This window comes from Frankia sp. QA3 (assembly GCF_000262465.1).
Lineage (GTDB): Bacteria > Actinomycetota > Actinomycetes > Frankiales > Frankiaceae > Frankia.
Genome location: NZ_CM001489.1, coordinates 2741232 through 2783506, shown reverse-complemented (window position 1 = coordinate 2783506; position 42275 = coordinate 2741232). Strand labels below are relative to the sequence as shown.

The window sequence follows — 42275 nt, the reverse complement described above, 5'->3', positions numbered from 1 at the left end:
TTCGGCGTGGAAATCCTCGCGAAAGTCGACGCGCGAGACACGCCGTCCGACACACCCGAGATCAGCGTGACACCCGAAGCACTCACCGCATAAACTTCAACTAAGGATCACGCGGAGTCACCCTCCATACACCACGCCAGCGGACGTGACCGTGGCAGGCCTCGGGACGCAGTTCGTCGAGGAGTCTCGGGTAGACGGGTGCTTTGTCGGTGGTGACCTCGACCGGCCGGCGCCCATGGGACAGTGCCTGGGTGAAGAATCGGCGGGCGGCGGCCTGGTCGCGGCGGGTTCTGGCGAGGACGTCGATGACCTGTCCGTGCTGGTCAACCGCCCGGTACAGGTAGGTCCAACGGCCAGCGACCTTCACATACGTCTCATCAACGAACCACCTGTCGCCAGGACGGTGTCGGTAGGGTCGGGCTGCGTCTACGAGCAGGGGCGTGAAGCGCTGCACCCACCGGTAGATCGTGACGTGATCGGTCTTGATGCCGCGCTCGGCGGGCAGCTCCTCGACGTCCCTGTAGGACAGCGCGAACCGCAGGTACCACCGCACCGCCAGGACGATCACCTCTGGTGGGAACCGGAACCCGGCGAACTCCGACGTCGGAGCCGGTGGACGGACACGACGTCGACGCATCATCCGATCATGACCGGTTGGCAGCCGCGTGATGGCGGACTTTGCCGATGCAACAGAGCCTTTCGGTCAGGTCGCGACAGCCGAGCCGCTCCGCCCACTGGCGAGTGACTAAAGTCTCTTTCGTGCGACTCGTGGTGGCAGCCCAAGACGACGCGCCTGCCTGACTACGTCAATGCGCTGATGGCGGTGTACGCCACAGAGCGCGCGGCCAACGAGCTCGGCTGATCGCGGTCCGCCACCGGCGTGTGAGGAGGTGCTCAAACCCGCTTGCCCAATGGTTGCGCGGGCCGTGCGCGAGCACTTTCCTCACATCGCCGTGCGGGTCTCGGCGCCGCCAGGCCTCGGCCAGCAGATGGCGAAGATCTTCGTGAGCCAGCCGGGGTGGCGCGTGAGGTCGAGCCCGTACCGGGAGGCGGACGGCCGACGGCCGGCCGCCGGTATCGCCGGACCCGACCCCCTTCCTACGGCCCGCGACTTCAAGCAACAGATGAAGGCCGCGGCCACATCGCAGGCGGTCTGACCTGAGGTTTCGCATTTCGGCAGGTTCGTTGGTCGCGCAACAGTCCGCAGGAGTTCGCTGTGTCAGTCTCGGGCTAGACGCGCGCATCGTCCCAGCCCGGAGGCGCCTTCTCGGTGCGGGCACACCCTCGCATCAAGATCAGGAAAACTCCTGGAGGAACAGCCCAAGTTAGCTGCCCGATAGCTCCAGATCCTCCGCCCGCGCGATAGCATGTCAGAAAGACCCTTGCCCGACAGATCCTGATCGGTCCTTGTCGACGCCTCTCCTGTCGGCGAGGATTCTTTGCTTAGCTACACGCCGACAAGCGGCCCGTCGTGACGAGTGCCACGAATAGCGGAGGTGTATATGGTCGACAAGGAGGCAATCTTCGATGCCATTGCCGAAACTCTTGGGCGCCGGCACCAGCTTTCTGACCTGAATCCTGCAGCCGGCACATTCGATCTTCATGGCGAGGGTCGATCTGTTCGCGTCACGCTTACATTGAATCTTCTGGAAAGGTACTTCGATGAGCTAACCGAGAAAAACGTCATTGCACTTTCCTATGCGCAGGGGGATGCGCGCGATGAAGCCCGGTTGGAACACATCATCATGCAGATTGAGGAAAGTTTCGAGTCGGACATGTCCCTGTCGCTCGTTGAGCTCCGGCTCGAACGGTCAACAAAAGGCAAGATCTTTCTTGCCGAACGACGCGGCCCCAATCGGAGATCATTTCCGCCGGCAGGCCTGGACCTGGAGGGCATCTCCTGGACGGCTGACAGGCCTGACTCCTGAGGCACGTCGCGCGGCATCGATGGGGATGGGCCGGGCCGCGGGTTGAGTGTCAGGGTTGGCCGGGGTGCCGCTGGTGGCCTGGGTGAACGGTCGTTTCCCCAGTTCAGCCTTCTTCGTAGTCGTCCCCGAACAGGGCACATCGCTGGTGTCCCGTTTCGCTTGCGCGACGAGGAGGTAGCGGGCGCCGTGCTCGACGAGCCAGGTGGGGGCGGCGCTGTGTGGGCAGCGCGTGCGTGCGGTGCGGCGGGCATGACACCTTGGGTGATCAGGATGGCCTGAGAAACCCATGATCACCTAGGTGGCATGCTCGCCACATTTTTGGGCCAGAGCCGGACTCGCCTCACATCTCAGAACTACTACAGTCCCCTCAGCGCGACCCACCAGCCGCTGCCCAGTAAACGTGTGCCGGCCCTGGGTCGGTACCTGGTCTCACCCATCGAAGCCGCCGGATACCGGAGATCAGAGTCGGGCACGCATCGGCAACGATAAAGCGATTCAAGGAGTGCAGATACCCGACGTGGGGTAGGCGGTAATGATACGGCCATTTACGCTGTTGTAGATTACCTTGAATCGCTTCGCCCATATTGTGCGGCCATTTTGATCTTCCGCGTACAGCAGTCGATCTCGGCAGCCCGTATTACCCTCGACGACGGTGTGGTCTGGATCCTTGACGTTGTAGTAAATGGCCCAATGGGCGAGATCGCTCCAATTGAGCCCGGCGGGTTTAGCCAGGGTCTGAAAATCTTCAAGATGTCCCTTCTCTCCCTCACCCCCATCTCTCATGTGAAAGAATCCCCAGCTGCTGTTGCCGCACCTCAAGATGAGACTACCGAAGTTGTAGACCACTTTTTCTTCGCTGGTTCGCCAGCCGCACGCACCCCAGACTGGTCTAGTGCCCAGTTTTTCTGCATGTGCAGGCGCCGCCGCTAGCAGTCCGGAGCCGAGAGAGAGTAGGAGAGCTAGCAGAATGACGCGTAACCACTTCATTCCGACCTCCGCAGGGACGGCTATTTCGGTAAGTCCGGTCAGTTCTGGGAACTTCTACCAAGTAGGAAAAAAGGTACTAAAAATGGTTCTGTCGGTCAAGGTGTGCTGGAAGATTTTTCACCCGTTCGGGATGTGCGGAGTTGGTTGACGAGTGAAGGATCAGTCGGTTGAGCTTGCCTGAAAGAAAGGGATCGACCTGCCTGTCTGTCGACTTCGTACGCCTGGCCTGCGGAAATGCCCACCGCGTCGGCATTCGTTCAGCCGTGACACCGACCTGGCGCCCGCGCGGCACGCGGTTCGCGATCTCTCTGATCGAAGCGCTCGCCGCCCACCCCGCGGACTCGGCGGTGCGGATCCACCTGGCCCAGGCCCTCGTCGAGATCGGGGGCACCAGCGCGCTGGGCGTTCTGTGGCATCTCGCCAACAACGGCGATCCGGCCGTCGCCCTCATCGCCTCGGCCTTCGTCGGGACGATGGACCCGTCCGTGCGCACGTGCGCCGAAACCCGGCGGAGCGCGCCGAACCCGCTGGTTAAGGTCGGAGACGGCCACGGGGCTCGGTGGACGAGGCCGAGCCCTTGGCCTGCACTGACGGAGGTCCACGTACGTCGATGGACGAACCGCCGGTGATCTCATAATCCGCCGGTAGGGCCGCCGGACCACCGGATCCGAGGGATCCAGCCATGGAACGATGATTCGGTCAGCATCCCGCCGTCGCGCACGCCAGCGGGCAGAAGAGCAAGCAGGGGGCATGCCAGCGGACAGCCCGGAGACAGAGCCAGTTGCAGCGGACAGCCCGACCCGTCCACGAGCAATGGTTGAGACCTGTGGATCGGCTGGGAGGGCGTACCTTCCCGGTGATCGAGGTTGAGGTCTCAGTCAGGCCGACGTTGGCGCGTCGGTCGGGAAGGCACGCCCGTGCTCACGGTAGTACCCGAGGACAGCACGCCCGAGAACGGCTCGGCGGCCAGGCCGTCGCTGATCGATGAGATCGTCCGGGAGGGTGCGCGGCGGATGCTCGCGGCCGCGTTGGAAGCCGAGGTCGACGCCTACATCGCCGAGCTCGCCGGCGAGCGTGACGACCATGGCCGCCGGCTGGTGGTCCGTAACGGCCATGCCCAGCCGCGGCGGGTGATGACCGCCGCCGGTGCGGTCGAGGTGACCGCGCCGCGGGTCAACGACCGCCGCGTCGACCCTGACAGCGGCGAACGGCAGCGGTTCTCCTCGGCGATCCTGCCGCCGCGGTGCCGCCGCTCCCCGAAGATCGTCGAGGTGCTGCCGCTGCTCTACCTGCACGGCCTGTCCTCGGGTGACTTCGTGCCCGCGTCGGAGCAGTTCCTCGGCTCGGGTGCCGGCCTGTCCGCGTCCACGGTGACCCGGCTGACCGCCAGCTGGCAGGCCGACTACCAGACGTTCGCCAACCGGGACCTGGCCGGCGTGGACTACGTCTACCTGTGGGCGGACGGCATCCACGTCAACATCCACCTGGACGAGGAGAAGCTGTGCCTGCTCGTCCTGATCGGGGTCCGCGCCGACGGCCGTAAGGAACTCGTCGCCCTCGCGGACGGCTACCGGGAATCGACCGGGTCGTGGGCGGACCTGCTGCGCGACTGCGCGCGCCGCGGCATGGGCGCACCCGTGCTCGCGGTCGGCGACGGCGCGCTGGGGTTCTGGGCCGCGCTGCGCGAGGTCTTCCCCGCCACCGCGGAACAGCGCTGCTGGGTCCACAAGACCGCGAACGTCCTGGCCTCGTTGCCGAAGTCGGCGCACCCCGGTGCGAAGAAGCACCTCGCGGAGATCTACAACGCCGAGGACAAGACCCACGCCACCGCCGCGGCGACGGCGTTCGCCGCCACCTACGGAGCGAAGTTCCCCCAAGCCACCGCGAAGATCACCGGTGATCTGGACGTGCTGCTGGCGTTCTACGACTACCCCGCCGAGCACTGGGTGCATCTGCGGACCACGAACCCGATCGAGTCCACGTTCGCGACCGTGCGCCACCGCACCCGGGTCACCAAGGGCCCCGGTTCCCGGGCCGCCGGACTCGCGATGGCGTTCACGCTCATCGAGGCCGCCCAGGCCCGCTGGCGGGCGGTCAACGCGCCCCACCTCGTCGCCCTCGTCCGCGCCGGCGCCGTCTTCGAAGCCGGCCAGCTCGTCGAACGACCCACCACCGCACCCGTCACCCAAGCCGCCTAAAGATCACCACCCACAAGTCTTGACTATTTCTCAGATACCACTTGTCGCGCTACGAGCCGAGCACATCGACACCGCGCTGAAGAAGGCGGCGGAGTCCGCCCGGGAGCGCGGGCGGCCGATCGGGCCGGCAACGGTGGGCGACGTCTTCGAGATGCTGCGCACCGCGCTCAACGACGCGCACAGGCAAAGGATGATCGAATTCAACCCGGCGGCCGGCGTCGAGCTGGCCTCACACTCGGCCCCCGAGGTGGAGCCGTGGGAGCCCGAGGAGGTCGGTCGGTTCCTCGACGAGGCGGCCGACGATCGACTTGCCGCCGCGTACGAGTTGATGGCGCTGCATGGGGTGCGCCGTGGGGAGGTGTGCGGGGCGACGTGGCCCGGACTCGACCATGCGGGGTCCGTGCTCACGATCCGACAACAGATCGTCCGCAGTGGCGGCGTGCTCGGCGTCTGGGCGCCGAAGACGAGGTCAGGTCGGCGGAAGGTCGACCTGGACGGCGTCACCCTCGGGTCGCTGGCAGCCCACCGCCTCCGCCAGGAGGACGAGCGGGAGGCGATCGGCGATGGGTGGGACAACGGCATCCTGCCCGACGATCACAGCAACCCGGTCCAACTCCGAGACCTGATCTTCACGCACCCGTCCGGGCGCTACCTGTTCCCGGAGTACCTGACCAAGCGCATGCAGCAGATCGCCCGGCGCGTCGGCCTGCTCGGCACCGTCCGGGTACCGGCGGCGGCCGGGGTGACCACCGTCGTCGTGGGCACGCGGTACCGGCCGGCCGAGGGCACGTGGACGCTGTACCGCGACCGGGAACCGGTCGGCGCGGTGACGGTGCTCGGCGCGACGGTGCAGGGCTCGCGGTCGCTGCTGCATCTGGCCGGGCCGTTGCCGGTAGCCCTGGCTGTAGGCGACGAGATCGGGGACCGGCTGCTGTCGCGCAAGCGGCTGCACGACCTTCGCCACGGCTCGGCCTCGATCCTGCTCGGCGGGGGAGTCGACATCACGATCGTGTCGAAGAGGCTTGGTCACTCTTCGACGTCGGTGACGGGGAACCTGTACGCGCATCTGCTGCGGTCGACAGGTCGTAAGGCGGCCGAGACGGTGTCTGCGGCGATCCCCCGGGCGAACCGTTCTGGGGACCGACTGGGTACCACCACTTGCGGATCTTCTCCGGTGGGATCACCGCCGAGCGTTTCCGCTGGTCACAGCGGTGTCGGCGATGATCCCATACCGAATCCAGCGAGTGGTCGTCCGGGGAATCGAACCGTCGGCGCCATAGTCGGGCCATAGTCGGCGGCTGATACGGCACTCGCGGCCGCGGGCCTCGAGAAGTTTTCGACAATCCTCTTCCAGGACGATGGACGAATGTGGTCGATCGTCAGGGGGTCAGGACCACCTTGACGCACTCGTCTTCCTTGTTCTTGAACGTAGCGAATCCCTCGGGCGCGTCGTCGAGGTTGAGGCGGTGCGTGATGACGAAACTCGGGTCGATCTCGCCGCCGCGGATCCGGTCGAGCAGCGGCCGCAGATACCGCTGCACGTGGCACTGCCCGGCCCGCAGGGTCAGCCCGCGGTTCATCAGGGAGCCCATCGGGAACTTGTCGACGAACCCGCCGTAGACGCCGATGACGGAGACGATGCCGCCGTTCTTACAGTTCCGGATGGCCTCGCGCAGGGCGAACGGCCGGTCGGTCTCCAACCGGGCGACCTGCTTCGCGCGGTCGTAGGAGTAGGCGGCCGGCGATGCGTGGTGCGCCTCCAGGCCGACGGCGTCGATGCAGGCGTCCGGGCCGCGGCCGCCGGTCAGCTCGAGCAGCGCCTCGCGGACGTCGGTCTCCTCGTAGTTGAGGGTCTGCGCCCCGGAGTTGTCCCGGGCCATCTCGAGCCGGTAGGGGAACCGGTCGATGACGATGACCCGCTCGGCCCCGAGCAGGAAGGCGCTCGCGACGGCGAACTGCCCGACGGGCCCGGCCCCCCAGACGGCGATGACGTCACCGGGGGTGATGTCGCAGAACTCGGCCCCCATGTACCCGGTGGGCAGGATGTCGGAGAGGAACAGCACGCGTTCGTCCGGCAGGTCGTCCTCGATCTTGATGGGTCCGACGTCGGCGAACGGCACCCGGGCGTACTCGGCCTGGCCGCCGGGGAATCCACCGAGCATGTGCGAGTACCCGAAGATGCCGGCAGGGGCGTGGCCGAGGATCTTCTCCGCCAGCGCGGCGTTCGGGTTGGAGTTCTCGCACAGCGAGAAGTCGCCCGCGAGGCAGGTGTTGCACCGCCCGCACGCGATGGGGAACGGCACGACGACGCGGTCGCCGATGCGGAGGGTCTCCACATCGTGACCGACCTCGACCACCTCGCCCATGAACTCGTGGCCCAGCACGTCCCCCTTCATCATCGTCGGCACGAACCCGTTGAACAGGTGCAGGTCGGAGCCGCAGATGGCGGTTTTGGAAATCCGCACGATCGCGTCACGACTGTTGAGGATCTTCGGATCGGGGACCTCTTGGATCTCGACCTCGCCCCGACCGAGCCAGCAGTTTGCACGCATGAGTGGAGTCCTCCGACAATTCAGGGTTGTAGCGCTGGCTTTTTTGGCGGTTGTGTTGGCCCTCGACGAAAAACCGGGTGGCGAGGCCAGCCGAACGCACGATCAGCCGAGCGGTTGGGCTGGGTGCTGCCCGAGCAGATGCACGGCGTTGCGGGCTCCGGTCGGACTACCTTCCGAACGGACGACCTCACCGGTCTCCATCAGCTGCTTGAAACGCCGCAGATCGTCGGTGATCTGCTGGCTCGGCTCCTCGCCGAACAGCTTCGCCACCGCGTACCCCGGCGTGCCTCCGGGAATGTCGTATTGCAGGTCGACATGGACCTCGGTTCCACGATCGCCCGGTGCCGGCAGGAAGCGCACCGTCCCGGCGTTGTGGACTTTCGAGCCCTTCACCGACCGCCAGGCGATCAACTCGTCCGGACGGTCGTCGACGATCTCCGCATCCCATTCGATCTTCGTACCGGCGGGCCCCTTCGCCTTCCAGTGTGAGGTGCCGTTGGTCGTGTGCACCGAGTCGAGGTGGTACATGAACGTCGGCAACGCATCGAAATCATGCCACCGGCGGTACAGATCCTCGGGCGTGCGGCGGACCGTGGTGGTCGCCCTCGCCCGCGCCGTATGTCCGGACACGTGTCGCGGGCCGACGTGACGCCGGGCGGCGATCACATCGAGTACCGTCACGCCGATGACCGAACCGGTGGCGAACAGCAGCCGGGCCAGCCGCGTTGGCTCGTGACGGTGCCGATAGACACCGGCCGTCAGCAGCGACAGATCGATGGCATCGCCCCCGACCCGTCCCCACAGCCAACGTCCCGGACGTTCGTCCCCGAAGATCCCGATGCCGGCTGCCAGCTCGCGCGCACCACACAGGGTCCGCGAGATGAGCCGGTTCGTCGCCGAGTTGTCGACCCCGACGATTCGAGTGATCGCCCCCGGAGTGGCGATCTCGGCCGTGCCCAGTCCGACACTGAACCATCCCAGGGCGGTGCCGAGCCGATCTCCGCGGGCCGCCGGACCCTCGTTCGCTCGCGTCTGTCCGTCATCAAGAATTCTCATTATCCATCCTCCAGAACACGCGCCTGACGACACATCTCGGTCTTTCCGGTGCTTCCGGGGCAACTGTGTCTTGGGTACGGCGTGCGGCTCCCACCAAGGCCCGGACCTGCTCGGGAGGTTCAGACCCGGGCTGATTGCACTGATGCCGATTCTCCTGGCATTCCAGCTCTCATTGCCGTCGAAACCTCGCCGGTCCCCGGTGTTGTCGAGCTGGACCTAACCGATCAAAGGCGTCTTTTTGACCGCTGCTCCGCTTCGGCGAGCGGCCGAACTGGAATGCCGCGAATGCCGGCTCCTGTCGTTTTCCGGAGGCAGGGGCAGGCGTGGCCCGCGCGATCCGCGGCACCGGCTGGGGTGACCCGCGCCGCCAGCCGGGGCGGCCTGGCCGGCCGGCTGACCGGGTGGCCAGCGTGGTGGGCAGGTTTGGGCCCGCGCCCAAGGCGCACCCCTTCAGGTAGGTGTCCGATGGGCCGCCCCCGGGGTGTCCCTGTCGAGGGGCTCGCCCGCGGCGTCGAATCGGTTCACCGCTTCTGTCACCTGCCGAGGAGCGCCTCATGGACATGAGCGAGCTGCGCAGCCTGTATGACTTCGATGGTCCGGTCGTGACCGTGTACGCCAGTACAGATCAGACCCGTGAGAACGCCGCCCGTCTCTACGACCTGCGGTGGACGGACATCCTCGCCGATCTCGAAGGCCAGGGTGTCGGGCCGGCTACCCGCGATGCGCTGCTCGCCGAGCGGGGCGACTCCCATCACCGGGAGGGTGGGACGCGCGTGGTCGTGGCCGTCGGCGAGGGCAAATCCGCCCACGTCCCGTTCGCGCGATGGCTCCCTGGCCGGTCGGATGTCGACGTCGTCGCGGTCGGACCGCTGCCACACCTGCTGCCGCTGCTCGACTGGGCCGACGGTCGGATCCCACACGTGATCGCCCTGGTCGATCGGCGCGGGGTCGATGTGCTCGCCTACACCGACGGTCCCCTGCCGGCCGGCGGCGTCTCCCAGGACACGACCCGGCCCCCGTGGCACAAGGCGCACACCGGAGGCTGGGCCCAGCGACGCTATGAGAGTCACGTCGAGGAGCATTGGAAGCTCGGTGCGAAGGAGGACGCCGATCGCATCGCCCGGGCCGCGCGCGACATCGCCGCCGAGGTGGTGATCCTGGCCGGCGATCCGAAGGAGCTCTCGCTGGTCCGCGAGGAGCTGCCGGTCGAGGTCGCGACCAGGGTCGTGGTCGTCGAGGGTAGCCGCGCCCGGGACGGGTCCGACGACCATCTGGCCGGTCGGGTCATGGACGTGCTCGCCGAGCAGCGGACCCGGCGGACGGCGAGTCTGCTGGCCGAGTTCGAACAGTATCGCCGCCGCGCGACCTCGCTGGTCGGGGCGGCGACTGGCACCGTTCCGAGGTCCCTCGGATCGGTGTCCGCGGCGGGCGTCGACCACCCGGAAGGGTCGGGTCCTGCGGACACGGGCGGTGGGCCGCGATCCGGGGAGCGGATCGCACTGGATGCCGCTGACGGGCCGCGGGCCACGGTCGCTGCCCTGCGCCTGGCCCAGGTGAGCGACCTGCTGCTGGCCGAAGGAATCCCGGCTGGCGCGCCGGCCTGGATCGGTCCAGACCTCAGTGAGGTCGCGCTGGATCCCGCGGACCTGCCGGCGGTCGCCCACCCGATCCGGGCTGGGCGGGTGGATGCGCTCATCCGGGCCGCGCTGGGCACCGGAGCCGCCGTCCACAGCGTCCCGGCCGACGTGCCGGAATCACCGACCGAACGGGTCGGCGCGCTGCTGCGTTACACCCTTCCGACGCCCGGCTGAGAAACGACGCCCGGCTCTCGTCGACGTCCGACCGGGAACGACGTGCGGTGGGAGGCGGTGGCAGGCGGTGGCAGGCCGGAGCGGAAGTCCGCCGGCCGACCTTCCACCGAATCGGGATGGCTAGGCGCGGTAGAGCCGTTCGTGGACCAGACGGACGGCCATGGCGCCCTCGCCGACCGCGGAGGCCACCCGCTTCACCGATCCGCTGCGTACGTCCCCGACCGCGAACACCCCGCGCCGGCTGGTCTCCAGCACCAGGGGGCAGGGATCGGGCGATCCGTCGCCGGCCATGCTCGGTTCGGCGGCCGGTTCGGCGTCCACCCCCGTGCGGACGAATCCCCGGTCGTCGAGCGCGACCTGATCGGCGAGCCAGTCCGTGTGCGGGCGGGCCCCGATGAACACGAACAGGGCCCGGGCGGGCACCTCCTCCTGCGCGCCGGTCTGCTTGTCCTCGAGGATCACGGCCTCCAGAGTGCTCCCTCCGCGCAGGCCGCTGATCTCCCGGTGCCGGCGCACCTCGATGGACGGGGTGCGGACGATCTGGTCGACGAGGTAGCGCGACATGTCGCGGCTCAGATCATCGTGGCGGACGCACAGTCGCACGAAGCCGGCGTGCTGGGCCAGATACAGCGCCGCCTGTCCGGCCGAGTTGCCGCCGCCTACCACGACGACGGGATCGCCCCGGCAGGTCTGGGCCTCGACCAGCGTCGCCGCGCGGAAGACGGACGTGCCTTCGAACTCCTGCAGGCCGGGCACGTTCAACTCCCGGTACCATGCCCCGGTCGCGATGACCACGGTCCGCGCAGCCAGCGTCTCACCATTGTCCAGGGTCACCTGGTGCAGCCCGTCGTTGCGGCCGAGGGCCACGGCCCGGGAGGGCATGCTGAGGCAGGCTCCGAACTTCTCCGCCTGCAGGACCGCGCGTTCGGCCAGATCACCGCCGGAGATGCCGGACGGGAACCCGAGATAGTTCTCGATCCGGGGGGAGGTGGCGGCCTGCCCGCCAGCGGCGAGGCAGTCCAGCGTGACGGTCGCCAGTCCTTCAGACGCCCCGTACACCGACGCCGCCAGGCCGGCGGGACCGGCGCCTACGACGATCAGATCCCAGGTGGATCCCGCCTGGGCGGGCACCGGCAGTCCGACCGCACGCGCGAGCTCCGCGATACTCGGGTTGCGCAGCACCCGTCGTCCCCAGACGACCACCGGGGTATCCGCCGGTTCGACGGCGAGGGTACGCAGCAGCTCCTCGGCGGACGGGTCGTTTTCCAGACAGACCCACTGGTGCGGCAGCCGGTTGCGCGCGGCGAAATCCCGCAGCCGGCGGGCCTGGGGGCTGTAGCGGGACCCGACGATGCGCAGTCCCGCGCCCAGGCCGATGAGGAGCCACCGGCGCACCAGGTAGGCCCGCAATACCAGGTCTCCCAGGCCAGGATCGGTCGCCACCAGCCGCCTCAGCCGGTCCAGTGGGACGGCGAGGACCTCGCCAGCTTTCCGGACCACCACGGAGGTGAAGGCCGTCTGCCCGGAGAGCAGGCTGAGCTCACCGAGGAAGCGACGTTCACCGTGCAGGCTGATCTGCCGTTCGCGCGCAGTGCCGTAGCCATCGACGGAAGCGACCAGACCGGACAGCACCACGAAGAAGTCGGTCGTCCGGTCGCCTTCCCGAAACAGCAGGTCCCCGACCGTGGTGGGGCGTCGTCGACCGACGGCCTCCAACGAGGCGAGCTGGTCGACGCCCAGACGCGGGTAGGCCCCGTGGGTGTCCGGCGTCTCGGTGATCTGCCCGGCGCCGCCGATGTCCTCCTGGCTGGGCTGCATCGGATCCCCCGTTCGCCGTCAGGGTCGACGGAAATTGATGATCAGAGCCCGGACCCGGACCCGGAGCCGCCAGTCGACTGATCGCCGAAGGTGGCTGCGCCCGGGCCGGATCCGGCCGGGGACGAGGTGGTCGTGGGGCCGGAGATCTCGAGGTGGCGGGGCTGGCTCCTGCGGCCCTGACCAGCCGGACGGTCAGCAAGCCACTGTCCAACGTCGCGGAGACCGCATCGGGATCGACATCTCCGGGCAAGACGATCTGGTGTTCGACGTGGCCTACCCGCCGGGTGGGTCGATTCATGATCCAGGCCTTCCAGGTGTAACTCATGGTTACTCATTGACTACATAGGCCATGCTTCTCTGGGCGTACCTCGAGGGCAACCGCAGACTCCGGGACGAAGGGGTGAACCTGCGCGGTCCGGGCACCTCAGAACAACCAGGCCGTCCGGGGTGGACGGACCGGAGAGTGCCGGACTGCCGGACGGGGAGTGCCGGACGGGGAGTGCCGACGTGGACCTCGTCGTCAGACGTAGACCTCGTCGACGTAGCACCACCGCCAGTCCTCGCCCGGCTCGAACGACTGCACGATGGGATGCCCGATCGCGTGCGCGTGGGCCCGGGCATGCCGCAGCGGCGACGAGTCGCAGCATCCGACATGACCGCAGGTCAAGCAGAGCCTCAGGTGCACCCAGGGGGAGCCGATCCGCAGGCATTCGGCGCACCCCTGTGGGGTGAGCGGTTCGACGGGGCGCACCAGACGGAGATGCGGATCAATGGCGATGGTCATCACGTTCTCCGAACATCGACTGTTCTACAGTGACGGCGTTGTGTTCCGCCGTGAAGGCGGTCCGGCTCACCGGGCGCGCCGAGTCCGGCGCCACGTCCGGTACGGTCCAGCGTGACGTCTTTCTTCGGAGGTACGTACCCCCGAGCGACCGTCGATACCGTTCGCCGCCGTCTCTGGTTGCGGGATCCCGGTGCGCCGGCCTACGGTCGAATCGACGCAGCCGGTACGTCCGGTGAGCGAACGCCGAAATCGACGGTGTCTGCAACGCCGAGTACGGGGAGATATCGCCGGATCGGACGAAGCGTCGGAATGGGTACCGGATGCGGGAGTGGGCACCCGCGTGGGAACGACTGATCTGGCGATTCCGAAGGCGCGGAAGGGGGTCGTACTTCCCGGAGTGGTTGTTGACGTGCCGGCGGCGGGCGGACCAGGCGCTGATCTCGGTGGTCGTGACGTCTAATCTGCTGCCGCGCGGTTCCCCGGCTGGCCGCTGTTCTTCGACTCGGTACCCCGTCTGCCCAGCAACCGGACGATGAAGGACTACCGCATGTCGGACCGCTACGTCGCGCCGCCCCTGCCGTTCAGCCTGTCGGTCTCCGAGGCCGCCCGCCTGCCTGCGCAGATCCCCGGCGTGGCCACCGCCGAAGACCTGCAGCCGCGGCCCGGACGCAAGGGCGCATGACGTCGAGGTAGGTCCGGCCGCGACGGGCTGCCCTGCGCTGCTCGATGGTCAGCTGTTGCGGGTTCCCCGCCACCGCCACCGGTCATCATCGCGAACGGGTGGCGATCACGCGCTCGACGGAGCCGGCCTCCTTCGGGACGGTGACCCGGCGGATCCACGTAGGGAAATGGGTGCCGGCGCGCGGGCCGGCTTGTCCGCGCGTAGGCCTTGGTAGCAAGGGTGGCGCAGCTTCCCGTCGCGGGTCCATGCGGTGAGGGCGACCTGCGCGACGAGGTCGGGTTCCACCCAGTGCGCGTCGCGTGGGAGCTCACGATTCGGCTCGAACGGCGGGTGGGGCCGTTCGAGCCGTTCCAGGTGGGCGTCGAGTCGCCGCAGTCTCGCGTCGTCGAACCCGGTGTCGACCTTGCCGGCCTGGCGCAGCTTGTCGTCGTCCCAGTGGCCCGCCAGCAGCGCGCCGAGCCGCTGCCGTGATCCCGTCGGCTCTGTCCACCCTCCGATGACCATCTCCTGTGCGCGACCGTCTAACTTTCCTTGGCGGTCTGGCGGCGGGCGTCCAGGAGATGGTCGGCGAGCCAGACCAGAGCGGGGCCGTTCGCGTCCAGCCCCGGTAGCAGCCGGATCGCCTCGAAGGCGTCCTCGATGCAGCCGACCAGCAGCTCACGTTCGTCCTCGAGGGTGTTTGCAGCGGCAGCCATGACTCTCCCCTTCGCAGCGGATGGTCGGATGCTTTCCCTGCGGGTGTGCCCCGTCCGGCGCCGGTGAACACAGGCCGGCCCGGACAGTCAGCTCGGCTGGTCGGAGGGCGTGACCGTCACCTGCCGGTCGCCTCCTCGCCCCGGAGGACCGAACGTGCCCTTCTGTCCCGGCTGGAGGCCGCGAAGGTCCGCGAAGAAATCTTCGGTCGAGGTGACGGGCTTTCCGTACAGAAGATTCCACACGAAACGGCCCCTGCCCACTCGGCGGCAAGATTCACGTGATGCCCGCTTCGTAGCCGGGGAAACCACACTCCGGCCGCGGCCCTGGCTCAGGAACATCCACCTGTGGCGCAACCCGGGCGGCGGTTTCACGCTGGCTACCGGGACGGTTCGTTCCCAACCACGCCCCGCCAGATCGGGCGTGCCACTAACCCTGGCCCCACGAACCGTCCGCCGGGTGGCCATCCGCCGATCTCGGCCGGAAGGAAGATCGTTATTTATGTCGGTGAAACTGAGTCGGAAATTCTATGACGAGGTCGATAGGGATCGGAAGGCGCGGTACAAGTTCCCGTACGGGGACCTCGAACGTGCACCGTTGCGGGGTCCTGACGGTCGAGTCCGGAGCCAGGCAGTACAGGTACCCCGCCATCGAACAGGCCGCCGCCCGCCTGCATGGAATTTTGGCCGAGATATACGCCCACCGCTCCTGACAGCGGAGGCGGTGATCAGGCGGCGATCTCGCCGAATCTTTCGGCGGAGGGGGAAATCGTGCCGGTAAACGTTGGCAAGTTTGGTATTTGGACCTCCACCGCGCGATGGCCGGACGACCGGCAGGCAAGGGCGGACGCTGCCGCCGAACTCGACGAACTCGGATACGGCGCGCTCTGGCTCGGTGGCGCGACGGCGGACCTCGAGCTTCCGGAGGCTCTGCTGGATGCCAGCCGCCGGCTGGTTGCGGTAACCGGCATCCTCAACGTCTGGACCGAATCGGCGAAGGTGGCGGCGGACAGCTACGCCCGCGTGTCGAAGTCCCACCCTGACCGGTTGCTGATCGGTATCGGCGCCGGCCACGCGGCCCTCGTCGGCGAGCGCTACTGGCATCCCTTCCGGGCCGTGGAAAGCTATCTCGGCCGATTGGACCTCCCGCAGTCGCGGGTCCCGCGGAATGCGCGGCTGCTCGCCGCGCTGGGACCGCGGATGCTCCGGCTCGCCGCCGACCGCACCGCCGGAGCGCACCCGTACCTGGTGACCCCGGAGCACACCTGGCGGGCCCGCGACATTCTGGGCCTCGGCCCGCTGCTCGCGCCGGAGCAGAAGGTCGTCCTCACGATCGACGCGACCCAGGCGCGGACGATCGCCCGCCGCGCGCTCGCCGTCTCCCCAGCATTGCCGAACTACACGGACAACCTGCTCAGGCTCGGATTTGTCGAGGACGACTTCGTCGGCTTGGGCAGCGACCACCTGGTCGACAGCCTGGTCGCGTGGGGGAGCGTCGATACGATCCGGGGCCGGATCGAGCAGCATCACAACGCGGGTGCCGACCACGTCGCCATCCAGGTCCTCACCGCACAGGCAGACCCGCCGCTGCCTACGGCACAGTGGCCTGCCCTCGCGGAGGGCCTGGGTCTGCTGTCCTGACAACCCGGGACGAACTCAAGCAGGCTCGGACAAGGCCGGAGGGCCTAGCCAGTCCGACTTCGCCGATCTTTCGTTCATCGTGGCTGCCGGGCAGGGCCAACCGCGACGATATCCTGCCGAACCTGCTCCAGAAGATCGGCGATGTCGCGTCCGTCCAGTTCGAGTGTCCCGATCTGCGGGGCAGCTTGCTGAAGCATGGCTATGACGGCGAGGGAAAGCCGTACCGCTTCGTCCGCGCGGTCATATGCCAGGAGCGATTCAATCTGGCCAGCGAGACTGGCGAGCGTCGCGCCGTCGGTGTCGGGCGGGAGGTACCCGGACAGGCCCGGCGGGTAGGGCGTTCGTGTTCGCAGCTCCTGCAATGCGGTCACGATGGCCGGTTCGTCGCTGAGGCGTTCGAGGAGCCCAACGAGCACATTCAGCCGTGCTACCAGCCGGGGCCGACCGGGGTAACGTTCCAGCCATGCCAGCAGGGCTCGTTGCCCACCGAAGTGAACGATGATCCTCGACAGCGCGGCCTCGATCGGGTTGGGAAGGTTCCAGTGGAATGGCAGGATGTGTGCCACCTGCTCCGCGAGGGCCGCCTCTCCCTGCGGGTCCAGGCTGCCGTCAACCAACCGGTCGACCAGCGTCCTGTCCAGTCGGAAAGTAGTAGTCATGGCGGTCTTCTCTCCGGTAGCTCCGTCTCCCGGTTCGTCAACGGCCACCGACCCGGTCGTCGATATTCACGTACCGTGCGGTCGCGCCGCGTTCGCGGTACTCGGGATCCAGACGACCGTCGCCGCTGCGATCGCGGAGTGAGGTACCCCGCGGCCGTCATCCCCGTTGCGTCGCGGGCACGTCATGCGTGACAGCGAGATGGTCCTCGACCAGGTCGACGGTAATGCGGGAACCGTCGGTGACGTCGCCGGCGACCAGCGCCCGGCCGATCCGGGTCTCGACCTCGCGTTGGATGAACCGCCGCAGTGGCCTGGCGCCGAAGACCGGGTCGAACCCCTCGCGGGCGATGAACAACCGGGCCGCCTCGGTGATCTCCAGGGTGATCTGGCGGTCCGCGAGCCGCCGGCGCAGGTCCTCCACCAGCAGGTCGACGACCTGTTCGATCTCGGCCAGGGTGAGCGGCTTGAACAGGACGATCTCATCGAGCCGGTTGAGGAACTCGGGGCGGAAACGTTCTCGCAGGTCGGCCATCACCCGGGCCCGCGCCTCGGGTTCGATCTCGCCGTCGGGCGTCACCGCGTCCATCAGCCACTGTGAGCCGATGTTCGACGTCATGATGATCACCGTGTTGGTGAAGTTCACGGTTCGGCCCCGCGCGTCGGTCAGCCGGCCGTCGTCCAGGACCTGCAGGAGCGTGTTGAAGACATCGGGATGGGCCTTCTCGATCTCGTCGAAGAGGACCACGGAGTACGGCTTGCGGCGCACCGCCTCGGTGAGCTGCCCGCCCTCCTCGTAGCCGACGTAGCCGGGAGGAGAGCCGATCAGCCGGCTGACCGTGTGGCGCTCCTGGTACTCGCTCATGTCGATGCGGATCATCGCCTCCTCGGAGTCGAACAGCGCCTCGGAGAGCGTGCGCGCGAGCTCGGTCTTCCCGACGCCGGTCGGTCCCAGGAAGATGAACGACCCGACCGGGCGCCGGGGGTCCTTGATACCGGAGCGCGCGCGGATGACGGCGTCCGCCACCAGGCTGACGGCCTCGTCCTGACCGACCACCCGCTGATGCAGGATGTCGTCGAGGCGCAGCAGCTTCTCGCGTTCGCCCTCGACGAGCCGGGTGACGGGGATGCCGGTCCAGCGGGAGACGATGTCGGCGATCTCCTCCTCGGTCACCAGTTCACGCAGCAGCGGTTGCCCGTGCTGGCGGCTGGCCAGTCGTTCCTCCTCGGCGGCCAGCCGGCGTTCCAGTTCCGGGAGTTGGCCGTGGCGCAGCTCGGCGGCCGTGTTGAGGTCGTAGGCACGCTCGGCCTCGTCCGCGTGCCGGCGGACCTGCTCGATCTCCTCGCGCAGCTCCTGGACCTTGCGGATGGCCTGTCGTTCTGACTCCCACTGTGCGCGCATCGCGTCGGCCTCCGCCCGCAGGTCGGCGAGTTCCTTGCGGAGCTGGTCGAGCCGGGCGATGCTGGCCGGGTCGCTCTCCTTCGCCAGCGCGGCCTCCTCGATCTCCAGCCGGGTGACCTTGCGGGTGATCTCGTCGAGCGCGGTCGGCATCGAGTCGATGTCGGTGCGGAGCATGGCGCACGCCTCGTCGACGAGGTCGATCGCCTTGTCGGGCAGGAACCGGTCGGAGATGTAGCGGTGCGACAGCACGGCCGCGGCGACCAGCGCACCGTCCTGGATCCGCACGCCGTGGAAGATCTCGAACCGTTCGCGCAGTCCACGCAGGATGGAGATGGTGTCCTCCACCGACGGTTCGTCGACCAGCACCGGCTGGAAGCGGCGTTCGAACGCGGCGTCGGATTCGATGTGCTTGCGGTATTCCTCGACGGTGGTGGCGCCGATGAGGTGCAGTTCGCCGCGGGCGAGCATCGGCTTGAGCATGTTCCCGGCGTCCATCGATCCCTCGGCGGCGCCGGCGCCCACGACGGTGTGCAACTCGTCGACGAACAGCAGGATCCGGCCTTCGGCCGCCTTGACCTCGCTGAGGACGGCCTTGAGTCGCTCCTCGAACTCGCCCCGGTACTTGGCTCCGGCGACCAGCGCCGCCAGGTCGAGCTGGAACACCGTCCGGTCGCGTAGTCCCTCAGGTACGTCGCCCCGGTGGATGCGCTGGGCGAGGCCCTCGACGATCGCCGTCTTGCCGACCCCCGGGTCGCCGAGCAGCACCGGGTTGTTCTTCGTCTTGCGGGAGAGGATCTGCACGACCCGGCGGATCTCGGAATCGCGGCCGATGACCGGGTCGAGCCGGTCGTCGCGGGCCTCCGCGACCAGGTCGCGGCCGTACTTCTCCAGCGCCTCGTAGGTGGCCTCGGGGTTCGCCGACGTCACCCGCTGGTTCCCGCGAACCTCGGTCAGCGCGGTGAGCAGCTTCTCCCTGGTGAGGCCGTTCTGGGCGAGGATCCGGCCGGCGGCGCTGGATTGTCCCTCGTCGACGAGGGCGAGCAGGAGGTGCTCGACCGACACGTACTCGTCCTTGAGCCGACCGGCCTCCCTGCTGGCGGCGTCCAGCAGGCGGGACAGCCGCTGGGTCACATACACCTCGCCGGGTCGCGCGCCGGGTCCGGACACCTTGGGCCGGCGCCGCAGTTCGTTCTCGACCGCTTCGGCGACCGCGGCCGGATCCCCGCCCGAGGCGATCAGCAGGCGGCGCACCAGTCCCTCGGGCGGTTCGAGCAGCGCGGCCAGCAGGTGCTCGCCGTCCACCTCGACCTGGCCGAGGCGCACCGCTCGTGCCTGCGCGGCCTCAAGGGCCTCGCGGGACTTCTCGGTCAGCTTGTTCATGTCCATGGATGCACCTCGCCTCGGGCGGGTCGGGCACGGAGGAGCCGTTCGAGTTCGTCGATCCGGTCGAGCAGGTCGAGCACGACCCCGGTCGCCGTGTAGGTGATGCCGAGGTCGCGGCGCAGCCGTTCGATACGGCCGGCGCGTGCCACCGCCGTCGTCGCGAGTGTGTAGTGGCCGGCGGGGTCGATCTCCGCGTCGAGGAGACCCAGCGTCACCAGCCGTCGGACGAGTTCGGGCTGCAGGTGCGCCGCGACACAGAAAGCGTCCAGGTCGAGGCCCTGGGTACGGGCGCTGGCGCGCACGAGCAGTGTCGTCATGACCTCTCCCTGGGGTTGAAGGACGAGACCTCGGCGAGCTCGCGGAACAGCTCCGTCTCCCGCGCAGTGGGGTTGGGCGGGACCATGATTCGGGCGTGCGCGTAGAGGTCGCCGGCGTGGTCACCGCGCCTCGAACCACGCGCCGGGCGGGGCAGGCCCTTGCCGCGCAGGCGGAGCTTGCGGCCGGTGGAGGTGCCGGGCGGGACGGTGACGGTCACCTGCTCTCCGTCCGGGGTGGTGATGTCGACCTTCGTGCCGAGCACGCCCTCCCACGGCGCGAGGGGCAGATCGGTGTGCACGTCCCGGCCTTCGACCCGGAATCGGGGGCCGGGCGCGAGGCGCACCACGAGGTAGAGGTCGCCCGGATCCCCGCCGTCCCGGCCGCGCCCGCCCTGGCCCGCGAGCCGCACCCGCTGCCCGTGGGTCACTCCGGGCGGGATGGTGACCTGGACCTCGCGGGGCCCGGTCGGGCCCGCCAGGGTGACCCTGCGCCGACCGCCTCGGTAGGCCTCGGCGAGGGTGACCTCGATCTCGGCTTCCTGGTCGGCGCCGGACACCGGTCCCGCCCGGCCTCGACCGCGGAAGAATCCGCCGCCCGTACCGCCGAACAGGTCCTCGAAGTCGAACCCCTCGAACCCCTCGAACCCCTCGAACCGGAAGCCCGGGCCACCGGCGCCGGCGCGCGCCCCGGCACGCGCCCCGGCACCCGCGCCTGCGCCTGCCCATCGTTCGGCGCCTTCGGGCATCCGGCGGAAATCCGCGCCGAACCGGTCGTAGCGCGCCCGGGTGTCGGGATCGGAGAGCACGTCATACGCCTCCGACAGGTCCTTGAACCGCTCCTCGGCCCCTGGATCGGAGTTGATGTCCGGGTGGTACTGGCGGGCGAGTTTCCGGTACGCCCGCTGGATCGCGTCGGCGTTGGCGTTCCGGGGGACCCCGAGGATCTCGTAGAAGTCCTCGCTGGCCCGATCCGTGGTCTGGCCGCTGCTCATGTCACGATGCTTCCGGCTCGGTATCCGTTCCTGGTCCCTTTCCTGGTTCTGACCAGGTATCCCGCCCCGGCCCGTTGTTCGATTTTGCTCCGTTGTTCGGTTTCGATCCGGCGCTCACGGCCACGGACGCGGGGCGCAGTACGCGGCCGTCGGCCTGGTAGCCCGGCCGGAGCACCTCGACAACGGTGCCCGCCGGGGGCGGAGGGGACGTCGAGCCGCTGTCGACGACAGCGCCGACCTCGTGACGGGTCGGGTCGAAGGCGCCGGTCTCGTCGTCGAGCCGAGTGACCCCGGAGTTCCGCAGCGCGTCCAGAGCGAGCTGGCGTACCCCGCGTACCCCGTCGACGAGCGAGTCGGGGTCGGCGTCCGCGTGCGAGAGGGCGAGCTCGAGATGATCCAGCACCGGCACCCACGCGAGAACCACACGATCCCGCTCGGCTGCCTTCGCGGCGCCGATCTCGCGTCCGGTCCGCCGACGGTAGTTGTCGAAGTCGGCGAGAGTCCGCAGGTGGCTGGCCTGGCACTGCTCGAGCTCCGCGGCGAGGTCGGGTGCCGGGGCGGTCTCGGGCCGCTCGGCATCCGATCGGTTCTCACCCATCGTCACGCGTGGTGAAGTCGGCGTCGATGACGTCGTCCCCACCGGCCGAGGTCTCGCCCGATCCACCGGCTCCAGCTCCGCCGCCTCCAGCTCCGCCTGCTCCTGCTCCGGCTCCGCCGCTGGCCGCCGATGCCGCCTCGCGCTGCGCGGCGGCGGGCAGGCCGTAGAGGATCTGCTGGAGATCGTTGATGAGCGGCCGGACGCGGTCGACGTCGGCGTGCTCCTCCAGCGCGCGGCGGGCGTCGGCGATGAGCTGTTCGGCGCGGGCCAACTCGTGCACGGGGACCTGGTCGCCGAGTTCGGTGAGCCGCTGCTCGACCTGGTAGGCGATGGTGTCGAGCTGGTTGCGGGCGTCGGCGTTCTCTCGCAGCCGGGTGTCCTCGGCCCGGTTGCGCTCGGCGTCGGCGACCATGCGCTCGATGTCCTCCGACGGCAGGTTGGTGTTGTCCGAGATGGTGATCCGCTGCTCGGCGCCGGTGCCGGTGTCCTTCGCGGTGACGTTGAGGATGCCGTTGGCGTCGATGTCGTAGGTGACGTCGACCTGTGCCTGGCCGCGCGGGGCGGGGCGGATGCCCTCGAGGCGGAACCGGCCCAGCGTCCGGTTGTCGGCGGCCATCTCGCGTTCGCCCTGGAGCACGACGATGTCGACGGCCGACTGGTTGTCCTCCGCGGTGGAGAACGTCTCGGTGCGCCGCGCCGGGATGGTGGTGTTGCGATCGATCACCTTCGTGCTCACGCCGCCGAGGGTCTCCACCCCGAGGGAGAGCGGGGTGACGTCCAGCAGCAGCACGTCGGAGACCTCGCCCTTGATCACCGCGGCCTGGATGGCGGCACCGACGGCGACGACCTCGTCCGGGTTGACCGTCATGTTCGGTTCCTTGCCGGCGGTCAGCCGGCGCACCAGGGCCTGCACGGCCGGCATGCGGGTGGCGCCGCCGACGAGGATCACCTCGTCGATGTCCTGCTCGGAGAGCTTCGCGTCCGCCATCGCCTGCCGCAGCGGTCCCATGCACCGTTCGAGCAGATCGGCCGTGATCTGCTCGAACTGCGAGCGGGTGACGGTGGTGTTGAGGTGCTTCGGGCCGTTGGCGTCGGCGGTGATGAACGGCAGGTTCACCTGTGTCTGCGTCACGGAGGAGAGTTCGACCTTCGCCTTCTCGGCGGCTTCGAACAGGCGCTGCAGTGCCTGCGGATCGTTGCGCAGGTCGATGCCGGTCTGGTTCCGGAACTCCTCGGCGAGGAAGTCGACGAGGCGGCGGTCCCAGTCGTTGCCGCCCAGATGGGTGTCGCCGGCGGTCGCGCGCACCTCGACGATGCCGTCGCCGACGTCGAGGATCGACACGTCGAAGGTGCCGCCACCGAGGTCGAAGACGAGCACGGTCTCGTGCGAGCGCTTGTCCATCCCGTAGGCCAGCGCGGCCGCGGTCGGCTCGTTGATGATCCGCAGGACTTCCAGGCCGGCGATCCGGCCGGCGTCCTTGGTCGACTGCCGTTGCGCGTCGTTGAAGTACGCCGGCACCGTGATCACGGCTTCGGTGACCTTTTCGCCGAGGAACTTGGCGGCGTCGTCGGCCAGTTTCCGCAGCACCATCGCCGAGATCTCCTCGGGGGCGTACTCGCGCCCGCGAACGACGATCCGTACTGCGTCTTCCTTCCCGGCGGTGATGTCGTACGTGACTGTCTTCAGCTCGCTCGTGACCTCGCTGTACCGGCGGCCGATGAACCGCTTGACCGCGGTGATCGTGCCTTTCGGGTTGAGAATCGCCTGACGGCGGGCCAGCTCCCCGACCAGCCTCTCCCCGCTCTCCGTGAACGCAACCACGGAGGGGGTCGTCCGGGCTCCCTCGGCATTGGGGATGACGTTCGGCTGGCCGCCTTCCACGACGGCGATGACCGAGTTCGTCGTCCCCAGATCTATTCCTACTGCCTTTCCCACGATGACCTCCCGGTGGGAGCCTTCTGGTGGAAGTGGCGGGGCCGCGGCAGGCCTCACGACCACGGTAGGACCGGCCGGACGAAGACCGCAACACGCCGCCACCCGGCGAACCAGAGCAAGACGGCGGACCAGAGGCCGACACGTCCGCACGACGCGCCACCGCGCGTGCCGGGCCGGCGGCTGACCAATGTCAGCTCCGGCCGCTCCCGGCGGACGAGAGCCGGCCGAACTCGGTCTCCGCCAGGAACCGGGCCGCCTCGTCCGCCACGTCGGCATCGACGAGCAGGTCGTAGCGATCGGCACTCAGCGCCGACACGGAGACGAAGTCCCGCCGGCCCCGGCTGAACGCGTAGATCAGCAGACCCGTCAGAGCACCGAGGACTGCGCCGAAGACGGCTCCGTAGAGCGCGAGCAGCACCGCCGTCTGAACAGGGTTGATCCAGTTGAACAGGCCGAAGATCCAGCCGATCAGCGCGCCCGGGAGGGCACCGGCGAGCGCCGACCGGCCTGCCGCGGAGGCCCAGGTCAGCCGACCCGTGACCTTCTCGATCGTGTGCAGGTCGCGGCCGACGATGGCGGTCTTCTCCACCGGGAAGTGAAGGTCGGCAAGTCGATCGACGGCCCGTTCGGCATCGGCGTAGGTACTGAAGGTGGCGACCACTTTCTGTGAGCCGACCGTGCGGCCGGTCCCGTCCGCACGGTCCGTCCCCCGCTCACTCCGAGCATCATCAAGGCGCGGGTCGCCGCGGTGGAGGACTCCTGCTCGGGGAGCACCTGTTCCAAGGTCATGCGATCGGGAACCGCGGGCACCGCCCTCATCTGTCCCGAAATCGTTATTACCATGTGACATATCGATCGCCCCCACTCGATGTGGGTCGTGGTTGCGCCACCGCGCAGGGCATCCAAGGTATCTCCCCGAACAACGCGGTCGTTCTTGGAGATTGCCCGCGTGCCGGCTGCCCAACCGAGTACGCCCGAGATTTCTGGGGGCCGCGAGAACCGACTCGTGCTGGCGGCCGCGGCAGCCGGTGCGGACATCCACGGTGTCTGCGTTTGCCGGCGAAGCGGGCGCGGACGACGATTGGAGTGCACGCCAGAAGCCTTGCGCAACAGGCGTGGGGTAGAGCATTAACCTGCTCCGCCACTTCGAGCACCAGATCACGCTGCCCGGAGACGTCGACCCCGAATCGGTGACGGCGAGCCTGGACGACGGGGTGCTGGCCGTCCGGCTGGCGAAGGCCCGCAGCAGCCAGCCCCGCCACATCGAGATCTCCGGACCCACGGCGACGCAGAGCGGCCGGACGATCGATGACGCCTCGAGCCAGTACACCGACGCCACCACCAGGTCGTCCGAAGCCGCGTCATCCGAAGCCGGAGCGTCCAGCGCGCACACATAGCGCGCACACATCCGGCGCGGGATCATCCAACGGCTGACCCGACTGACGTGCCATGACCGCGCTGATCCGATCGCGCTGACCGGACCACGCCTTCCCTTCCTCGCGCGCCTTCCCCCAGGGGTTCAAAGGAGATTCAAAGGAGGAGGTCGAAGATGTGGCTGACGCGCTCCCATTCGTTGGGCCCGGGATTCTTGAGCTTCGGTTCGATGATCGTGAAGGCTCTGGCGAGTGCGAGGCTCAGTCCGCCGACGATGAGGGGAAGACGGGCCGCGGTGTCGTCGCTCAGGGCAAGGTCCAGCGGGGGGCGAGCCGCGATCTGTTCCAGGATGGGACGCAGCTCGATCTCCTCGTCGAGATCCCGGAAATGGTGCATGCTCTCCTGGAGCCCTTTGGTGATGGGCAGGTCCCAGGGCTCTATCACATCTCGGAGGTTCGCCTTCGCGGTCGCCTGCGCCATGAGCAGCAGATCGAAGACCTTGTCGTTGACGAAATCGCCGTAACGCTTCACGTCGTTCTTGTCCATGTCCAGACCCGCGGCGGTCCGGAAGAATCGCTCGAATCTGGTCACGCCCATAACCGGCATGGTGATCCTCCCTCGGCTGGTCGCGTACGCGCCACTATCCGGCGCGCACGACGTCAAGCATTCCATGCAGGTGGGCGGCGGCCTGTTCAACGTCGAAATGCTTGTACTGCCCGGCTCTCGACTCGGCCGACAGGACCCCGCACCGGTGCACGTTCTCGAAGTCTCCGTAGGGGAACTTGTACCGCGTCTTCCGGTCCTCGCCGATCTTGTCGTCGATCCCCAGGTACCACTTCTGGTACTCACCGAGGCCGTGCTCCTCGACGAACCTGTTCTCCTGCTGAGCTGACGGCTGATGCTCGCTCCAGTCGTCCCGCTCGTCCAGCACGACCTTCCTGTCCTCGATCAGCTTCCGGGCATGGTCATAGGCCTTTCTGTTCAGTCTCACCGCCATGATCTCTCCCGATCCTCGCTGCTTCGTTTCTACCCAGGTCCACTCTGCCCACGTCCACGTAGCCAGAGTGAAACAGATGGGCCGGTTCCGCAAGAGATCAGTTCTCGAGTTCACATAAACGCTATCTCAGCCATATAACCGCATGCTCCCGTTTCTCCGCGCGAGGCCGCGGGAGCCTGGGAAGATCGCGGGGAGATAGCCGCGGACCGGCGATGTGGTTTCTGTTGGCCGCACGCGTTCGACCTGGCGGAGGTAACTGATCAGGTACTTTTTCAGAGTCCGCCTTCGCGTAGCTGCCGGTCAATCATGATCGAGTGATGGGTCGAGGTGTGGTCCGTCCGCTGGTGCTGGTGTCGCAGTTTGTGGGGGTTCCGGTTCCCGCCGGAGGTGATCGTGCTGGTGGTCCGGTGGTACCTGCGGTACGTGGTGTCGTACCGGGACGTCGAGGAGCTTCTCGCCGAGCGTGGCCTCGACGTCGATCACGTGACCGTCCACCGGTGGGTGCAGCGCTTCACGCCTCTGCTGGTGGACGCCGCCCGGCCCGGTCAGGTCTGTTGCATTGCGGGAGGCAAGACATGGATTGCCCTGTCGATCGGGTGATCAGATCGCGAGGGTGAGCTTGGTAAACGCGGCCGTCAGCCGTGCGTGCGGGTCGGCGTCGGTCCCGAGTTCGTAGTGGCCGCGGCGGATGTTCTGGACGAACGCATGACCTGCGCTGATCGTCTGGACGGAGCGCAGCCGTTTCAGTCCGCGCATCGGGCGGAGCCAGGCTTTGAGTCTGCTGTGATCGGCTTCGATCCGATTGTTCTCCCGGGCACCGTCGACGTGGCAGGCCTCGGGGAGCAGCTCCTCGAGGAGCCTTGGGTAGACGGGGGCCTTGTCGGTGGTGACCTCGACGGGCCGGCGCCCGTGGGACAGCGTGCGGGCGAAGAACCGGCGGGCGGCGGCCTGGTCGCGGCGGGTGCTGGCGAGGACGTCGATGACCTGGCCGTGCTGGTCGACGCCCCCGGTACAGGTAGGTCCACCGGCCGGCGATCTTGACGTAGGTCTCGTCGACGAACCACCGGTCACCAGGACGGTCCGACGCGGCCGGGCGGCGTCAACGAGCAGTGGCGTGAAGCGCTGGACCCACCGGTACACGGTGACGTGATCAACGTCGATGTCCCGTTCGGCCAGTAGCTCCTCGACATCCCGACAGGACAGCGCGAACCGCGGTACCAGCGGACCGCCAGCACGATCACCTCGGGAGGGAACCGGAACTCCGTGAACTTCGACGTCGGAGCCGGTGGCCGGACGCGACGTCGACGCATCATTCGATCATGACTGATCGGTAGCCGCGATGGTGAACTTCGCCGATGCAACAGTGCCGCCCAGGCCAGGTGGGATGGTTTGGATTCGTTCGAGGGAGGGGTCGGTGGTCGGGTCTGCACGATACTGGGCGGTGATCACCATGGGCGACCGGGCGGCGAGGAGGCTGTGATGGCGGCCACGGGTGTCGAGAACGTGGCGCCGGCTCCGTCCCAGGGACACGAGCGGCCACGAGGGCCGCGCGACACGGGAGGAAGTCATGACGATCCACCGGATGGATCACGCCGGCGTTGTGGTCACCGATCTCGCGGCTGCCATCGCGTTCTTCGTTGAACTGGGCCTGGAACTGGAGGGCGAGACAGCGGTCGAGGGTGCATGGGTGGACCAGCTCGTCGGGCTGGAAGGCGTCCGAGCGGACATCGCCGTCGTGCGGACCCCGGACGGCCACGGCCGGGTCGAGCTGTCGACGTTCCACTCGCCGGTGGCCACCAGCACTGCGCCGAGGGCGCCGCTGAACACCCCGGGCATCCCTCGCCTGACGTTCGTCGTCGACGCCGTTGACGACGTCCTCGACCGCCTGCGCGCCCACGGCGCCGAACTCGTGGGTGAGGTGGCGCAGTACGAGGATTACTGCCGGTACTGCTACGTCCGCGGCCCCGAGGGCATCATCATCGGGCTGGTCGAGGAGCTCGGCTGAAGCAGCACGATTCTCCTACGTCGCTTAGGAGATCACCAACCAGTACCAGCCACACCGGAAGGACCGCCGCCATGGGCACTGTTGCGTTCGGAGGACGCGGGGCATGCCAGCGGCCACGGTGATCTTCGGTCAGACGGCGTGGGCGAGTTCGGTGAACGCGGCTGCCAGCCGGAGCTGTGGGTGGGTGTCGACGGCGCACTTGTCGTGGCCGCGGCGGATGTTCTGGACCAGGGCGTGTCCGGCGCTGACGGTCTGGACGGACCGCAGCCGTTGCAGGCCGCGCATCGGCCGGAGCCGGGCTTTCAACCGGCCATGATCTGTCTCGATCCGATTGTTCTCCTGGGCGGCGTCGACATGGCAGGCCTCGGGGAGCAGCTCGTCGAGGAGCCTTGGGCAGACCGGGGCCTTGTCGGTGGTGACCTCGACCGGCCGGTGGCCATGAGATAGCGCCTGGGTGAAGAACCGGCGGGTGATGCCCTGGTCGCGGCGGGTACTGGCGAAGACGTCGATGACCTGTCCATGCTGGTCGACGGCCCGGTACAGGTAGGCCCGCCTGCCGGCGACCTTCACATAGGTCTTATCGACAAACCACCTGTCACCAGGCCGGCGCCGGCACGGCCGGGCCGCCTCGGCGAGCAGGGGTGTGAAGCGCTGCGCCCACCGGTAGATCGTGACGTGGTCGACCTCGAGGCCGCGTTCGGCCAGTAGCTCCTCGACGTCCCGGTAGGACAGGGCGAACCGCAGGTACCAGCGGACCGCCATCACGATCACCTCCGGCGGGAACCGGAACCCGGCGAACTCCGACGTCGGAACCGGGGATGGACACGACGTCGACGCATCAACCGATCATGACCGATCGGCAGTTCCTCAGGGGCACCAGCTGAGCCCGCCACGTCCCGCCTCGGCATAACGCAACAGAGCCCTCGTGCCGCGGCCGAGCGCCTGGGCGATCTCGTTGCGGCTCAGCCCGCGCTCCGCGAGTTCGCGCACGCGTTCGGCGGGTTGTACTGGTACATGGGCCCCGCGAGGCTTCCCCTTCCCCTGTCCACTGCGAGGCACCGTGGCCGCGCTCGTGGACGTGTAGGGGCTCCGCGGGTCAGGCTCCTGGCCTGTGCGGGTCGGACGAAGAACTAGACGTTGATCCAGACTGATGCACCGCCGGGTTGGCTGAGGATCTGTGCGGCGGTTGCGAGTTTGTCTGCGAGGTCTGGGACTTCGATTGGCCGTGTCTTGCCAGGAGCATTCCAACAGCCGCCGCTGTGGGCGAGGATGGACCCGAGACGGCCAATGCGTGGCTTGGTGTTGGGACTGACGATTGCCCCTGCGGAGTGGTCGTGGTAGGGGCCCTCTAGTGCCACGAGCTGCGTGTCGCCGTCAACTCCCAGGATTACGAGTTTCGGCATTGGCGCCTTCCTGTTCAAGAGGGGGGAGGATGGACCAGTTCCATCCTGAACGTTTCATCGCGGCCCGTGGCTGCTGTTTGGGCGTACCTGCCAATACTACCTCTTGGATGTCATCGATGGTAACGCCGCCGTGGATCTGGGTTTCGATGTAGCTCTCGGCGCGAAACCGGGAGCTGATGTAGTCGCGTTCATCGAAGGTGCCAGCGGTCCCTCCCGCCGACCAGCCGCCTTCGAGGCGTGGGCTGAACGACTCCCAGGTCGGAGCGGTCAGCGGGGTGGGTCGTCCGAATCCCACTGAGCCAAGGGAGTCTCCGACAAGTGCCGTGGAGCGTTTCGCAACATCTCGTTTGAGGATAATTTGGACTGTGCCGTACCCGGAGAGGTCGTCTCGGAGGTCAAGGGGGGCTTCGAAGTCGTATACGCCGACCGAACGTGGGCCGCCGATATCGAGGTAGCCGTAGACAGGTCGTCGAGTGGGGTCGAGGTCCGGTGGGTAGCCGAACCACTGCTCTTCGCGGGTCCGGCGGGATGCGCGGCTGTCGTAACCGGTTTCGATACCTGGTTCGAACTGGGTCCTGTAGCGGCCAGCGGCGAGGAATCGTTCGAAGCGTTGCTGGTCGAGCTGCATACGGATCGCGACGTTCCGACCGGTGAACGCTTCTCGTACGTGGCGTGTCATCCCGTCACGGAACTGGTCTGCTGTCATGTCCGCGAACCGCGCATATGCCGGGTCGGAAGTAGCCCTCGCGGCGAGCTGCCTGCGGAGCTGGTCGGCGTTCGCTTCGATGGATGCCTGCTGGACGGCGCGTTCGTAGTCGACGGGGCGCCGTTGTTTGACGTCGTCGACGGCGGCTCGGTTGCCCGAGGCGGCGGCGGTGAAGACCCGTCGGATGTCCGGGTCGGCTGTTCAGGTGGCTGTGGGCTGCCATGCGGGTGCCCGTGCGGGGAGCGTGCGGCGTCTGGTGCGGCTATCCCAGATGGCGGCGAGGGTGAGCGCCGACTTCTGGTGCACTCCGCAGAGGCGCTTCCTGGCCGAGCCCAGTTCCGGCGGCGGCGGCCTGTTATGGCTACGCGCGCAGTGCAGCGGTGAGGAACGCGGGCCACGACGCGCTCCTGTTTGGTGCACCCGGTAGGGGTGGGTAGCCGGGTTCGGGATTGTCAGGGACCCGCATGCAACAGGTGGTGACGGTTGCGGCCCGCCGCTTTTCGTTGATCTTGGTGCACATGGCTGTCCATCACGAGGCACCGTGCCCTCGCTCGTGGACGTGTAGCGGCGTCGCGGCCAGGCACCCGGCATGGCGCGATAGGGGGTGGAGGCGAGGATGTCGGCGGCTCGTGGATCTACCGTCAGGTCGGCCAGATGTTCTCGCGCTGGATGGTGAGCCCGACGGATTGCGCCGCGGTCCGGATCTCTGCGAGGAGCTGAGTCAGATTATCCCGGCTGGGGACCGCTGCCGGAGTAGCGAGGAGCGTGACCATCCACTCGTCCGCCCTGCCTCGCCACAAGGTCAGACGCGCACGATCCTCACCGCTGTCGACGAGGTATCGTTCGCCGAAGGCTTCATCGTCGTCGTCATCCCACCGGCCTCGCGGCTGAAGATTCAGAGATCGGCGGAGGGTGCGGACCTTCTCATAGTCGATCGGACCTTGCATGCTGGTGGCCAGGACCGTTTTCCACATCTGCTCTCCCGGAAGCTTCGTAATTTGCCTTGAGCATAGACGATTTCGGGCGACAGCACACGGTTGTACCAGCCGCCCGAGTCGCGCCCCTCCCCGTCGCCGGGCGACTTGGGCGGTGCCGCCACCCAGTCGTTTGGATGCTGATACGGGTAGAATCCAAACTTTGCTTGGTCATGGGAGCCGGCACTGTTGTGCACACCCAAAGCCATCTCCGTACCGGGGAGGGTCCGCTACGGTCGCCCGCCAAGTACTCGCGGTAGGCGGCGGGATCGTCTTCCTCTCGGAAGTAGTGCAGGAACGACTCAACAAGGAAATCCGGCGGCGGACCGACGTCGTCGGTATCTTCCCTGGCCGCGACGCCATCGTGCGTCTCGTCGGCGCGGTCCTCGCCGAGCAACACGACGAGTGGATCGAAACCAATGCCGCTTGGTTAGGGAGCTGGTTCCGTTGTCAACGGCGACGCGCTCAACGAGGCGACATCAAGCCGACACGCTTTCTCTCGCGCGAGTCATAGCTTCTACAGCACACGCCGGCGATTTATTGATCGAGACGTCGATGGAATGCCGGTGTGTCGCGTCTCCCGGATGCCCTCGAACTGCCCGCAGTCACCAGTGACCGGCTGACGGATCGAATTTCCATCGGCGTTCTCGCACGTGTGGTTCCTCGGGATCTGGCCGACGAGGTACTCACGGAGACGGGACGGCTGGAACAGCCTAGGAGGCTTCTACCAGCCAGGGTCGTCGTGTACTTCACGATGGCGATGTGTCTGTTCCTCGACGATGACTACGACGAAGTGATGCGTAGGCTGGTCGGCACGCTGCGCTGGCTCGGGTCCTGGCGCGGGGAGTGGAAGATTCCGAGTACCGGGGCGATCTCACAAGCTCGGACACGTCTTGGCCCGGAACCGTTGAAGCTGCTGTTCGAGCGGGTCGCCGTGCCGGTCGCCGGCCTGGGCACGAAAGGCGCCTGGCTCGCGTCCCGTCGACTCGTGGCCGTGGACGGCGTCCGCCTCGACACCGCGGACACCCCGAGAATGCCGAGGCGTTCGGTCGTTTCAGTCACGGGCCGAGGATCGCAGCCTTTCCCCAGGTCCACATCGTCGCACTGGCCGAATGCGGCACCCACGCGGTGTTCGCCGCCGCCATCGGCACCTACGCCAGCGACGAACGGTCGCTCGCGGCCACGCTGCTCGACGCCTGCGAGCCGGGCATGCTCCTCACCGCCGACCGCAACTTCTACGGCTACGGCCTGTGGCAGCAGGCGCTCGCCACCGGCACGGACCTGCTCTGGCGGGTCAACATGAACCTCACGCTCCCCGTCATCCGGGCACTGCCCGACGGCTCCTACCTGTCCCTTCTAGTCGACCCCAGGATTCCCGTCGCCAAACGTAGCCGGCTCATCGCCGATGCCCTCAACGGCGCCGACCATGCCGACCACGACACCCGGAACCAGATGATCTACGACTACATCGCCCGGCGGAACCAGCACGCAGAAGATCAGAAGCTGCGGCAGATCGTCCAGCGGGCGAACGTGGCCTGACGAGGCACTAGATATCCCCGGTCAAGATCCGCTCTGCCTGACTGCGCTCCACACAGAACTCGTTCCCTTCAATGTCGATCATAACGACCCAGCCCGTACCGTCCGGCTTGCGGAAGTCCGCGACAAGCTTGGCGCCTAGGCCCAACAGCCGCTCGACTTCTTCATCCCGAGATCGGTCCTGTGGCTGAAGATCCAGGTGCAGCCGGTTCTTGACCTTCTTGCCCTCGGGTACGGCGAGGAACAGCAGGCCTGGCCCGCTGCCCTCTCCGGTGCTCACGAGTACCTCCGGGACCTCGGGCCGGTCGTCCTCGTGGAGGACCCCTCCCAGGACCTCTGCCCAAAAGGACCCAAGAGCGTAGGCATCGGCGCAGTCGAACTCGATATTGCGTATGAGCGAAGTCATGGTGTCACTATCGGCCGTCGGTGACGAGCGTGGCGTGCAACGCCCTGACTCGCAACTCGACTGGCCAACCTGACCTTCCACCAGCGAGCACTGAAAATGGCCAAGCAGCCGCGCTCCAGGGGCGTTCCGGCTGGCCGACGAGGCCATCTGGGCAGCTCGGGCTGGCCATCTTCACCCGATCCCTCCACAGGCTGTAGGGATCGGATCTCGTTGGCGAGTCGCCGTCGTAGTTGGCGAGTGGATGGCGAGTCGCCGTCGTAGTTGGCAAGTCCGGACGTCGAGGCGGTCCTAGTCGTCAGGTGGTCCTGGTGCTGCTGTGTCACCGCTGTCGGTTGGAGGGTTGCGCGACGGGGCGCCAGTCCGCTGGCTTGAGCTCGGGCCTTGAACCGCGAAGCCGTCTTTTAGGTATCAGGCCGAACGTTCGGCGATGAACACGAACTCACGCCCTGGGCGGTCCGGCGCCTCCCGCACGTCCAGGACTCTGTAGCCGTTGGCGACCAGGCTCGACGTCGGAGCCGGTGGACGGATACGACGTCGACGCATGATTCGATCATGGCTGATCGGTAGCCGCGATGGTGGACTTCGCCGACGCAACAGTGCCGGGGAGAGTTGTCCGGTCCAGCGTGGGGTGGGGCGCGGTGTCGTGTTCCCTGCTTGGGCCTCTCGGTGTCCCTGAGGCTGCCCGCAGCTCATGGCTGTCGGTTGCGGACTGTAGCCCGCCGGCGGGTGAGCCTGACGGCGCTACGCTGGTTCGGAGGGATCAGGTCTGTCGGGTCGCCTGAGGGAGGTGCGCCATCGCCGCGGAGATGATCGCTCCTGCGTGGATGCACGAGCAGATCACGGCGGAGCAGTACGACTCCTGGTCCGCCGAGCAGTGCGCGGGCATCGAGGTCGTGGACGGGATGGTGGTCGTGAGTCCCAGCGCGTCCAAGCGGCACAACCGGCTGGTCAAGATCCTCGCGGTTGCGTTGGAGGCCGCCGCCGGGCCGGACTGGAACGCGGACTTCGATTTCGATGTTCGGCTTCAGGACGTGCCGCTGACCAATCGGCGTCCGGACGTCGTCGTGTACCGCGCCGACACGATCGACATCATCCCGGCCCGTCCCGAGCACATTCTGCTCGTCATCGAGGTTGTCTCGCCCGGTTCGGAGACGACCGACCGGATCGTCAAGGCCGAGCAGTACGCGAGGGCCGGGATCTCGTACTACTGGCGGGTCGAGCAGCCCCCCGCCGGCGTCCCGGTCGTCCATACCTACGTCCTCGACCCGGCAACCGGGAGCTACCGTGACGGTGAGGTCTTCACGGGCGTCGTCGATGCCGTCGCACCCTTCCCGGTCAAGGTCGATCTCGCTCGGCTCTAGCGATGTCTGCCGGGCGGCTTCGAGCAGGCTGGCCGGCCGGCCGGCGGGATCCCCCGTGCACTGGTGCATGAGTGGTCGGTGAGTGGAGGCGCGGGGAGGCTCGCAGGCTGTTACCGGTCGCCTGCCGGCACCGGCCGGGCGACAGGTGGTGTGTGGATGAGACCTACGTGAAGGTCGCCGGCCGCTGGACCTCCCTGTACCGGGGGCGTCGACCAGCACGGCCAGGTCATTGACGTCCTCGCCAGCACCCGCCGCGACCAGGCCGCCGCCCGCCGCTTCTTCACCCGCGCGCTGTCCCCTGGCCGTCGGCCGGTCGAGGTCACCACCGACAAGGCCCCCGTCTACCCAAGGCTCCTCGACCACCTGCTCCCCGAGGCCTGCCATGTCGACGCCGCCCAGGAGAACAATCGGATCGAGACAGATCATGGCCGGTTGAAAGCCCGGCTCCAGCCGATGCGCGCCTCGGATCAGGGTCCTGCTCGTGCCGGCCACCCAGATGCTGCCGTCGTCGTGGGTGGCGATGAGCACCTCGCCGGCTCGTTGCAGGGCGGTGCCCTGCCGCACGGTGTAGGCCGGCGGCAGGATGCCCTCGCGGGTGAGCCAGACCGCGAAGGCCGTGTTCAGGCTCCCGGTGACGGGGTCCTCGCCGATGCCGGCGGCGAACGCGCACCTCGACGTCGGCGGGGCCCGCCGGGTCGAGTCCGATGACGCCGCTCGCGAGCTGCCCCATCCGCGCGTAGTCGGGGCGGATCGCCCGGACGGCGTCCGCGGAGTCCAGCATGAGCCCCACCCAGCCGGGTCCGTTGTCGGCCCAGGCCGCGCGCCGCACGTCCGCCGGGGTGATCCCGAGGGCGGCGATCGCCTGCTCGCGGGTCGCGTCGTCGAGCGGCCCGGAGCGGATGAGCTCGGGGGCGCGGAAGGCGAGCGCGTCGCCGGCCCGCCGGAGCTCGACGAGCCCGATGCCGCACTCCTGCACGACGTTCGTGCCGTCGGGCACGCCCCCGGCCTCGAGCCAGGCGTGGGCGCTGCCGAGCGTGGGGTGCCCGGCGAGGGGCAGCTCGCCAAGGGGGGTGAAGATCCACAGGCGGTGGTCGGCGCCGGCGACAGTCGGCGCCAGCAGGAAGGTGGCCTCGGAGAGGTTCGTCCAGCGCGCGAACGCCGCCATCCGCTCGTCGTCGAGCCCGTCGTCACCGGCACGGCCGGCTTACCGGCTCTCCTCCTGCTCGGGGAGCCCCCAGAACGGTCCGTGAAGTCCGACGCTGCGGAAGTAGTCGGCCGCGGCCACCGGCTCGCGGCGGACGTACGGGGTGTCCAGCCGCCCCTCGTACCAGTGCGCCGCCAGGCGCCACAGGGTCTCCAGGGACATGACGTAGCCGCGGTCGTTCCCGGTGCGGGCGAGCCAGTCCTCGACGCAGCCCTCGGAGCAGAAGATGAGCTGGTTCTCGCAGGCGTGGGCGGCGTCGGGCCAGATCCGGTCCGCGGGCGTGAGGAAGTGCGCGACCTGGGATCCCTCCGGCGGGCCCTGGTTCGTGACCGTCCAGGCGTGCGCGGTGCCGCAGGCGGGGCAGGTGGTCGCGACGAGCACCTCGGGCGAGTCGGGGACGAGGTTCGGGATGGCGAAGGAGTCCCACGCGCACCCGCCCCACCACAGGGTGCGCGCTCCCATGACGGAGAAGCCGAAGGACCGGGTCGCGAACGGGTGGGCCATCTCGACCTCGCCGTCCTTGAGGACGACGTTGCGGGTCTGGGCGAGCTCGGTCAGCGCCGCGTCGTAGTCCTGGGGCGTGACGTCCAGCTGCCGGGCAAGCTCCTCCCGCGGGGGCAGCGCGCCGTCCGCGGCGAGGCGGGTGTAGATCGCGAAGCGCGTGCGTTCGGCGAGCTCGCTGAGCGTCATCCTGGGTGCCCCTTCACTCGAGGTGATTCTATTGGGGGCGGTGGTGTCACGCTCCTATGCGCGGCCGTCGTGACCGTGGCTGTGGGGCGCCAGAACTCGGCCACTGGTGCTGACCTGGGGTTTTAGGCGGTTCGTTCGTCTTCGTTGATCGGGCCGTCGAGGGCGGGTCGGCGGTTGGTCCGTTCGTGGGTGAGGTTGGCGATGGGGTGGTCGGGCGGGGGTGGTTGAAGGTTGCGGCCGCGGTGGGGTCGTCGTTCGTTGTAGTGGGTCGCGTGCTCGGTCAGGGCGGTGCGCAGGTGCTGTTGACCGAAGACCAGCGTCCGGTCGGTGATCTCGGTCCGGACGGTGCGGACGAGCCGTTCGGCGTAGGCGTTCGCCCGCGGGGTCGGCGACACGGGGTGGGATCGTGAGGGTGGTGATGCCGGTGTCGGCGAGGACCGCGTCGAACGAGGCGGTGAACTGCCCGGTCCGGTCGCGGACCAGGACCTGGAAGTCGGCCGTCCGGTCACCGAGATCCATCAGGAGGTTCCGGATCTGTTGGGCGGTCCACGGCCCGTCCGGGTTGGCGGTGACCCCGAGGACGTGGATGTAACGGGTGCCGACTTCCAGGACGAAGAAGCAGTACAGGCGCCGCAGGGTCACGGCGCAGTCCACGTGGAGGAAATCGACCGCCAGCATCGTCGATGCCTGGGCGCGCAGGAACTGCCACCACGTCGTGTCGGGGTGGCGTTTCGGTGCCGGAGGCAGCCCGATGGACTTCAGGACCCCAACGCCACACCGGAGATCGTGGCTTGACTGTGGCCTGATTGGAGAGGGGCGGTCCTTCCAGGGGGCGTCAGGTCGGCGGGTACTCGACGTTCCTCGGAGGGGGTCAAAGGCTGTGGGCGTCCGGCCGCAGGAGATCATGTTCACCCTGTGTGACTGGAATGCGGGTCGTCGGCGTGTCGCGGGGCCAGCACTATTGCGGTGAGCCGCTGGTCGAGGCCGATCCCGATGCCGGGCAGGACCGCGTGCAGGTATCTGCGGCTGGGCTGCTCCACGGTGACCGAGGGGCGTCGCCGCAGCCGGTCCAACCCCGACAGCGATGCCTGCCTCGCCATCTGCCCGGTCGCCGTCCCGACCAGCAGCTCCCCGCCGGTCAGCCCCGGCGCCCGCTGTTTGACCGGGCCGACCCCGCTCGTCGAGCGTCTCGACGACACCGAGCCGGTCGACCAGCTCGGCCACCGCGGCCAGGCCCGTCATCTGACCCGCAGCCGGCGAACTCGGGCTTGCCGCGGCGGGCGGCCCGCCGCCGAGGGGTCATGTCCACGGCGGCGGGCCGGCTGCGGTGCCCGGCTGTCTGGCAGATGCCTACCGGTCGCGGTGTGGGCTCCGACGGCAGCGGCTCGACGGCCAGGCACCGGGGGTCAGCGGTCCTGAGGGTCAGCGGTCCTGAGGGTCAGCGGCGAGGCGTCGGCGCCGCGCTGGCCCCGAGGCCGAGGCCGTTCGGTCCGGCGCTGGCGCCGACACCGGCTCCTGGCACGGTGGCGCCAAGACCCACGCCGCTTTGCCCCGCCTGCGCGCCCACCCCGGTGCCCGGCGCGCTGGCCCCAAGACCGCGGCCGCCCGGTCCGGCACTGACGCCGACACCCGCGCCCGGCACGGTGGCGCCAAGACCCACGCCGCTTTGCCCCGCCTGCGCGCCCACCCCGGTGCCCGCTCCGACGCGAGCGCCGGCCCCGACGCTACCCGGCCCCGCGGTCGCGCCCACCGCCGCGTTCGGCCCCACTGCGGCGCCGGCCCCGACACCGCCCGGGTCGAGACGGGTATCGGCCCGCACGCCCGGTGCGACCGTGGCGTCGACCTGAGCCTGTAGTGCCCGCCCGCAGAAGGGGCCTACCTTGTCGCGACCGCCGGCGGCGGTGACCAGGGCAGTCATGCCCGGGGAGTCAAGAGCCGTGCTGGCGCCGCTCGCCGCGGCCGCCGTGTAGGTGTGGCACAGCGCGAGCAGCGACGCCGAGACGGCGGCGCCGGGGCTCGTCACGGCGACCATCGGGGTGGTCACCGTGGCGGACGGCGTACCCGTCGCCGACACGGTGCCGCCGTCTCCACCGGTGAGCGGGAGTACTCCGGTGCTGGCGGCCACGGCAGCGCCGCTGAGGACGGTGGCTCCGACCGCCGCGGCGGCGATCTTCATGGTCAGGGCGTTCGCGAGCATCAACTTCAACATCGATTTTCTCCGCGGCTGGGGGACGTGAACGAGACGCGCCTCCCGGAAGGCGGCCATCGCCGCCTCCTCACCGTCGAGCTCCCCGTCGCGGGCCGGAGCGGACGCGGCGGCGAGCAGATCGGCAAGGGGATCCGTACCGATCCCGGCGTTGACCGGGTCGCCGCGAAGCAGCCGCTCCGCGTCGACCCGACCGTCCGGACGAGGTCGGTGTGTGCTCATCTCACGTCCTTCAGCGTCGAAGTCCTCGCCGGTGTTACACCCGGCCGAAACCCGTGGTCATCGCTGCACGCCGATATCCCGATCATGTTCGTCTGCTCCTGGCCGACCGGTCTTGCTGATCCCCTCGCTCACCGAGGTGTTCGACCGCACCGAGCTGTTCGGCGAGCCTGCGCAACCCCCGATGCGCCGCGGTACGCACCGCACCGGCCCGCTTGCCCAGGACCCGTCCCGCGGTCTTCGCGTCCAACCCCATCACCACCCGCAGCAGCACCGCCTCGGCCTGGTCCAACGGCAGGCCCGTGATCAGACGCAGGGCCGCCTCAGTGGACATCGCCTCCAACGCTTCGCCTGCGGTGTCGTCAGGGCCGGCCAGCTGCGCCGTCACCAGCTCGACCGGGACGTCCTCCCGCTGGCGGCGACCCCGTCTGCGCAGGTGGTCGAGCGCCCGGTGACGCGCGATCGTGGCCGCCCAGCCGCGGAAACCATCGGCGTCCCCGCGGAACGTCGGCAGGTCACGAGCAATCTGCAGCCACGCCTCGGAGGCGACGTCCTCGGCGTCGTCGCCCACCAGTACCCGCAGGTATCGCAGCAGACCCGGCTGGACCGTCCGGTAGATCAGCCGGAAGGACGCCTCGTCTCCCCGCTGCGCTCCGCTGACCGCCGAGGAGAGATCCGGCTCCGTGGTGGGAGGAGGAGTGGTAGGGGGAGGGTCGGTGTCGGGGCCGTCTCGGAACGGGGTGCTGGCACCGCCGAAGGTACGCCTGATCGGTGTCGGCGGAGCCGGTATCACCGGTACGCCGGCGGCAGCGGGCACCGACTCCGCGGTGGCCGGCAACTGTCGCGGAATCCCACTGGTTGCGGCCCCGCCACCTGCGCTCGTCTCCGCGCTCTCGCTCACCGCGCAGATGATGGGGCCCCATCTGGACGGCCATCACAGGAGGGTGCTGTTGACAGCGCAGTGGCATCCAGCCGACACGTTCGGCTTCCATCATGGCGAGGACCTGCGAAGGCGCTGCTGCATCGCGAGGACGCGGCGCACGCCAGGGGTCTCCACGACCGCGGTCAGACTGCACCGGCGAGCTCGGTGAACGCCGCGGCGAGCCGAAGGTGTGGATCGATGTCGGTGGCGATTTCGTCGTGGCCGCGACGGATGTTCTGAACAAGGGCGTGTCCAGCGCTGATGGTCTGGACCGAGCGCAGGTGTTTCAACCCGCGCAGCGGGCGAAGCCGGGCTTTCGATCGGCCGTGGTCTGCTTCGATCCGGGTGTTCTCCCGGGCGGCGTCGACATGGCAGGCCTCGGGGAGCAGCTCGTCGAGGATCCGCGGGTGGAACGGGGCCTTGTCGGTGGTGATCTCGGCCGGCCGACGGCCATGGGACAGTGCCCGAGCGAAGAACCGGCGGGCGGCGGTCTGGTCTCGGCGAGACGCTCCTCGACGTCGCGGTACGACAGCGCGTACCGCAGGTACCAGTGGACCGCCAGGACGATCACCTTCGGTGGGAACCGGAACCCGGCGAACTCCGACATCGGAGCCGAAGGACGGACACGACGTCGACGCACCACCCGGTCATGACCGATCGGCGGCAGCCGCGATGGCGGACTTCGCCGATGCAACAGCGCCGAAGGATCTATCGCGCCAAGAAGCGGCCCATTTTCTGCATTCGCGGCAAACTTTGCGTAACTGGGATAAAACCACCCTAAACCTCGCGCCACCATAAATTTCATGGCGAGTTAAACCGTTTTTTTGGAGGGCGATCGGGAACAAGGTTACGGCGACGAAAGGAGAGACGGTGACTCTTACGAGGAAAGCATTGAGCCTTGGAGTAATGATATTCGCAGTTTTCTCCATCATGTTGGCAAGTGCTACGGTGCAGGCTCTGCCGATCGGTGCTCCGCAGGGCACCTGGAGCGGCGGCGGCGCGCAGGGCACCTGGAGCGGCAGCGGCGCGCAGGGCACCTGGAGCGGCGGTGGCCGGCAGGGCGCCTGGAGCGGCGGCCGGTAGGGCGGCCATGGCCAGCACGGCGGGCTATGCCCGTCACTGCCGCCATTACCGCTATCGCTGTCACCGTTGGTGAAGCGTCGAAAATCCTCCTACGACGAGAGATGGCACTGTTGCGTCGGCGGAGTCCGCCGCCGCGCAGTTGCCGATCAATCATGGTCGAGTGATGGGTCGAGGTGCGGTCTGTCCGCCGGTGCCGGTGCCGGGGTCGGAGTTCGCGGGGTTCCGGTTCCCGCCGGAGGTGATCGTGCTGGCGGGGCGGTGATACCTGCGGTACGCGTTGTCGTACCGCGACGTCGAGGAGCTTCTCACCGAGCGTGGCCTCGACGTCGATCACGTGACCGTCTACCGGTGGGTGCAGCGCTTCACGCCTCTGCTGGTCGAGGCCGCCCGGCCCCGCCGGCACCGGCCTGGCGACAGGTGGTGCGTGGAGGAGACGTAGGTGAAGGTCGCCGGGAGGTGGACCTCCCTGTACCGGGCCGTCGACCAGCACGGGCAGGTCATCGACGTCCTGGCCAGCACCCGCCGCGACCAGGCCGCCGCCCGCCGCTTCCTCGTCCGGGCGCTGACCCATGAACGCCGGCAGGTCGAGGCCACCACCGACAAGGCGCCCGTCTACCCGCGGATCCTCGACGAGCTGCTCCCCGAAGCCCGTCACGTCGACGCCGCCCGGGAGAACAACCGGACCGAAGCCGACCACGGCCGGCTCAAAGCCCGACTCCGGCCGATGCTCGGATCGAAACGGCTGCGCCCCGCTCAGACGATCAGCGCCGGGCACGCCCTCGTCCAGAACATCCGCCGCAGCCACTACGAACTCGCCACTCACACCAACCCACATCCGCGACTGACGGCCGCGTTCACCGAACTCACCCACGCCATCTGACCACCGACAGCCTGGCCCGGCATGCACGCCATCCCAGAACGCAACAGTGCCGGCGTGGGACTCCCCGGGACGGGTCCTCCCGGCGCTGGTCGAGATTCGCGGACGCCTGAGACCGGCTCACACGGCGACTGTGCTCGGCACTGCGCGGCGCACAGCAGGGTGGCAGCCACGAGAACCGCCAGCAGGCAGACGGCGCCGGCGGTGAGCACGGCGGCGTGCAGGCCGCCGAGCGTTGCCAGTGTGTCGGTGTTCGACGACTCGGAGCTCCCGTACGTCGAACTCAGTCAGCCCGGTAGTCGCGGATTAACGAGGAATTTCCCGTACTCGATCATCCTGCATACGTCGGGCCTGAGCCGCTCCGGCCAGGCCCGCCTGCGCCGCTGCGGTGCCGGTCGAGCCAGGCGGTGCAGGTGGGCCCACTCGTCCTCGTCCAGACACAGCACCCGGGCGATCGCGTCTAGAACGGCGTCCGAGGCGTTCGAACTCTGGCCCTGCTCCAGACGCGTGTAGTAGGCGACGCTAACCCCCGCGAGTTGCGAGAGCTCCTCCCGCCGCAGCCCAGGACATGTTTCTTCTGCGATTCGCCAGTCGAAAAAACATTCGATGTGCTGCGCGATGCAGATTCCAGCTTCGCGGGATGATTAGCGCAGCGGGCGGAAAAAGGTGCGCACGTCCTCCCGGAGAGGCCGAAACCCGGAATGTGCGGGAGCACGAGGTGAAAGGCATCGGCGGGGTCTCCGCCGTGGGCGTGTGGATCGGTCAGGGGCCCGATGACGTCAAGGAACTCCACGACTGATCCGGGCCAGCCGTGAGTCATGATCAGGGGCAGCGCATGCCGTTCGGGCGAGCGGACATGCAGGAAGTGCACGCTGGCTC

The 42275-nt window shown here is 68.3% G+C and carries 37 protein-coding genes and 15 pseudogenes; 17 read left to right on the top strand and 35 right to left on the bottom strand.

What is annotated here, in order from left to right; all coding sequences use genetic code 11:
• Positions 1-151: 151 nt before the first annotated feature.
• Positions 152-637, bottom strand: a pseudogene (locus tag FRAQA3DRAFT_RS11375) (IS6 family transposase); the annotation flags it as partial.
• 865 nt (positions 638-1502) lie between these two features.
• Between FRAQA3DRAFT_RS11375 and FRAQA3DRAFT_RS33030 the strand changes: the two are divergent.
• Entirely contained in the window at positions 1503-1928 is a 426-nt protein-coding gene (locus FRAQA3DRAFT_RS33030; RefSeq protein ID WP_009739184.1) for a hypothetical protein, read from the top strand.
• A gap of 495 nt (positions 1929-2423) precedes the next feature.
• Here the strand turns inward: FRAQA3DRAFT_RS33030 and FRAQA3DRAFT_RS34935 are convergent, their stop codons facing one another.
• Positions 2424-2774 carry a hypothetical protein gene (locus FRAQA3DRAFT_RS34935; protein ID WP_157467295.1) on the bottom strand — a complete coding sequence of 117 codons (351 nt, stop codon included), beginning with the start codon at positions 2772-2774 and terminating at the stop codon, positions 2424-2426.
• Between the two features lie 404 nt (positions 2775-3178).
• Here FRAQA3DRAFT_RS34935 and FRAQA3DRAFT_RS11365 point away from each other — a divergent pair, with 404 nt between their 5' ends.
• From FRAQA3DRAFT_RS11365 to xerC, 3 genes are all read left to right on the top strand, one after another.
• A complete protein-coding gene (locus tag FRAQA3DRAFT_RS11365; RefSeq protein ID WP_035920874.1) occupies positions 3179-3544 on the top strand; it encodes a HEAT repeat domain-containing protein in 366 nt (121 codons plus the stop codon).
• A 288-nt stretch (positions 3545-3832) separates the two neighbouring features.
• Positions 3833-5113, top strand: a complete 1281-nt coding sequence (locus tag FRAQA3DRAFT_RS11360) for an IS256 family transposase (protein WP_009739183.1) — start codon at positions 3833-3835, stop codon at positions 5111-5113.
• Between the two features lie 19 nt (positions 5114-5132).
• The gene (gene xerC, locus FRAQA3DRAFT_RS31520) at positions 5133-6404 is read left to right on the top strand and encodes a tyrosine recombinase XerC (protein ID WP_009739182.1); all 1272 of its coding nucleotides are present in this window, start codon (positions 5133-5135) and stop codon (positions 6402-6404) included.
• Between the two features lie 88 nt (positions 6405-6492).
• On the opposite strand, the gene FRAQA3DRAFT_RS11345 is transcribed toward xerC, so the two are convergent.
• Both FRAQA3DRAFT_RS11345 and FRAQA3DRAFT_RS11340 read right to left on the bottom strand, forming a co-directional pair.
• Positions 6493-7665: a zinc-dependent alcohol dehydrogenase gene (locus FRAQA3DRAFT_RS11345; protein WP_009739181.1), complete on the bottom strand. Its 1173-nt coding sequence runs from the start codon at positions 7663-7665 to the stop codon at positions 6493-6495.
• A 102-nt stretch (positions 7666-7767) separates the two neighbouring features.
• Positions 7768-8721 (bottom strand): SRPBCC family protein, encoded by a 954-nt coding sequence (locus FRAQA3DRAFT_RS11340; protein WP_009739180.1) that lies wholly within the window; start codon positions 8719-8721, stop codon positions 7768-7770.
• Positions 8722-9275: 554 nt separating this feature from the next.
• Between FRAQA3DRAFT_RS11340 and FRAQA3DRAFT_RS11335 the strand changes: the two genes are divergently transcribed.
• Positions 9276-10532, top strand: a complete 1257-nt coding sequence (locus FRAQA3DRAFT_RS11335) for a Vms1/Ankzf1 family peptidyl-tRNA hydrolase (protein WP_009739179.1) — start codon at positions 9276-9278, stop codon at positions 10530-10532.
• A 120-nt stretch (positions 10533-10652) separates the two neighbouring features.
• Here the strand turns inward: FRAQA3DRAFT_RS11335 and FRAQA3DRAFT_RS11330 are convergent, their stop codons facing one another.
• The 3 genes and pseudogenes from FRAQA3DRAFT_RS11330 to FRAQA3DRAFT_RS11325 form a co-directional block, all read right to left on the bottom strand.
• On the bottom strand, positions 10653-12350 hold the full coding sequence (locus tag FRAQA3DRAFT_RS11330) for an FAD-dependent oxidoreductase (protein WP_009739178.1): 1698 nt from the start codon (positions 12348-12350) through the stop codon (positions 10653-10655).
• 220 nt (positions 12351-12570) lie between these two features.
• Positions 12571-12648, bottom strand: a pseudogene (locus FRAQA3DRAFT_RS37115) (Hsp20/alpha crystallin family protein); the annotation flags it as partial.
• A gap of 222 nt (positions 12649-12870) precedes the next feature.
• A complete protein-coding gene (locus FRAQA3DRAFT_RS11325) occupies positions 12871-13134 on the bottom strand; it encodes a UBP-type zinc finger domain-containing protein (RefSeq protein ID WP_009739177.1) in 264 nt (87 codons plus the stop codon).
• A gap of 248 nt (positions 13135-13382) precedes the next feature.
• Between FRAQA3DRAFT_RS11325 and FRAQA3DRAFT_RS34925 the strand changes: the two genes are divergently transcribed.
• The gene (locus FRAQA3DRAFT_RS34925; RefSeq protein ID WP_157468249.1) at positions 13383-13670 is read left to right on the top strand and encodes a transposase; all 288 of its coding nucleotides are present in this window, start codon (positions 13383-13385) and stop codon (positions 13668-13670) included.
• Positions 13667-13816: a hypothetical protein gene (locus FRAQA3DRAFT_RS33025; protein ID WP_198287076.1), complete on the top strand. Its 150-nt coding sequence runs from the start codon at positions 13667-13669 to the stop codon at positions 13814-13816. The genes FRAQA3DRAFT_RS34925 and FRAQA3DRAFT_RS33025 overlap by 4 nt, the downstream gene beginning before the upstream one ends.
• A gap of 105 nt (positions 13817-13921) precedes the next feature.
• On the opposite strand, the gene FRAQA3DRAFT_RS38710 is transcribed toward FRAQA3DRAFT_RS33025, so the two are convergent.
• Both FRAQA3DRAFT_RS38710 and FRAQA3DRAFT_RS35965 read right to left on the bottom strand, forming a co-directional pair.
• Positions 13922-14320, bottom strand: coding sequence for a hypothetical protein (locus FRAQA3DRAFT_RS38710; protein ID WP_083873583.1), 399 nt, complete (start codon positions 14318-14320; stop codon positions 13922-13924).
• Between the two features lie 17 nt (positions 14321-14337).
• Positions 14338-14511 carry a hypothetical protein gene (locus FRAQA3DRAFT_RS35965; RefSeq protein WP_009739176.1) on the bottom strand — a complete coding sequence of 58 codons (174 nt, stop codon included), beginning with the start codon at positions 14509-14511 and terminating at the stop codon, positions 14338-14340.
• A gap of 768 nt (positions 14512-15279) precedes the next feature.
• Here FRAQA3DRAFT_RS35965 and FRAQA3DRAFT_RS11310 point away from each other — a divergent pair.
• On the top strand, positions 15280-16149 hold the full coding sequence (locus FRAQA3DRAFT_RS11310) for an LLM class F420-dependent oxidoreductase (protein WP_009739175.1): 870 nt from the start codon (positions 15280-15282) through the stop codon (positions 16147-16149).
• A gap of 74 nt (positions 16150-16223) precedes the next feature.
• Here FRAQA3DRAFT_RS11310 and FRAQA3DRAFT_RS11305 read toward each other — a convergent pair whose 3' ends face one another.
• The 7 genes from FRAQA3DRAFT_RS11305 to FRAQA3DRAFT_RS11275 all read right to left on the bottom strand — a co-directional run bounded on the left by FRAQA3DRAFT_RS11305 (position 16224) and on the right by FRAQA3DRAFT_RS11275 (position 24094).
• Positions 16224-16808 (bottom strand): hypothetical protein, encoded by a 585-nt coding sequence (locus FRAQA3DRAFT_RS11305; RefSeq protein ID WP_009739174.1) that lies wholly within the window; start codon positions 16806-16808, stop codon positions 16224-16226.
• A 157-nt stretch (positions 16809-16965) separates the two neighbouring features.
• Positions 16966-19593 (bottom strand): ATP-dependent chaperone ClpB, encoded by a 2628-nt coding sequence (gene clpB / locus FRAQA3DRAFT_RS11300; RefSeq protein ID WP_009739173.1) that lies wholly within the window; start codon positions 19591-19593, stop codon positions 16966-16968.
• On the bottom strand, positions 19584-19907 hold the full coding sequence (locus tag FRAQA3DRAFT_RS11295; protein WP_009739172.1) for a chaperone modulator CbpM: 324 nt from the start codon (positions 19905-19907) through the stop codon (positions 19584-19586). Before FRAQA3DRAFT_RS11295 ends, clpB begins: the two co-directional genes overlap by 10 nt.
• Entirely contained in the window at positions 19904-20899 is a 996-nt protein-coding gene (locus FRAQA3DRAFT_RS11290) for a DnaJ C-terminal domain-containing protein (protein WP_009739171.1), read from the bottom strand. Before FRAQA3DRAFT_RS11290 ends, FRAQA3DRAFT_RS11295 begins: the two co-directional genes overlap by 4 nt.
• Before the next feature lies 1 nt (position 20900).
• Positions 20901-21497, bottom strand: coding sequence for a nucleotide exchange factor GrpE (locus tag FRAQA3DRAFT_RS11285; protein ID WP_009739170.1), 597 nt, complete (start codon positions 21495-21497; stop codon positions 20901-20903).
• On the bottom strand, positions 21490-23433 hold the full coding sequence (dnaK, locus tag FRAQA3DRAFT_RS11280; protein WP_009739169.1) for a molecular chaperone DnaK: 1944 nt from the start codon (positions 23431-23433) through the stop codon (positions 21490-21492). Before dnaK ends, FRAQA3DRAFT_RS11285 begins: the two co-directional genes overlap by 8 nt.
• Before the next feature lie 190 nt (positions 23434-23623).
• The gene (locus tag FRAQA3DRAFT_RS11275; protein WP_009739168.1) at positions 23624-24094 is read right to left on the bottom strand and encodes a general stress protein; all 471 of its coding nucleotides are present in this window, start codon (positions 24092-24094) and stop codon (positions 23624-23626) included.
• A gap of 529 nt (positions 24095-24623) precedes the next feature.
• Here FRAQA3DRAFT_RS11275 and FRAQA3DRAFT_RS38240 point away from each other — a divergent pair.
• Positions 24624-24830 (top strand): hypothetical protein, encoded by a 207-nt coding sequence (locus FRAQA3DRAFT_RS38240; protein WP_051054276.1) that lies wholly within the window; start codon positions 24624-24626, stop codon positions 24828-24830.
• Positions 24831-24963: 133 nt separating this feature from the next.
• Here FRAQA3DRAFT_RS38240 and FRAQA3DRAFT_RS11265 read toward each other — a convergent pair whose 3' ends face one another.
• Positions 24964-25413 carry a DUF1931 family protein gene (locus FRAQA3DRAFT_RS11265; protein WP_009739167.1) on the bottom strand — a complete coding sequence of 150 codons (450 nt, stop codon included), beginning with the start codon at positions 25411-25413 and terminating at the stop codon, positions 24964-24966.
• Between the two features lie 34 nt (positions 25414-25447).
• Positions 25448-25804: a hypothetical protein gene (locus FRAQA3DRAFT_RS11260; protein ID WP_009739166.1), complete on the bottom strand. Its 357-nt coding sequence runs from the start codon at positions 25802-25804 to the stop codon at positions 25448-25450.
• Positions 25805-26164: 360 nt separating this feature from the next.
• Here FRAQA3DRAFT_RS11260 and FRAQA3DRAFT_RS11255 point away from each other — a divergent pair.
• A pseudogene (locus tag FRAQA3DRAFT_RS11255) lies at positions 26165-26329 on the top strand (IS6 family transposase); the annotation flags it as partial.
• 75 nt (positions 26330-26404) lie between these two features.
• On the opposite strand, the pseudogene FRAQA3DRAFT_RS11250 reads toward FRAQA3DRAFT_RS11255, so the two are convergent.
• Positions 26405-27114, bottom strand: a pseudogene (locus tag FRAQA3DRAFT_RS11250) (IS6 family transposase).
• Between the two features lie 257 nt (positions 27115-27371).
• On the opposite strand from FRAQA3DRAFT_RS11250, the gene FRAQA3DRAFT_RS11245 reads away from it, so the two are divergent.
• Positions 27372-27809, top strand: a complete 438-nt coding sequence (locus FRAQA3DRAFT_RS11245; RefSeq protein ID WP_009739164.1) for a VOC family protein — start codon at positions 27372-27374, stop codon at positions 27807-27809.
• A gap of 129 nt (positions 27810-27938) precedes the next feature.
• Here the strand turns inward: FRAQA3DRAFT_RS11245 and FRAQA3DRAFT_RS11240 are convergent, their stop codons facing one another.
• The 3 genes from FRAQA3DRAFT_RS11240 to FRAQA3DRAFT_RS11235 all read right to left on the bottom strand — a co-directional run bounded on the left by FRAQA3DRAFT_RS11240 (position 27939) and on the right by FRAQA3DRAFT_RS11235 (position 30892).
• Entirely contained in the window at positions 27939-28571 is a 633-nt protein-coding gene (locus FRAQA3DRAFT_RS11240; RefSeq protein ID WP_009739163.1) for an IS6 family transposase, read from the bottom strand.
• Between the two features lie 612 nt (positions 28572-29183).
• On the bottom strand, positions 29184-29918 hold the full coding sequence (locus FRAQA3DRAFT_RS34920; protein WP_009739161.1) for a hypothetical protein: 735 nt from the start codon (positions 29916-29918) through the stop codon (positions 29184-29186).
• 641 nt (positions 29919-30559) lie between these two features.
• A complete protein-coding gene (locus tag FRAQA3DRAFT_RS11235; RefSeq protein ID WP_009739160.1) occupies positions 30560-30892 on the bottom strand; it encodes a hypothetical protein in 333 nt (110 codons plus the stop codon).
• A 295-nt stretch (positions 30893-31187) separates the two neighbouring features.
• Between FRAQA3DRAFT_RS11235 and FRAQA3DRAFT_RS33015 the strand changes: the two are divergent.
• Both FRAQA3DRAFT_RS33015 and FRAQA3DRAFT_RS11230 read left to right on the top strand, forming a co-directional pair.
• Positions 31188-31307 (top strand): annotated as a pseudogene (locus tag FRAQA3DRAFT_RS33015) (transposase); the annotation flags it as partial.
• Between the two features lie 153 nt (positions 31308-31460).
• Positions 31461-32311: pseudogene (locus FRAQA3DRAFT_RS11230) on the top strand (IS4 family transposase); the annotation flags it as partial.
• A gap of 127 nt (positions 32312-32438) precedes the next feature.
• Here FRAQA3DRAFT_RS11230 and FRAQA3DRAFT_RS11225 read toward each other — a convergent pair.
• The gene (locus FRAQA3DRAFT_RS11225) at positions 32439-32834 is read right to left on the bottom strand and encodes a VOC family protein (RefSeq protein ID WP_009739159.1); all 396 of its coding nucleotides are present in this window, start codon (positions 32832-32834) and stop codon (positions 32439-32441) included.
• A gap of 408 nt (positions 32835-33242) precedes the next feature.
• Positions 33243-33341, bottom strand: a pseudogene (locus FRAQA3DRAFT_RS38705) (SAM-dependent methyltransferase); the annotation flags it as partial.
• A 299-nt stretch (positions 33342-33640) separates the two neighbouring features.
• On the opposite strand from FRAQA3DRAFT_RS38705, the gene FRAQA3DRAFT_RS11220 reads away from it, so the two are divergent.
• Entirely contained in the window at positions 33641-34195 is a 555-nt protein-coding gene (locus FRAQA3DRAFT_RS11220) for a Uma2 family endonuclease (RefSeq protein WP_035920870.1), read from the top strand.
• 122 nt (positions 34196-34317) lie between these two features.
• Positions 34318-34654 (top strand): annotated as a pseudogene (locus FRAQA3DRAFT_RS33010) (DDE-type integrase/transposase/recombinase); the annotation flags it as partial.
• Positions 34655-34720: 66 nt separating this feature from the next.
• Here the strand turns inward: FRAQA3DRAFT_RS33010 and FRAQA3DRAFT_RS38080 are convergent.
• The 9 genes and pseudogenes from FRAQA3DRAFT_RS38080 to FRAQA3DRAFT_RS38700 all read right to left on the bottom strand — a co-directional run.
• Positions 34721-34819, bottom strand: a pseudogene (locus FRAQA3DRAFT_RS38080) (phenazine biosynthesis protein PhzF); the annotation flags it as partial.
• A 151-nt stretch (positions 34820-34970) separates the two neighbouring features.
• Positions 34971-35360 (bottom strand): annotated as a pseudogene (locus FRAQA3DRAFT_RS38075) (PhzF family phenazine biosynthesis protein); the annotation flags it as partial.
• 39 nt (positions 35361-35399) lie between these two features.
• On the bottom strand, positions 35400-36089 hold the full coding sequence (gene merB, locus FRAQA3DRAFT_RS11215) for an organomercurial lyase (protein WP_009739157.1): 690 nt from the start codon (positions 36087-36089) through the stop codon (positions 35400-35402).
• Between the two features lie 122 nt (positions 36090-36211).
• A pseudogene (locus tag FRAQA3DRAFT_RS11210) lies at positions 36212-37109 on the bottom strand (integrase core domain-containing protein).
• Complete coding sequence (locus FRAQA3DRAFT_RS11205) at positions 36998-37288, bottom strand: hypothetical protein (RefSeq protein WP_009739156.1); 291 nt, start codon at positions 37286-37288, stop codon at positions 36998-37000. Before FRAQA3DRAFT_RS11205 ends, FRAQA3DRAFT_RS11210 begins: the two are co-directional and overlap by 112 nt.
• A gap of 239 nt (positions 37289-37527) precedes the next feature.
• Positions 37528-38517, bottom strand: a complete 990-nt coding sequence (locus tag FRAQA3DRAFT_RS11200) for a hypothetical protein (RefSeq protein WP_009739155.1) — start codon at positions 38515-38517, stop codon at positions 37528-37530.
• 82 nt (positions 38518-38599) lie between these two features.
• Entirely contained in the window at positions 38600-39352 is a 753-nt protein-coding gene (locus tag FRAQA3DRAFT_RS11195) for an RNA polymerase sigma factor (RefSeq protein ID WP_009739154.1), read from the bottom strand.
• 227 nt (positions 39353-39579) lie between these two features.
• Complete coding sequence (locus FRAQA3DRAFT_RS33000) at positions 39580-39897, bottom strand: DDE-type integrase/transposase/recombinase (RefSeq protein ID WP_369809459.1); 318 nt, start codon at positions 39895-39897, stop codon at positions 39580-39582.
• 35 nt (positions 39898-39932) lie between these two features.
• Positions 39933-40043 (bottom strand): annotated as a pseudogene (locus FRAQA3DRAFT_RS38700) (IS6 family transposase); the annotation flags it as partial.
• Positions 40044-40384: 341 nt separating this feature from the next.
• Between FRAQA3DRAFT_RS38700 and FRAQA3DRAFT_RS38070 the strand changes: the two are divergent.
• Positions 40385-40519 (top strand): hypothetical protein, encoded by a 135-nt coding sequence (locus FRAQA3DRAFT_RS38070; protein WP_255347013.1) that lies wholly within the window; start codon positions 40385-40387, stop codon positions 40517-40519.
• A 163-nt stretch (positions 40520-40682) separates the two neighbouring features.
• A pseudogene (locus FRAQA3DRAFT_RS11175) lies at positions 40683-41399 on the top strand (IS6 family transposase).
• A gap of 323 nt (positions 41400-41722) precedes the next feature.
• Here FRAQA3DRAFT_RS11175 and FRAQA3DRAFT_RS32995 read toward each other — a convergent pair.
• Positions 41723-41962, bottom strand: a pseudogene (locus tag FRAQA3DRAFT_RS32995) (helix-turn-helix domain-containing protein); the annotation flags it as partial.
• A gap of 113 nt (positions 41963-42075) precedes the next feature.
• Positions 42076-42275 (bottom strand): annotated as a pseudogene (locus tag FRAQA3DRAFT_RS32990) (epoxide hydrolase N-terminal domain-containing protein); the annotation flags it as partial.

Coding starts and splice junctions, on each gene's coding strand:
- FRAQA3DRAFT_RS33030 (WP_009739184.1), top strand. CDS start 1,503: ATGGTCGACAAGGAGGCAATCTTCGATGCCATTGCCGAAACTCTTGGG.
- FRAQA3DRAFT_RS11345 (WP_009739181.1), bottom strand. CDS start 7,665: ATGCGTGCAAACTGCTGGCTCGGTCGGGGCGAGGTCGAGATCCAAGAG.
- FRAQA3DRAFT_RS11340 (WP_009739180.1), bottom strand. CDS start 8,721: ATGAGAATTCTTGATGACGGACAGACGCGAGCGAACGAGGGTCCGGCG.
- FRAQA3DRAFT_RS11335 (WP_009739179.1), top strand. CDS start 9,276: ATGGACATGAGCGAGCTGCGCAGCCTGTATGACTTCGATGGTCCGGTC.
- FRAQA3DRAFT_RS11330 (WP_009739178.1), bottom strand. CDS start 12,350: ATGCAGCCCAGCCAGGAGGACATCGGCGGCGCCGGGCAGATCACCGAG.
- FRAQA3DRAFT_RS11325 (WP_009739177.1), bottom strand. CDS start 13,134: ATGACCATCGCCATTGATCCGCATCTCCGTCTGGTGCGCCCCGTCGAA.
- FRAQA3DRAFT_RS33025 (WP_198287076.1), top strand. CDS start 13,667: ATGAAGGACTACCGCATGTCGGACCGCTACGTCGCGCCGCCCCTGCCG.
- FRAQA3DRAFT_RS38710 (WP_083873583.1), bottom strand. CDS start 14,320: ATGGTCATCGGAGGGTGGACAGAGCCGACGGGATCACGGCAGCGGCTC.
- FRAQA3DRAFT_RS35965 (WP_009739176.1), bottom strand. CDS start 14,511: ATGGCTGCCGCTGCAAACACCCTCGAGGACGAACGTGAGCTGCTGGTC.
- FRAQA3DRAFT_RS11305 (WP_009739174.1), bottom strand. CDS start 16,808: ATGACTACTACTTTCCGACTGGACAGGACGCTGGTCGACCGGTTGGTT.
- clpB (WP_009739173.1), bottom strand. CDS start 19,593: ATGGACATGAACAAGCTGACCGAGAAGTCCCGCGAGGCCCTTGAGGCC.
- FRAQA3DRAFT_RS11295 (WP_009739172.1), bottom strand. CDS start 19,907: ATGACGACACTGCTCGTGCGCGCCAGCGCCCGTACCCAGGGCCTCGAC.
- FRAQA3DRAFT_RS11290 (WP_009739171.1), bottom strand. CDS start 20,899: ATGAGCAGCGGCCAGACCACGGATCGGGCCAGCGAGGACTTCTACGAG.
- FRAQA3DRAFT_RS11285 (WP_009739170.1), bottom strand. CDS start 21,497: ATGGGTGAGAACCGATCGGATGCCGAGCGGCCCGAGACCGCCCCGGCA.
- FRAQA3DRAFT_RS11265 (WP_009739167.1), bottom strand. CDS start 25,413: ATGCCGGTTATGGGCGTGACCAGATTCGAGCGATTCTTCCGGACCGCC.
- FRAQA3DRAFT_RS11260 (WP_009739166.1), bottom strand. CDS start 25,804: ATGGCGGTGAGACTGAACAGAAAGGCCTATGACCATGCCCGGAAGCTG.
- FRAQA3DRAFT_RS11245 (WP_009739164.1), top strand. CDS start 27,372: ATGACGATCCACCGGATGGATCACGCCGGCGTTGTGGTCACCGATCTC.
- FRAQA3DRAFT_RS11240 (WP_009739163.1), bottom strand. CDS start 28,571: ATGGCGGTCCGCTGGTACCTGCGGTTCGCCCTGTCCTACCGGGACGTC.
- FRAQA3DRAFT_RS34920 (WP_009739161.1), bottom strand. CDS start 29,918: ATGACAGCAGACCAGTTCCGTGACGGGATGACACGCCACGTACGAGAA.
- FRAQA3DRAFT_RS11235 (WP_009739160.1), bottom strand. CDS start 30,892: ATGTGGAAAACGGTCCTGGCCACCAGCATGCAAGGTCCGATCGACTAT.
- FRAQA3DRAFT_RS11225 (WP_009739159.1), bottom strand. CDS start 32,834: ATGACTTCGCTCATACGCAATATCGAGTTCGACTGCGCCGATGCCTAC.
- FRAQA3DRAFT_RS11220 (WP_035920870.1), top strand. CDS start 33,641: ATGATCGCTCCTGCGTGGATGCACGAGCAGATCACGGCGGAGCAGTAC.
- merB (WP_009739157.1), bottom strand. CDS start 36,089: ATGACGCTCAGCGAGCTCGCCGAACGCACGCGCTTCGCGATCTACACC.
- FRAQA3DRAFT_RS11200 (WP_009739155.1), bottom strand. CDS start 38,517: ATGAGCACACACCGACCTCGTCCGGACGGTCGGGTCGACGCGGAGCGG.